This window comes from Mesorhizobium sp. WSM4819, assembly GCF_055811215.1.
This window is the reverse complement of record NZ_JBVVQO010000020.1, coordinates 1-57,671: the sequence shown is the minus strand read 5'-3', so window position 1 is coordinate 57,671 and position 57,671 is coordinate 1. Positions and strand designations below refer to the sequence as shown.

The window sequence follows — 57,671 nt, the reverse complement described above, 5'->3', positions numbered from 1 at the left end:
CATGGAGGGCATATCCAAGCGCTATGGCGGTGTGCGGGCGCTGGAAAAGGCCGAGCTTTCGGTCACGCCAGGCAGCATCCACGCCATCCTCGGCGAAAACGGCGCCGGCAAATCGACGCTGATCAAAGTCATGGCCGGCGTCGTCGCGCCTGACGAAGGCCGCATGATGCTGGACGGAAGCGAGGTGAGCTTCGCGTCGCCGGCCGCGGCCAACCAGGCCGGCATCGTCTGCATCTTCCAGGAATTGTCGCTCGTCCCCGAACTCAGCGTCGCCGACAACATCGTCATTTCCGATCCGCCGAAACGGTTCGGCATGATCGACCGCAAGGCGCAGCGGCGCATCGCGGAGGAAGCCCTGGCGCGTGCAGGCGCCGCCGACATCCACCCACTGGCGCTGGTCAAGGATCTTCCGCTTTCAAGACGGCAGATGGTCGAGATCGCCAAAGCACTTGCCAGGAAGCCGCGCATCCTGATCCTCGACGAGGCGACCTCGGCGCTGACCGCGGCCGACGTCGCCAAGATTTTTGGCGTCTTGAAACGGCTGCGCTCGGAAGGGTTGGCGCTGCTCTACATCTCGCATCGGATGAACGAGATCGCCGAACTGGCCGACCAGTGCACGGTGTACCGCAACGGCCGCAACGTCGCCAGCTATGCTGCGGGCTCGAAGAGCGACAATGAAGTCGTCGAGTTGATGATCGGCCGCGAATACAGCCATATTTTTCCACCGAAGCCGGTGCGCGCCCCGGCTATAACCGCTCCGGTGCTTGAGGCGCGAAAACTGTCGTGGACCGACCGGCTGGACAATATCTCGCTGACGGTCGGGGCAGGCGAGGTCGTCGGCCTCGGCGGCCTCGACGGCCAGGGCCAGCGCGAATTGCTGCTCGCCTTCTTCGGCGTGCTGCGCGGCCTCAGCGGCCAGATACTGATCGACGGCAAGCCGGTGGCGATCGCCAGCCCGGCCAAGGCCCGCGGTGACCGGATCGGCATGGCGCTGATCCCGGAGGACCGCAAGACCGAAGGCCTGATGCTGCCGATGACGGTGCGCGAAAACCTCTCCTTCGCCGCACTCGACCGGTTGTCCAGGGCCGGCATCATCGACCGTGCCGCCGAACAGCGGCTGATCGACGACATGGTCGCCCTGCTGGCGATCAAGACGGCCGGCCTCGACATCCCGGTTGGCGCGCTGTCCGGCGGCAACCAGCAGAAGGTGGTCATCGCCAAATGGCTGATGCGGCAGCCGCGCATCATCCTGCTCAACGACCCGACGCGCGGCATCGACGTCGGCACCAAGCAGGAACTGTATCAACTGATGCGCAAGCTTGCCGACCAGGGCGCGGCGATCCTGTTTTACTCGACCGACTATGACGAGCTGATCGGCTGCTGCGACCGGGTGCTGGTGCTCTATGACGGGGCGGTCAAGCGCGAGCTGGTCGGCGCCGAGATCACCGAGCGGGCGCTGATCGCCAGCGCGCTCAACATCCATGGCGAAGAGATGAAAGGCAAACGCATGGCGAAGACGCCAGCCCGAGGAGCAGACGCGTGAAGGATTGGCGCTACTGGCTTGCCGAACAACGCGGAACGCTGCTGGCGTTCGGAATCTTCATCGTGATGTTCACGATCTACACCTCGAACCATCCGGCCGGCTTTACCGCCAATGTCGTGCAGACGGCTTCAAACAAGGGCGTGTTGCTTGCCTTCGTCGCCATGGCGCAGACGCTGGTGGTGATCACCGCCGGCATCGACCTTTCTGTCGGCATGATCTTTCTGCTGACCAACTGCCTGGCCTCATGGCTGGTCATCGGCACCGGCATCGAGACCGCGTTCGGTGTCGTCGCGGTGCTCGGCACTGGGCTGCTGTGCGGGGCGATCAACGGCGCCATCGTCATCTACGGACGGCTGCAGCCGATCGTCACCACCATCGCCACCGGCGCGGTCTATTTCGGCATCGCGCTGCTGCTGCGACCGTTCCCGGGCGGTTCGGTCAATGAGGATCTTGCCGACGCGCTGACCGGGCGGCTGTTCGGCGTGGTGCCGGCGAGCCTGGTGGCGCTGCTGGCCATCGTGCTCGTCGTCTGGGTGCCGTTCAGCCGCTCCGTGCTTGGGCGCGCGGCCTATGCCGCAGGATCTTCGGAGATGGCAGCCTACATGTCCGGCGTGCCGATCCGCCGCGGCAAGTTCGCCGCCTACGCGCTGGCCGGCCTGCTGGCCGCGATCGGCGGGCTGTTCCTGACCTTCTTCACCTACACGGGCGAGGCGGCCTATGCCAGCGGCAATGCCTATACGCTGTTCTCGATCGCCGCCGTGGTGCTCGGCGGCGTCTCATTGTTCGGCGGCAAGGGCAGCGCCATCGGCGCGATTTTCGGCGCGCTCGCCTTCCGCACCATCGGCGACCTGCTCTTCGTCTTCGATTTCGATCCGCTCTGGCAGCCGCTGTTCCAGGGCGTCATCCTGCTGATCGCCGTCAGCCTCGGCGCCTTCGCCCTGTTCAGGGTCCGCAACCGGCTGGAGTGGTTCCTGTGAGCGAAACGACCATCGCCGGCATCGCCGGCCGCATGCCGAAATTCATCCGCCGCGCCGACCCTGCGGTGCTGACCGCGTTTGCCTGCATCGTGCTGCTGCTGTTTGTCGGCAGCCTTTATTCGCGCAGCTTCCTGTCGCCGGAATATCTGCTGCAGCAGCTCAAGGTGGCGTCGTTTCTCGGCGTCATCGCCACCGGCATGATGCTGGTCATCCTGCTTGGCCAGATCGACCTGTCGGTGCCGTGGTCGGTGGCGACGGGCGCGATGATGGCCTGTGCGGCCGCCGCCTACGGCCCGCTCGGCGTGGCGCTGGCTATCCCGTTCGGCATTTTCTGCGGCGTCGCGATCGGCATCGTCAACGGCATCGGCGTCGCTTATCTGCGCATTCCCTCGATGATCATCACGCTCGCCACCAATGCCGTCGCGCAAGGGCTGATGGTGGTCTATACCGGCGGCTTCTCGCCACAGGATTCGGCGACCCGGGCGATGCGCTATCTGGCGACCGGCTTTGCCATTCCGGGCGTGCCCAATGCCGTCGTCATCTGGGCGCTGATCGGTGCTGCGATGGTTTTCGTGCTGACCCGCACCGGCTTCGGCCGCACCGTCTACGGCATCGGCAACCGCGAGCGCGCCGCCTACCTCTCCGGCATCGACACGCGGCGCGTGGTGCTGATCGCCTTCGCCGTATCCGGCGGGCTCTCCGCCTTCGGCGGCGTGCTTCTGGCCGGCTATGCCTCCAAGGCGGCGCAGTCGATGGGCGACGCCTATCTGCTGCCGTCGATCGCTGCGGTGGTGCTTGGCGGCACCTCGATCCTCGGCGGCCGCGGCTCCTATCTCGGCACGGTCGCGGGCGTCATCCTGATCACGCTTTTGCAATCCATTCTTTCCGTCATGCAGATGCCGGAGGCGGGGCGGCAGATCATCTATGGCGTCGTCATCGTCGCCATGCTCCTGCTTTACGGCCGCGCGCCGGCCAGCCGCTGACCCGCATCGTGGACGAAAAGACAGCACAAATGCAGAGGAAACGCATTCGGCCCGCACCGGCCGTCGTGGTGATGGGCGTCGCCGGCTGTGGCAAGTCGGCGGTCGGCGAAGCGCTGGCGGCGGCATTGGGCGCTGTCTTCGTCGAGGGCGACAGGCTGCATCCACCGGAAAACGTCGCGCGCATGGCAAGCGGCGAGCCGCTGACCGACGCATTGCGCGAAGGCTGGCTTGACGCGATCGGCCGGCGCATTGCAGAACCGGTCGGCGATGGGCAGAGCGTCGTCGCCGCCTGCTCGGCGCTCAAGCGCAGTTACCGCGAGCGTCTGCGCGGCTTTTGCCAGGACATTTTGTTCCTCTACCTGGAAATCGATCCGGCGACCGCAAAGCGGCGTGTCGGCTCCCGCCAGGGCCATTTCATGCCAGCAAGCCTGGTCGACAGCCAGTTCGCCACGCTCGAACCGCCGGCAGCCGACGAGAATGCATTGACGCTCGATGCGACGCGTCCGATCGCCGATATCGTCGCCGACGTCACAAGCCTGTTCGAGTCGGATTCATGAGGGGTCGCTGGCGCCGATTCCGCTTCAAGACGCCAGATCAGATCTGTGACGTCAGTTCGACTGGAAAATCGTCATTGTCGGCGTCGCGCATGGCGGCGAGGCTGCGATTGTCCAGCACCTCGGCGATCGCATGGCGCACCTCCAGCATCATGTTCCGGACCTGGCACGTCGCCTCGTCGCAATCATCGCAGCGCTGATATTGGGTGCGGCTGGCGCAAGGGATCGGCGCCAGCGGCCCGTCGAGGACGCGCACGACATGGCCGATCTTGATCTCGGAGGCCGGCCGGGCGAGGCGATAGCCGCCTTCCTTGCCCTTGCGGCTCTGGACGAAGCCGGCATTGCGCAATTCGCCCAGAATGGCATCCAGGAATTTCTTCGGGATGTTGTTGGCGACGGCGATGTCGTTGACGAACGCCAGCTGGCCGACCGGCAAGCCTGACAGGTGCACGAGGGCCTTGAGGCCGTATTTGCCTTTTTTGGTAAGCATGCCCGATTCAGTTCATGAAAACCCCAACCGCCCGCATCTGGCGGTTGTTTGTGTGCAAATCATGACGTTTTGTCACGCGATGCAGTTTCGCGAAACAAGCCGTCCGCGGGCACAGTAGGCACAAACACGTTGATTGTTCGTGACGTTTTGGACGGCGGGCTAGGAACGTGAGGGAAATCACCTGTCCGGAGCGCGAAAAACGAACAAGGCCGGCAAAAGCCGGTTTTCTATCGATTTCGAAGATCGCTTGCTTCAGCGGCTGCCATAGGTCTGGTCGAGCAGTCCGCCGGCGGCGAAATGCTCGGCCTGGATCTTGGCCCAGCCGCCGAAGACATCTTCGACCGTCAGCAGCCGGACGTCGGGAAACTCGGCCTTGTATTTGGTGGCGACCGCCGCGTCGCGAGCCCGCAGGCCGTTGCGGGCGGCGATGTCCTGGCCCTGCGGCGTGTAGAGGAAGTCGAGATAGGTCTTGGCGAGGTCACGCGTGCCATGCTCGTCGGCGACCGTGTCGACGATCGCCACCGGAAACTCCGCCAGCAGGCTGACCGAGGGCGTCACCTGCTCGAACTTGTCATCGCCATACTCCCTGCGGACGCCGCGCGTTTCCGACTCGAATGTGATCAGCACGTCGCCGATCTCACGCTGCACGAAGGTGGTGGTGGCGGCGCGCCCGCCAGAGTCGAAGATCGGCACGTTGTTGAACAGCTTGGTGACGAATTTCTTGACCTTGGCGTCGTCGCCCTTGAAGGCCTCCTTGGCGTAGGCGGTGGCCGCGAGATAGGTGTAGCGCGCATTGCCCGACGTTTTCGGGTTGGGGAAGATCACCTGGACGTCGTCGCGCACGAGATCGTTCCAATCCTTGATGTTCTTCGGGTTGCCGGCGCGCACCAAAAAGGACGGCAGCGAATAGAAAGGCGAGGCGTTGTCGCGGAAGTCCTTCTGCCAGTCGGCGGAGATAAGCCCCTTCGAGACCAGGAAGTTGATGTCGAGGACCTGGTTGAAGGTGACGACATCGGCGCCGAGGCCTTCGGCGATGGCACGCGCCTGCGCCGACGTCCCGGCGTGCGACTGGTCGACGGTCACGCCGGGGTGCTCTGCGACGAAGGCCTTGTTGATCTGCGCAAACAGTTCGCGGCCGACATCATAGGACGCGTTCAGCAATTTGTCGGCCGACCAGGCTTGGGAGGATGCGAGGAACAGGCCGGCCAATGTGGCGACCCCAAGCAAAAATCGCTTCATGAAAACAGGGCTCCGATGCAGTGCGCTTATTGCCGAACCATAGCGGCAAGGCATGGTGGGCGACGAGACACGCAGAGCGGCTTCACCACGCCATCGCGAGAAAAATGTTCCCATTCCAGGCCGTTGCGAGGATTTTCTTTCACCCGGAGTCTTGCGAAGCACCTGGGCAGCGGTCCCCATGCGTTGGCAAGACGATTGCATCGCGACACTGTCTGGCATTTTACAATGGTATAAACAAAGGAGCCATCGCTATGCCCCAGCGCCGCCATTCCAAGACTCCGCCGAAAGAGGCGAAGCTGTTTCGCAACAATCGCAGCCAGGCGGTGCGCATTCCTGTCGAGTTCGAGCTCCCCGGCGAAAAGGGTCTTGATCAGCCGTGAAGGCGACCGCCTGGTCATCGAGCCGGTCCGCAAACCTGGCCTCTCGGCGCGGCTCGCGCAATGGGCGCAAGAGCCACCGCTCGGTCCCGAGGACGACTTCCCCGGAACCGACGATATGCCTGTCAAATCCGAAAGAATTTTTTAATGCGGCTCATGCTGGACACCAACTTGTCAGCGACATGATCCGAAACCCGGCGGGCAGAGCCACTATTGGGCAAAACGACCTTTTTATTGCTGCCCACGCCTACGCGCTGGACACCACCCTGGTAACCGCCAACATGGGAGAGTTCAACCGGATCAAGGGCCTGAAGGTCGAGAACTGGCTGAGTAGCGCCGGAAGGGATCAAGCAGCCGGAAAAAGCTTCCAGCGCCGCGGCCTGAACGCTACCCGGCTCTTCTGCGCCGCCGGATGGTCGACCGGCAGCTCGATCTCGACCCGCTGGCGCTCGCCGCCGATTTCGAGCTCCACCCGTCTGGTGCCGGCGACGCGGCGGCTGGCGGCAACCGTGCCGGCGATGCAGCCATTGCATTCGTCCACCAGGTCGACATCGTGCGGGCGGAAGAACAGCGTTGCTTCGCCCCGCGGCGCCTGCGGCGCCGACAGCCCGATCGGGCGATCGGCGATCCAGACCTGGCCGTCCTCGACCTTGACCGGAAGCGCGCTCGATTCACCGATGAAGCCGTAGACAAAGGGCGAATTCGGCGTGTCGTAGATTTCGTCGGCGGTGCCGACCTGCTCGATGCTGCCCTGGCTCATCACCACGACGCGGTCGGCAAGCTCGAGCGCTTCTTCCTGGTCATGGGTGACAAAGACCGTGGTGTGGCCGGTGGCGTCGTGGATGTCGCGCAGCCAGCGGCGCAATTCGCGGCGGACCTGGGCGTCGAGCGCGCCGAACGGCTCGTCCAGCAAAAGCACGGCCGGTTCGATCGCCATCGCGCGGGCCAGCGCCACGCGCTGGCGCTGGCCGCCCGAAAGCTGCGCCGGATAGCGCTTTTCCAGGCCGGAAAGCTGGACGAGGTCGAGAAGCTCTGAGGCACGGCGGCGGATTTCCTGCGCCGACGGCCGTGACGGCCCGTGCCGAACTTTTAGGCCGAAGCCGATATTGTCGGCGACCGTCATATGGCGAAACAGCGCATAATGCTGGAAAACGAAGCCGACATTGCGCTGCTGGATCGACTTTTGCGACGCATCCTCCTCGCCAAAGAAGATCTTGCCTTTCGTCGGCCGCTCCAGCCCGGCGATCAGCCTGAGCAGCGTCGTCTTGCCGGAGCCGGATGGCCCGAGCAGCGCGATCAGTTCGCCGGACTTGATGTCGAGCGAAACGTCGTGGAGCGCCGGAAACCGCTCAAACTCCTTGCGCACGTTGGCAACGCGAACTTCCATCAACCGTCCCTTTTTTCAGTGTCCGCGCGTCGCGGCGAGCTCGGCGCCGTAGCGCATCTCGAGAAGTGTTTTCAAGACCAGCGTGACCAGCGCCAGGCCCGCAAGCAGTGAAGCGACGGCGAAGGCGGCTGCGGCATTGTATTCGTTATAGAGGATTTCGACATGCAGCGGCATGGTGTTGGTCAGTCCGCGTATGTGGCCCGACACGACGGAGACGGCGCCGAACTCGCCCATGGCGCGCGCATTGCACAACAAGACGCCGTAGAGCAGCCCCCATTTGACGTTGGGCAGCGTCACGTACCAGAACGCCTGCCAGCCGTTGGCGCCGAGCGACAGCGCCGCCTCCTCGTCGCCATTGCCCTGCTCCTGCATCAAGGGGATCAGTTCGCGGGCGACGAACGGGAAGGTGACGAAGATGGTGGCCAGCACGATGCCCGGCACGGCAAACAGGATGACAATGCCATGCGCCTTCAGCCAGGCGCCGAACAGGCCTTGCGCGCCGAACAACAGCACATAGACCAGGCCGGAAATGACCGGCGAAACCGAAAACGGCAGGTCGATGAGCGTGGTCAGGAAGGCCTTGCCCTTGAACTCGAACTTGGCGATCGCCCAGGCGGCGGAGACGCCGAAGACGATGTTGAGCGGCACCGAGATCGCCGCCACCAGCAGCGTCAGGTGGATCGCCGAGCGCGTGTCGGGGTTGGTCAGCGCCTCGGTATAGGCACTGAGACCCTTCGCGAAGGCTTCATTGAAGACGACGATCAGCGGCAACAGCAGGAAAATGCCGAGGAAGGCAAAGGTCACGATCATCAGCACGGCTTTCGCCGGGCGGCTTTCGGTCACTGCCGCCGATTGGCTTTCGTGGTGCGGTGCGTAGGATTTTATCTCCGGATCAGCCATAGCGCTTGCGGCTCCACGTCTGCACCAGATTGATGACCAGCAGCATCACGAACGACAAAGCGAGCATGATCGCCGCGATCGCGGTCGCCGCCGCATAATTGTATTCCTCCAGCCGGATGACGATCAGAAGCGGCGCGATCTCGGATTTGTAGGGCAGGTTGCCGGCGATGAAGATGACGGAGCCGTACTCGCCGACGCCGCGCGCGAAAGCCAGCGCAAAACCGGTGACGATGGCCGGCGCCAGGCCCGGAAGCAGAACCCGGGCGATGGTCTGGAAGCGATTGGCGCCGAGCGTGGCGGCCACTTCCTCGACCTCCTTGTCGATCTCCTCCATGATCGGCTGGACGGTGCGCACGACAAAGGGCAGGCCGATGAAGATCAGCGCTATGACGATGCCGAGCGGCGTATAGGCGACCTTGATGCCGAGCGGCGCCAGCAGGCTGCCGAGCCAGCCATTCGGCGCGTAGAGCGTGGTCAGCGCGATGCCGGCGACCGCCGTCGGCAATGCGAAGGGCAGGTCGACCATGGCATCGACGATGCGGCGGCCCGGAAAGTTGTAGCGCACCAGCACCCAGGCGACGATCGTGCCGAAGACGACATTGACCATGGCGGCAATGAAGGCGGTGCCAAAACTGATTTCAAGCGCGTTGATGGTGCGGCGGTCGGTGGCGATCGCCCAGAAATCGGCCCAGCCAAGCGCGGCCGATCGCCAGATCAGCCCTGACAGGGGAATGAGGATGATGAGCGTGAGGTAGGCAAGCGAGAAGCCGAGCGTCAATCCGAAACCCGGAATGACGCTCGGCTGTCTGAACCGCCACCCTGCCTTGGCGGGTGCTGTGGTCATGTCGTCCTGATCTAGAATCTAGCTTAACGGGTCTACTGGGCCGGCTTGTAGATCTGGTCGAATATACCACCGTCGCCGAAATGGTAAGGCTGTGCTTTCTTCCAACCGCCAAAAAGCGGATCGTCGATAGTGATCAGCTTGATCTCAGGCAGTTTCGCGAGGTCCTCGGCCGGCACCAGTTCTGGTTTCGACGGACGATAGTGGTGCTTGGCGATCAGCGTCTGGCCTTCCTTGGAGTAGAGGTAGCTCAGATAGGCTTCGGCGACTTTTCGCGTGCCCTTGGCATCGACATTGGCGTCGACCACGGCGACCGGCGGCTCGGCCAGGATCGAGGTCGGCGGGTAGACGATATCGAAATTGTCGGCGCCGAATTCGTCGAGCGCCAGATAGGCCTCGTTTTCCCAGGCCAGCAGCACGTCGCCGAGCCCCTTTTGCGCGAAGGTCACAGTTGCGCCGCGCGCGCCGGTGTCGAGCACCGGAACATGCGCGTAGAGATTGCCGACGAATTCCTTTGTCTTGGCCTCGTCGCCGCCATCCTTGGCGTTGGCATAGGCCCAGGCGGCGAGATAGTTCCAGCGTGCGCCGCCCGAAGTCTTGGGGTTCGGCGTGATCACCTGGACGTCGCCCTTGACCAGATCGCCCCAGTCCTGGATGCCTTTCGGATTGCCCTTGCGGACGAGGAAGATGATGGTCGAGGTGTAGGGCGCCGAATTGTTCTCGAATTTGGTCCGCCAGTCGGGATTGATCTTCTTCGATTTCTCGACGATGGCGTTGATGTCGCCTTCGAGCGCCAGCGTCACCACGTCGGCGTCGAGGCCGTCGATCACGGCGCGGGCCTGTGCGCCCGAGCCGCCATGCGATTGCTGGACGGTTACCGTCTCGCCGGTCTCGGCCTGCCAGTGGGCGGCGAAGGCCTCGTCGAATTGCTTGTAAAGCTCACGCGTCGGGTCATACGACACGTTGAGGATGGTGGTATCGGCAAACGCGAAACCGAGCGTGCCGAACTGGACAGATGTGGCGACCAGTGCGCCGAGCAGTTTCCTGAAATGAGGATTGGTCATTTCCGCCTCCGTTGAGATCACCTCAATCTACTGGATTGGTAGAAATTAGATGCAATCAATGTTGCTTTTTTCGGCCTTATGAAGCAATTTTTCGCCGGCTTTCGGCATCACGAAGAAATTCTTTCCACGCAACGCTGCAGTGCCGAATCCGGGCACATGAAGCAATCTATCTAGAGACAGGTCGCGCCTCGGCAATGGCCTGAGGAGTCGAGCGTGTCCTGCTTACTCGCCGACCTAATGGAAAGCCAATCCCCTGAATCGCTTGGCGCATTCTATTCAACGAACACTTTCACGCTGGCCGCACGCCCGGCCGCGTCGATCACGGTCAGGGTCGAATAGCCGGCGCCGTCCGGCTGCCAGGTCGCGGTACGCCGCCGGTCGATGCCAACCAGCGGCTTGCCGTTGGCCAGCCAGCGGAACGGGGCGCGGCCGCCTTGCAGCTTCAGCACCAGTGGCGTGGCGTCGGCGGCGGTGGCGCCGAGATCGACGTGGGCGCCGTCGGGCGGAAAGATGATCGTCGGCGCGGGCTCGGTCGGCGTCGCCTGGACCAGGCCGTCGATCCCAGAGCCGAAGCGCGCCAATGTCACCGGCAGATCGTCGCGCTTGGGTCTGGTGACGCCGGCCAACTGGCCTGGCAGCGGCATGGCAGCCAGGCCGGAGCGGACAAAGCCCTCGAACAGGATCGGTGCGGCCGAGACATAGCCGGACAGGCCGGGCACCGCGCCGGCGTCGGGGCGGCCGACCCAGACGCCCAGCACATAGCGCCCGTCGAAGCCGACCGACCAGGCATCGCGGTAGCCGTAGGAGGTGCCGGTCTTGTAGGCGATGCCGCGCCGGGCGGCGCCCTCGGGCGAATTGACGCCCGACAATATGTCGGTGATCTGCCAGTTCGCCTGATCGTCGAGGATGGTAGCGGTCGAGCGCTCGGCATTCGCCGGCTCGGTGCCGTCATGCAGCGTGTGTGCCTTGCCGCCATTGGCGAGCCCGGCATAGAGCTGGACGAGGTCGCGCAGCGTCACGCCGACGCCGCCAAGGCCGATGGCGAGACCCGGCGCCTTGTTGACGGGCAGGGTCGGCGTGACGCCGGCCTGCCGGAAGCGCGCGAGCAGCCGCGCCGGCCCGACCGCGTCGAGCACGCTGATCGCCGGCACGTTGAGCGACAGCTGCAGCGCCTGCCTGATGCTGACGTCGCCCTGATAGCCCATGTCGAAATTCTTCGGCCGATAGCCGGAGAAATCCGTCGGCCTGTCGTCGATCAGCGTTTCCTGCGCCACCAATCCCTGCTCGAAGGCGAGCCCGTAGATGAACGGCTTTAGCGTCGAACCGGGCGAGCGGACGATCCTGGTCATGTCGATCCAGCCGGAGCGGCTGGCGTCGAAATAGTCTGCGGAGCCGACTTCGCCGAGGATGTCGCCGGTGCGGGCGTCGGCTAGCACCATGGCCACGGACAGGCGAGGGCCGAGCCTGGCGGCGGCATCCCTGGCCACCTGTTCCAGCCCTTCCTGGACACTCTTGCGGATCGTCAGCCGCAGCTTCTGGCCGGGGACGGCCCGGGGCAGCACTGCATAAGCGGCATGGGCGGCGAGTGCCGGCAGCGGGCGGCGGCTGGCAGGAACATCGTCAAGCGCGGCACGTGCGGCCTCGCGCTCGCCGAGCAGGCCTGATGCGACCATGCGCGTCAGCACCCGGTCGCGGGCGGCTTGGGCGATTGCCAGGTTGCGGTCGGGCCGGCGCTTTTCCGGCAGTTGCGGCAGCGCGACGAGCAGCGCCGCCTCCGAGACGTCCAGCCGCTTCGGCTCCTTGCCGAAATAGGCCAGCGAGGCGGCGCGCACGCCTTCGAGATTGCCGCCATAGGGCGCCAGCGTCAGATAGCGTTCGAGGATCTCGCGCTTGCTGAGCCGCCGCTCGATCTGCAGGGAGCGCAGCAGCTGCTTGAGCTTGGAGCCGAGGCTGCGGCTGTCGCGCGGTTCGGTCAGCCGGGCGAGTTGCATCGACAGCGTCGAGCCGCCGGAGACGATACGGCCATTGGTCGCGAACTGGCCGGCGGCGCGGGCCAGCGCCAGCACGTCGACGCCTCGATGGTCCCAGAAGCGCTTGTCCTCGTAAGTCACCAGCATGTCGACGAACTGTCTGTCGACCTGATCGAGGCGGGTGGCGAGCCGCCAATAGCCGTCCGCCGTGGCGAAGGCCCGCAACAGCTGGCCGTCGCGGTCCTGGACTTCGGTCGATACAGTCAGCGCCGCCGGCAGCGGCGGCGGAAAGGCGCGGTCGAGCTGCCAAAGGGTGGCGGCGGCGATTGCTGCGAAGCCGGAGAGGGAGGCGGCGGCGATGGCTGAACCGCGCAGGAATTTCTTGGAGAGCACGGCGTTGCCCCTCATCCGCCTGCCGGCACCTTCTCCCCGTCTAGCGACGGGGAGAAGGGGGCTGTCACGGCCCACAGCGGCTTTTCTGCAGCGTTCGAGTTTGGCGAAAATTTCGGCGCAGGCCTCTTTCTCCCCGTCACTATACGGGGAGAAATGCCCGGCAGGGCAATGAGGGGCAGCGACATCGCCATGTTCCTGTTCGCCATCTTTGCCTTACGGCGCCTTGACCTCCATCATGCCGGTGGCGGTGCGGCCCGAATATTGTGGCCGGTACATGTCCTCGACGGTTGCCGCCGGATGGGCATAGGTGCCCGGCGTCACCGCACGCACGACATAGGCGAGCGTGATGTTGCGGTCGCCTTCGCCGTCGTTCGGATTGAAGGCGGCGACGAAACGGTCGTCGCGGAATTCGAGATGGGCGGCGTCGGTCTGGGCCAGCCAGGAGAAATTCGACAACTGGGCGCTGGAAACCAGGCCCGGATTGTCGATCTCGAAGCCGGCCGGCAGCAGATCGGTGATCACCAGCCGCGAAGGCCATTTGTTCTGCTCGTAGATCTTGAGCACGACGACATAGCGTTCGTTCTGGATCGCCTCCGTGACATTGGCTTCGGTGCCGTCGAGCTTGTAGTAGGTGCGGCCGATGGTGAAGCCGTCGCCGCTAGCCGGCAGCGGCTGGATCGGCGAGGCCACCGTGGTGACGACCGCCTGCAACGGGTTGCTGCCGGTGTTGGCGACGGTCAGCGGACTGTCGGCAATGTCGCTGCCGGCGATCTGGTCCGAATAGGCGCCGGCATGCGGCGCGCCATTGATGGTCAGCGCGATCGCATCATTGCCGGCCTTCAGGGCACGCGCCGCCAGCAGCATCCAGGACTCGTCCTGCGTGCTGGTCCATCTGACGGCGGCGCGTTCCTGCGTCACCCGCTTGATCAGCGCCGGCACGATCGTCGGCACCGGCTTGGATTCGGCGGCAAGCGCCAGCATCGCTGCGCCGTCACGCAGCGGCGAGCCATAATCGGACCTGTAGTAATCGTATGCCGAGGTCGAATTGGCCAGTTGCAGGGCGGCCTGGAAGGTGGCTTCCGAGCGCTGCGTGTCGCCATAGAGCGCCAGGCCCGCCGCCAATTGGGCGACGGCCATCGGGCTGGTAAAGGCTTCGAGCTGGGTGTCGGCGTAGTAGCGCAGATCGCCGATCGAGGCCTTCTTGTTGCGGGCCAGCACATAGAGCGCATAGGCGATCTCGCTGCCGCGATCCTTGACGTCCTGATCATAGCCGATCGCGTTTTGCAGATTGCTCAGCGCCTGGTTCATCGCCAGCGCCGGCACGTCGTATTTCTGCTCGCGCGCCCGGGTCAGGAAGTCGGTGACATAGGCGTCGAGCCACAAATCGCCGGAGCCCGGGCCCCACAGGCCGAAGCTGCCGGCCGAGGCCTGGTAGCTCAGGACCTTGTAGATGGCGTCCTGGATGCGGCCGTGCAGGTCGGTGTCGCTGGCCAGGCCGATGCCCGACGCCATCTCGTTGACATAGAGCAGCGGCATGGCGCGGCTGGTGGTCTGCTCGGCGCAGCCATAGGGGTAGCGGTCGAGCGTCATCAGCAGCGATGGCACGTCGAAGGCCGCAGCCTGTGAAACGCCGACGCTGACCGAAGCACCGTCGAGCAGGCTTGCCGCCAAGAGCTCCTTGTCGACGCGCAGCGAGCCGCCTTTGCCCTTGAGGTCGACCACCATGCGGGTGGTCACCGGCAATTGCGCCGGGCGCACCGGGACATAGAGCGTCTGCTCGACAGCGGTGCCGTCGGCATGGGCGAGCTTGATGGTGATCGAAGCGTTGCCCGGCGTCTCAGCGATCAGCGGCACGGTCAGCGTCTGCCGCTTGCCCTTGGCCAGTGTCAGCTTTTCGGGCAGGGCGGCACTGCCGGTCGAAAGATCACCTGACGTGTCGATCGACAGCGCATAGTCGCCCTCCGGACCGTCGGCGTCGGTGACGTCGAGCCGCATGACGGCCGAATCGCCGGGCGCCAGGAAGCGCGGCAGGCCGGCGGTGATAACCACCGGATCGCGCACGATCACGTCGGACTGGGCGTGGCCGACCCCGTCCTCGGTCCAGGCGACGGCCATGACGCGCACGGTGCCGTTGAACTGTGGGATATCGAAGTCGACCCGCGCCTTGCCGCCGGCGTCGAGCTGGACCGGACCGGAGAAGAAGGCGACCAGCTTTTCGGTCGGCGGGCTGCCTTGCGACTGGATGTTGGCGCCGTCGCCGCCGCTGCGCAGCTTGCCGGTCGTGCCCAGCGAGCCGTCGATCAGGCGGCCGTAGAGGTCGCGTACTTCAAGGCCGAGCATGCGCTGGCCGAAGAACCAGGTCTCCGGATCCGGCACTTTGTAGTTGGTCAGGTTGAGGATGCCGACATCGACGGCCGCGACCATGACATAGGCGTTGGCGCCCGGCTGCACGCCGGCCACCGAAATCGGGATCGACAGCTGCTGGCGCGGCATGGTCCTGTGCGGCGGCGCCAGGCTGACCGCGAGTTTTTTCGAGCCCGGATCGACCTTCAGCCATTTGACGCCGATGGCGCGCGCCGGCATGCGGGTTTCCTGCGCCTCGCCCGGCCTGAACAGCGTTGCCGTGACATAGGCGCCGGCGCCCCAGTCGTCGCCGACCGGGATGTCGATGGTGCTGCCGCCGGCCGGCACGCTGGCGGTGACGGTCTTCAGGAGTTTGTCGGCGCCGATGGTGACGAGCAGTTCGCCGGCAAAATGCGGCGACACTTTGAGCTTGGCCACTTCGCCGGCCGCATAGCTGTCCTTGTCGAGCGCGATTTCGAGGCCGTCGGGCGTTTCGGTGGTGGTGGAACTGACATACCAGCCGGCGTCGAACTCGTAGCTGGTCGCCGGGCCCTCCGGGTCAGACGTCTCGATCTCGAGCCGGTAGCGGCCCCAGTCGACCGGCAGCGAGACGGTGGCCTCGCCGTCGGCGGTCATGTCGACCCGGCCGCTGGCCACCGACTTGGTGAAGGTCACCGGCTCATAGTTCCAGGAATTGCTGGAGCGGTACCATTGGTAATTGCGTTCGACCTTGACCAGCGACCATTGCGCGCCCTGCAGCGCCTCACGCTTGCCGTCGGGGTCGACGGCAATCAGGCCGAACTTCGCCGTGCCGCCTTGCGGCACCTCGTCGCCGTCGAAATCCGGGCGGATGCCGATCATCTGGCCCTGCGGCCGGATGGCGATGGTGAGCGAGCGTTCGACGGCGCGGCCGCCGGTCTCGCGCATCCTGACCGTAACCTTGGCGTCGACCAGCCTGGTGGTCGAGGGCAACTGGTCGACGGAAACCGGGAAGGTCGCCTTGCCGTCGTCGCCGACCACCGGCAGGCCGGTGAACGGGGTGACCGACGGTTCCGCCGACTGCTCGTCGGCAAGGCCGAAGGAATAGCCCTTGAACCGGTCCCAGGCGCGGGTGGTCGACAGCGTCAGTTCGCCTTCGAGCGCCAGCCCGGCGGCCGGCGCGCCATAAAGGAAGCGGCCGTCGACGGTAACGTTGGCGGTTTCGCCCTGCGCGATCTCGCGGCTGTCGGAGGACAGGTCGAACTCGATGCGGTCCGGCACGAAATCCTCGACCAAAAACATCTGGCTGGCGACCGCCGCCTGCTTGGGGTCGGTGTGGATCGCCACCGTCCAGGTGCCGCGCATGGCGTTGGGTTCGAGCGGCAGGTCGACGGCATGGCCGCCGGCCGATGCGCCGTCGCTGACGATGCGGCGGTTCTCGACGCCGTCGGGACGGGTGAAGATGAAGGTCAGCGGCAGGTTCTCGACCGCCTTGGCGGCGCTGTCGCGGGCAAGTGCTGCGACATGGACGTCCTCGCCGGCACGGTAGATGCCGCGTTCGGTCCAGGCATAGACGTCGAGCGCGCCCGGTGCCGGACGCCCGGTGACGCCGCGATCGGAAAGATCGAAGCCGGCGCGGCCCATGTCGAGGAAGACGAAGTCGCTGTCACCCTGCCTGGCTGTCAGCACGGCCGGCACCATGCCGCCGTCGCCGCGCGTCAGTCCGGGGTTGAAGACGGCGCGGCCTTCCGCGTCCGTGGTCGCGGTGCCGAGGATCTCGTTGTTCCTGGCCAGCAGCGTCAGTTCAGCACCTGATATCGGCTTGGCGGTTGCGAGCGAACGGGCAAAGACGTTCAGCCCGTCCTGCCCGGTATAGGTCGACAGGCCGATATCGGAGACGACGAACCATTGCGTGGCGCGCGAATCATAGTCGTCGTCGTTCTCGTCGACCGGTTGCGCGGTCAGCACATAGACGCCGGGCTTGCGCTGCGGCAGCGCCTCGTCGACCGGGAAGGAGGTGGTGACTTCCTTGTTCAGGTCGTTGGCGATGTCGAGCTGGCCCTGCCAAACCGGCTCGCCCATCTGATCGGAAATGTTGGAGATGTCGTAGCCGTCAAGCTGGCGCAGGAACTGGTAGCCGGACAGAAGCTGGGTCAGCGAGCGATCGCCGATGCGAAAAAGCTTCATTTCGGCCGCGCTCATGTTGACGGTGACGACCGGGATGCCGCGGCGCGCGCCGGCCGGCAGCACGAAGCTGTCGCCGGTGAAACGGGCGGACGGGGCGCGGTCCTGCACATAGATCGACAGCACCACCGGGGTGGAGATCACCTCGCCGATGGCGGCCGGCAGGCCGGGACGGAAGGTCACGTCGTAATGCTGGCCGTGCTCGAGCCCCTCGACGCAGATCTGCTTGTCCTTGGCCTCGACACCCTTGGGGGCGGCGTTGTCGACGGTGACGAATTGCGCGTAGTCGACGCCGGTCTTGACCAGGTCTTCGGAAAACTGCGCGCAGATGCGTGGCGCGCTGGTGTCGGCGTCGACCGTATGATCGACGACGCGGAAGCCCTTGCGCGCCTTGAGGTCCTGATAGGCGGCCGTGACCCAGGGCGAACTGACCAGCGCGAGGCTCGCTTCGTAGGCCTGCAGCGCCGGCCGAGCGAGGTCGCGGCGATCGAGCCCGTCGCCAAGCAGTGCCAGCGCTTCGGCACGGGTTTTTGTGGTGCGCAGCAATTTGTAGGCGTTGAAGCCGGCGGAGGTGGCGTTCGCCGGCAGGGTCGACGCCTCGGCGCTGTTGGCGGTCGGCTGCACGGCAAGTGTTTCCCGCGCCAGTTCAAGCCAGAGTTGGCCATCGTCGGGCAATACCGAAACCAAAGCCTCGTATTTTTGAACGGCCAAGCGGTGGTCGCCGGTCTGCGACGCTTGCCTTGCCGCCTCCCGCAGCGCCGTCAGCCCTTCGGTGGGCTTGGTGTAGGCCGGGCCGGTGAGCCTGTTGCGGTATTGCTGGGCCTGGTCGGCCATCCAGGCGGGGAAGAAGGCGAGCGCCGGCGGCGCGCCGATATCGGGGTCGCCTTCGACGTTGACGACCTTGCCGGCGACGGCGCCCTTGAAGGGCTTCAGCGTGTTATAATCGGATTTGAGAAAACACCATTTGGCCTTGGGGTTGTAGGTGAAGGCGCGGCAGGCGGGATCGCCGAGACATGTCGTCGTGCACTGATCGAGGCTGACGTTCTGGTCGGATCTGAGATCGAAGCCGAAATAATCGGAATTGTCCGATGTCGCCACCCGGCGCGCTTCGGCCGCTTGCGCGACACTGCCCCAGGCGAAAAAGAGAAGAAAAAGAATCGACAGACCACGAGCCGCGCGCATTGCCATGACACCCCTCCGGACACTGCTTACGTTACTTCCACGTTACGTCCAGACATGTTCAAGCTTCAGTCCAGCTTGTCAACACAAGGACGCGGCAGGTTCCCACCTGCCAACGGTTTCCTTTCCGGCCGATGACCGGTAGTACCTCCACAGGACAGGGATCACGCTTTCTTGCGGCGACGCAGAAGGTGTGAATTCCAAGCCCTGTCCATTTAAGACAGTTGGATTGTGGCAATTGGATTGTGGCCCGTTTACGAGCAATTCAGAACTTCATTCCAATTTTAGCTTTGGCCGCTAGTGTAGAGTTGTAATGTCGGCGTATGAAAGGCAGATGTCGGGAGGAACCGCGCCACGGCGCGTGTTTTTGCTCGCCCTGCTTTCCGCCTTGCTATGCTCGACTGCACTGGTTGGCGCGAGCGGAAATGCGGCCGCTTTCGAGATCTTCGGCATCAAGCTGTGGGGATCGTCGGAGGATGAAGATGCCGACATCGTCGATCCGCTGCGCTATGCGGTGACCATAGAGGCGCCCGACGCCGACGAGGATCTCGCCGAAAAACTCGAAAACGCCTCGGCGCTGAAGGACGACGAAGAACGTCCGGTCTCCGGTTCGCTCGGCCTGCTGGCCAAGGCGCGTGCCGACCGCGATCAGCTTGTCGCCGCCCTTTATGCGGACGCCCGCTACGAGGGCGTCGTTACCATTACCATCGAAGGCAAGCCGCTCGACGATTTGCCGCCCGACGCCGAATTCTCGGGTCCGCAGCCGATTCCTGTGGTGATCAACATTGCGGCCGGGCCGAAGTTCACGCTTGGCGACATCAGGCTGGAGGGCGATGCGGCGGGGCTGTCGGGCGCCGATTTCGGCCTGATCGCCGGCGGCGATGCCGGGTCCGGTGCCGTGCTCAAGGCCGAGGCGTCGATCGTGCGGGCGCTCAAGGAGGACGGCAGGCCGCTGGCCAAGGTGACCGCCCGCGAGATCGTTGCCGATCACGCCACCTCGACGCTCGACGTGGCGCTGACCGTGGCCGCCGGGCCGGTTGCCGGCTATGGCGACACCACGGTCGAAGGCACCGAGAAGGTCGACCGCGATTTCACCGAATACATGACCGGCCTGAAGCGCGGCCGCCAATATTCGCCGGAAGAGGTCGACGAGGCGCGCGACCGGCTGCTCGGGCTGGAAGTCTTCAACAGCGTCACGCTGAAGGAGGCCGACGGTCTCGACGCCGACGGCAACATCCCGATCGGCGTCGAAGTGAGCGAGCGCAAGCCGCGCTATTTCGGCCTTGGCGGCACCTTCTCCAACACCGAGGGGCTCGGCCTCGAAGGCTATTGGGGTCACCGCAATCTGTTCGGCCGTGCCGAAAAACTGCGCATCGAGGGCGAAATCAGCGGCATCGGCAGCAACGAACTGACCGAGCTCAACTACAATGCCGGCATCATGTTCGAAAAGCCGGGCGTGGTCGGGCCGGCGTCCAAATTCTTTGCCAACGTCAACACCGTGCTGGAGCATCCCGACGCCTACGACCGTTTCTCGGTCAAGGGCAGCACCGGCCTGTCTTATGACCTCGACAGGCGGCAGACGGTTTCGGCGGAGGTCGCGCTCGACTATTCGAAGATCACCGATTCTTTCGGCAAGCACACTTTTCTGATCGCCAGCATTCCGCTGCGCTATGTCTTTGACAACCGCGACAACCGGCTCAACCCGACGACCGGATTCAGGGCGCTGGCCTATGCCGAGCCGAGCTACGACATTTTGAACGGAGCCGCCTTCGTCAAGCTGAGGGGCGAAGGATCGGCCTATCAGGCGCTCGACGCGGCCTCGAAGTTCGTCCTGGCCGAACGCGTCGCCATCGGCTCGATCATCGGCGCCGGCCTTCAGGATGTTCCGGCCGACCGCCGTTTCTATTCCGGCGGCGGCGGCTCGGTGCGCGGTTATGCCTATCAGGGCATCGGTCCGAAGGACGCCGACGGAGAGCCGATCGGCGGGCTGTCCATCTTCGAGACCTCGATCGAGATGCGCATCGCCATCACCGACACGATCGGCGTCGTGCCATTCGTCGATGCCGGCACCGTCTCGACCGATCAATTCCCCGATTTTTCCAACATGAAGGTCGGCGCCGGCGTCGGCTTGCGATATATTACGCCGTTCGGACCGTTGCGCATCGATGCGGCGGTGCCGCTCAACCCGGATCCCGACGACCCGGATTTCGGCATCTATGCCGGCATCGGCCAGGCGTTTTGATGACAATGTTCAAGCGCATCCTTCGCATCGCCCTTTACACACTGCTCGTCCTGGTGGCGGCGGTGGTCGGTGCGCTCGTCGTGCTCACCAAGACCGAGCGCGGCCGCGCCAATCTCGCCGGCATCATCTCGACCGTGGCGTCGAGCGATGACCAGAAGGTCACGGTCAGCGGCATCGACGGCATCTGGTCCGGCGCCCTGACGGTCGACCATGTAGTGCTGGAGGATCGCCAGGGCGCCTGGCTGGTGGCGCGCAAGGTGGCGGTCGACTGGTCGCCGCTGGCGCTTCTGTCGAAGAACTTCAGCGCCGGCCGCGTCGCCGCCGATCGCATCGAACTGGCGCGGTTGCCGGTGGCCGGCACGCAGCCGAGCCAAGGTGGCGCCACCACGCTGCCGGTGTCGCTCGACGTCAAGCAGATCGACCTGCCGGAAATCGCGCTCGGGCAGGCGCTGGCCGGCAGCGGTATCGCCGAGCTCGCCGCCAGGGGATCATTCAAGGCCGACGCGGCGCCATTGGCGCTCGAAACCAGCCTCAACATCACCCGCCGCGACGGCAAGCAAGGCAAGGTCGACGCCAACATCCATTTCGCGCCCGCCGACAACAAGCTGGACCTCGATCTGAAGGCATCGGAGCCGGCCGGCGGCATCATCGCCAATCTGCTCAAATTGCCGGATGCGCCGCCGGTCAGCATGGTCGTCACCGGCACCGGGCCGGTCGCCAACTGGAGCGGCATCGGTACCTTCGTCGTCGACGGCCAGATCGTCACCCAGCTCACCGGTCGCCACCAGGTCACCGACAAGGGCAACTATGTCGAGGCCAAGGGCGACGGCGACTTCCAGCGCTTCTTGCCCGACAATCTGAAATCCTTGTTCGCCGGCAAGACCAGCTTCGACCTCGCCGGAACCGCGATCGTGACAGGCGGCGTCGAGGTTGAGCGCGCCAGCATCGACAGCGATGCCGTGCATGGCACCGCCGCGGGCAGCATCGACCCCAACGGCGCCAGCGACCTTTCGGCGGAACTCGCCGCCAAGGGTCCACCAATCGTGCTCAGCCTCGGCGCCGCGGCGCAGCCGGTGACGGTGGCGATCACCGGCGCCACGGCCCGCGCGTTCGGCGGCGGCAAGGCACCGATAATCGACATCGGCGTGTCCCTGGTCTCGGTGGTGGCGGGCGGCACCCGGGTGGACGATCTGGTGGCCGAAATTCATTCCGACGGCTTCGACATCCAGGACCGCAGCGGACCGGTCACCATCAAGCTTATCGCCGGCGGCCTGAACACCGACGTGGCGACGCTGGCACCGCTGGTGACCGGCAGGGTCACTGCGGACCTCGCCGGGTCGGTCAGCAAGGACGAGATCGTCGTCGATCAAGGCACGCTGCGCAGCGATGCGCTCAATGCCTCGGTGACATCCAGGGTGACGTTGGCCGATCTGGCGATGACGCTCAAGATGAATGCCGATGCCGTCTCGACTGCGCTGCCGCCGCAGATCCGCCCGATTCTCGGCGAGCGCGTGACATTCTCGGCGACCGCGACCCGCGACCCGCAAGGCTTGTTTGCCGCCAATGCGCTGCAACTCAATTCGGGCTCGCTCAGCGCCAGCGGCACCGCCAGCGCGACGGGCACCGACATCCAGGCCGACATCAGGGGCACGCTCGGCAATGTTTCGGTGCTGTCGCCGATGGTCGGCGTAGCGGTCGGCGGGGCCGTCGATTTCGCGCTGACGGCGAGCGGCGCGCGCTCGGCGCCGGATTTCTCGGTCTCGGCCGACAGCGACAGCCTGACCGCGTCGGGCCGGACGGTCAAGACGATCAAGCTGACAGCGACGGGCAAGGCCGACATCGTCAATCCCGCCGCCGATGTCGCACTGACCGGGTCCGTCGACGACCAGCCGCTCGATCTCAGGGCATCCTTGGTGACGCGCGACGGCACGCGCTCCGTCAACGGGCTTAGCCTGTCGCTGGCCGATAATAAGGTCTCGGGCGATCTCGTGCTCGACGACAGCTTGCTGCCGCTCGGTACGCTGACACTCGAAGCGCCCGATATCGGCCCGCTGGCCGCGCTTGCCGGGCAGACGGCGGCCGGCGACGTGCAGGGCAGCATCCGCCTCTCGAATGATGGTGGCGCGCCGACGGTAGCCGTCGATATGACGAGCGGGTCTATTTCGCGCGGCGATCTGGCGGCGAAGGCCATCGCCGTCAACGCGCTGGTCGCCAACTATCTCAAGGCACCGGCGATCTCCGGCACGATCAAGGCCGATACAGTCACATCAGGCGCCACCGTAATCAGCGGCATCGGTGTCGATTTGAAGCGCAACGGCGACTGGACCGGGTTTTCCGGCGGCGCCACCGTCGCCGGCATTCCGGCCACCGCAGAAGGCAGGGTGAAGATCGCGGACGGCACGACAAGCGTAGAAATCGCCTCCGGCGACGCGACCATTCGCGGCATCAAGGCGGCGATCGCGCAGCCGTCGACCCTGAGCATCGCCAATGGCGCGGCCAGCATCGAGAAGCTGATGCTCGATGTCGGCGGCGGATCGGTGACAGTGTCCGGCACCGCCGGCCAGACGCTCGATCTCGCGGCAGAGTTTTCCGGGCTGCCGGCCGCCCTGGCCAATGATTTTTCACCCGGCCTCGACGCCGCTGGCACACTCGGTGGAACGGCGCAAGTGACGGGACCGTCGGCAGCCCCTGACATTCGTTTCAATGCGCAGCTCAACGGCGCCGAGACCAGCCAGACCCGCCAGGCGGGGCTCGGGCCGCTCAACCTCGATGCGGCAGGCAGCTTCTCCTCCGCCGGCGGCGTCGCTATCGACCGCGCGACGCTTTCAGGAGACAAGATTTCCGGCAAGGCTGCCGGCACCATCAATCCGAACGGCGCCAGCGATTTTTCGCTCGACCTGGCCTCGACCGGCCCGAGCCTGCCGCTGACGCTCGGCAGCACCGAGAGCCCGATCAAGCTCGAGCTGCAGGCGCTTTCGGTAAAGGCTGCAGGGCAGGGCACGCAGCCGCAGCTCGACATTTCCGCCGTTCTGCCTTCGGTCGCGACGAAATTCAGCGATGTCGAGGGGCTCACGCTGGCATTGCACTCGGACGCTTTCGACGTGAAGAGCCGGACGGGGCCGGTCTCCGGCACGGTGACGGCAAACAAGATCGGCCTGGACAATCCGACCATAGCGCCGCTGATCGCCGGCAAGATCACGGCACAAGTCGCCGGCAGCCTGGCGACCGACGGCATTGTCATCGACAGCGGGTCGGTGACAAGCGACGCGCTGAACACCGGCTTCAATGGAAGGATCTCGCTGGCCGACGGCGCCATCGACCTCAACCTCAAGACCGACGCCGTTTCCGCGGCGCTGCCGGCGGCAGCGCGCGGCGTGCTCGCGCAACGGACGGAACTCAGTGCCGCGCTGAAGCGCGACGCCAATGGCAATGTCACCGCCGATGCGATCAGGCTGGTGTCCGGCGCGCTGACCGCCGACGGGCAGGCCAGCCTTGCCGACAACAAGCTCACCGTCGATATCAAGGGCGCGCTGGCCGACATCTCGCTTCTGTCCGGGGACGCCAACGGCGCCATCACCTTCGCGCTGAACGCGCAAGGCGCCAGCACCGCGCCCGACCTGTCGCTGACGGTCAACAGCGACCGGCTTTCGGTTGCCGAACGCGAGATCACCGGGTTGAGCCTCACCGCCACCGGCAAAGCCGATGCCGCCAACCCGGCGGCCAATGTCCAATTGACCGGAAATGTCGCGGGCCAGCCCCTGCAGGGCAGCGCCGTGCTGGCGACGTCAGACGGCAAGCGCGCCATCGACGGGCTTTTGCTGTCGCTCGGCAAGAACCGGATATCAGGCGACCTGGCGCTTGACGAGGCTTTCGTGCCTGAAGGCACCGTGGCGCTCGACCTGCCTGACATCGGACCGCTGGCAGCGCTTGCGCTGGAAAAGGCGGAAGGCGACGTGCGCGGCACGATCGTCTTCTCGAAGGCCGGCAATGCGCCTGAGGTCACCGTCAAGGCTTCGACGGCTTCGATTACACGCGGCGATGTTTCGGCAAAGACGGTGACCATTGACGCATCGATCGCCAACTATCGAGCGGCGCCGGTGATCTCCGGAAAAATCCTCGCCGACAGCGTCACCTCCGGCGGCACCGTCATTCGCGGCATCGATGTCGATCTCACCCGCGACGGCGACTGGACCGGCTTTTCCGGCGGCGCCACCGTCAAGGACATTCCGGCCAAGGCGGCCGGCCGCGTCAGGGTCGCCAATGGCACGACGACGGTCGAGCTCGCCTCCGGCCAGGCGACGATGCGCGGCATCAAGGCGGCGATCGCCCAGACCTCGATCATCACCATCGCCAACGGCACCACCAGCCTGGACAGGCTCGCACTCAACCTCGGCGGCGGCACGGCGACAGTTTCGGGCAAGGTCGGGGAGGCGCTCAATCTCAACGCGACGCTGGCGCAGGTGCCGATGTCGCTCGCCAACAGTTTCTCGCCCGGCCTCGATGCCGCCGGCACGATCTCGGGCACGGTGAAGGTGACGGGCGCGCCGGCCAATCCGGCCGTCGCCTTCAAGGTCGACGCCGCAGGCGTCCAGACGTCGCAGACCCGCGGCGCCGGTTTCGGCGGCATGGGCGTTTCGTCCTCCGGCACGTTTTCCGGCAACCGACTGAGCTTCGAGGCCAACATGAGCGATGCCGCCGGTCTCGGCCTCAAGGGCGGCGGCACGATGACGACATCAGGCACGCCGACGCTTGATCTCGACTTTTCCGGCAAGGTGCCGTTCGCCTTCCTGACCCGGACACTGGCCGCACAAGGCTTGTCGTTGAGCGGCACGGCCGACGTCAATCTGAAGGTGCGCGGCCCGGCGACGGCGCCGGTGATCACAGGCACGGTCCGCACGTCGGGTGCCCGCCTGATCGATGCACGCTCGGGACTTGCGATCAACGATATCACCGCCGATGTGGCGATCGGCGGTGGCGTCGCCAGGATAAACCGCCTGACCGGCAATTTGTCGACGCGCGGCAGCCTGTCGGCCAGCGGCACGGTCGGCATCAATCCGGCGCAAGGCTTTCCGGCCGACCTGTCGATCAAGCTCGTCGATGGCCGCTACACCGACGGCAGGGTGGTCACCGCCAATCTCGGCGGCGACCTGACCATCAAGGGGCCACTCGCATCGGCGCCGGTGATCTCGGGCACGATCAACCTGGCCAAGACCGTCATCACCGTTCCCGAAAAGCTGCCGGGCTCGCTGGCGGCGCTCAACATCAGGCACAAGAACGCACCGGCCGCCGTGCGCGCGCAGGACAAGGCGTTGCGCCCGGCGACGGCGAGCAGCAGCAGCAGTGGCGGCGGCCTCAACCTCGATGTCACGGTCAACGCGCCCAGCCAGATCTTCATCCAGGGCAGGGGCGTCGATGCCGAGCTTGGCGGTTCGCTGCGGCTGACCGGCCCGGCATCGTCGCCGCAAGCGGTCGGCACCTTTGACTTGCAGCGCGGTCGGCTGTCGATCCTGGCCAAGCGGCTGACCTTCACCGAAGGCACGGTCGGCTTTTCGGGGTCGCTGGTGCCTTATCTCAATCTCACGGCGACATCGACGACGAGCAGCACCACCGTCACCATCGTGGTTTCGGGCGAGGCGACCAATCCGAAATTCAACTTCTCGTCGGTGCCGGCATTGCCAGAGGACGAGGTCCTGGCGCAACTGATTTTCGGCCGCTCGATGTCGAACCTGTCGCCGCTGCAGATCGCCCAGCTTGCCGAAGCCGCCGCGCAACTGGCCGGCATCGGCGGCTCGACCTCGCTGCTCCAGAACCTGCGCAGCGCCATCGGCGTCGACGATCTCGACGTCGTCACCGACGAGGAGGGCGGCACCGCGGTCTCGGCCGGAAAATATCTCAACGACCGCACCTATGTCACGATCCAGAAGGGCGACAAGCCGGGTTCGGGCAAGGCAGCGATCGATCTCGACGTCGGCCGCGGCGTCAAATTGCGCGGCGAAGCCACCGATGCCGGCGAAGCCAAGGGTGGCATTTTCTACGAACGCGAGTACTGAAGCCGGCCGGCGAGATAGGGTCCGGCAATCCGACAGCCCTCGTCGCCATATCGGCACTCATCCGGATACGGCCGGCGCGGTGCAAAGCTTCGCGCATGACCCCGAGAATCGAAATCGATTTCGGCGCAAAATCAAACTGCTACAGCGTCCGTTGCGCGCCCGACCGGACGTGCGGCGCAGCAGTGAATGTCTCAGTTTGATCGATGCCGGAGATTCGAACGAAATCTGCCGGGCAATAGCAATTTTGCGCCAAGACTGTCGTTATCACGCGAACTGCTTCCCTTCCAAAGTTGCACATTCCTTGGCATGTTCCCAATCCGTGCCGTTTTTGACATCACGGCCCGGATGCGGAATGGTAAAAGGCAGAAAGCCAACAATGGGAGTTCTCGATGACAATCTACAAGAGTAATGGCGACCGCGTTCCGGATCACATCCATGCAATGGCCGAGGAAGCCAGGGCGGGACGTGTCGATCGCCGCGAGTTTCTCGCTTTGGCCAGTGTCTTCGGCGCGTCCACGGCGATGGCCTATGGCATGCTCGGCCTCGCCGACCCGACGCCGGCGAGAGCGCAGGACGTGCAGGGCAAAAAGGGCGGCATTCTGAAGGTCGCTATGTGGATCAAGGATCCGAAGGATCCGCGCAAGGCAGACTGGTCGGAAATCGCCAATGCCGAGCGCCAGGCGATCGAGCCGTTGGTCAAGTACACAAACGAATACACGTTCCGCCCCTACCTGCTAGAGAGCTGGGACGTCAACGACGACGCCACCGAATACACGCTGCATGTGCGCAAGGGCGTCACCTGGAACAACGGCGATCCGTTCACCGCCGACGACGTCATCTTCAACTTCAAGCGTTGGGGCGACAAGAAAGCCGAAGGCAATTCCATGCCCGGTCGCCTCGGCTCGCTGGTCAAGGACGACAAGCTGGATGAGAGCGCCGTCACCAAGGTCGACGATCACACGATCAAGCTGACGCTCAGCACGCCGGATATCGCGCTCATCCCCAACGTGTGCGACTATCCCGGTCTCGTTGTCCACAAGACCTTCGACGAAAAGGGCGGCGATTTCAAAGCCTGCCCGATCGGCACCGGCCCATTTGAACTGGTCTCCTACGATGTCGGCCAGAAAGTCGTCTACAAGCGCCGCGAAGACAACAAGTGGTGGGACGGCGAGGTCTTTCTCGACGGCATCGAGTTCATCGACTACGGCACCGATCCGGCGGCCACGGTCAGCGCCTTCGAATCCGGAGAGGTCCATACCAACTTCGAGACGTCGGCCGACTATGTGTCGATCCTCGACGGTGTCGACCTGGTCAAGTCCGAGGTCGTCACCGCTTCGACGATCGTCTGCCGCACCAATGTGACCAACAAGCCTTACGACGATCAGAAGGTCCGCAACGCCCTGCAGCTCGCGGTCGACAACGCTGTCGTGCTCCAGCTGGGCGGTGGCAATGCCGGCACTGTCGCCGAAAACCACCATGTCTCGCCGATCCATCCGGAATATTTCGAGCTGGCGAAGATTGCCCGCGATCCGGCCAAGGCGAAGGCGCTGATGGCGGAAGCCGGCCAGGCCGATTTCGAGCACGAGCTGATCACGGTCGACGAAGACTGGCACAAGAATACCGGCGATACGATCGCCGCGCAGATGCGCGACGCCGGCATCAAGGTCAAGCGTACGGTGCTGCCGGGTTCGACCTTCTGGAACGACTGGACCAAATACCCGCTGTCGATGACCAACTGGAACATGCGGCCGCTCGGCGTCCAGGTTCTGGCGATCGGCTATCGCACCGGTGAAGCCTGGAACGAGACGGGCTGGTCGAATCCCGAGTGGGATGCCAAGCTCAACGCGGCGCTCGCCGTTGCCGACCCCGCCAAGCGCAAGGAAATGATGAAGGACATCGAGCAGATCCTGCAGGATTCCGGCATCATCATCCAGCCTTACTGGCGCAAGCTCTACAGCCATTCGGTCGCTGCCGTTAAGAACTACGGCATGCATCCGACCTTCGAGCGCGACTACGGCAAGGTCTGGCTCGACGAGGAGGCCTGATCGGATCGATCGTGGAAGGGGCGGTTCGCCCCTTCCACCCACGCCTTGCATGATCCCACAACCCAAGGTCGGCGCAGCAAGAAAGCGCGGACTCTTCGGAGAGGGCGTGCAATAAGACAGGGTTGATCGCATTCTGAGGGTCCGTTTGACAGCCAGCTCTGCCGATCGCAGGCTGAACTGGCTCCAAGCCGGCCTCAACCCCAACCAGACCGGCAGGGGACCGCCATGCTTTCTTTCATCCTTCGACGCCTCGGCACCATGGCATTGACGATGCTGTGCCTGACGATGGTCGTGTTCTTCCTGATCAATCTCGATCCCAATCTGAAAAAGCTGGCAATCAGCCAGACCGAAATGCACACCTCGGCCGAGCAGCTCGAAAGCTGGCTGGTCAACCATGGCTATCGCCAGAATTTCTTCTCCCGCTATGGCCAATGGCTGGGTATCGTGCCCAAACAGCCGGTCACAGACCCGGCAACCGGCAAACCGGCGCGACGTTTTTCCTTCTGCAACGATCCTGTCGAGCCGACATTCTCCGGCGTGCTGCAGGGTGACTTCGGCTGCTCGACCAAGTTCAAGACGACGGTCGCGTCGAAGCTGTTCCCGGCGCTTGGTGCTACCGGAATCCTGATGTTCTGGGTGCTTGTGGTGATGGTGCCGATCTCGCTGCTGATCGGCATCCTCGCCGGCATGCGCGAAGGCTCGCGAACCGACCGGACCTTGTCGGTCGCCTCGATTGCCTCGACGGCGACGCCCGAATATGTGTCGGGCGTCATTTTCACCGTCATCTTCGCCTCATGGCTCGGCCTGCTGAACGGTTCGGCGGCTTCGGCCAGCCGCGGCATCACCTTCTACAATTTCACGCTGCCTGTGATGACGCTGGCGATCTATGGCATCGGCTATATCGCCCGCATGACCCGCGCCTCGATGGTCGAGGTGATGACGCAGCAATATATCCGCACCGCCCGGTTGAAGGGCCTCTCCTTCGGCAGCGTCGTGGTCAAGCACGCGCTGCGCAACGCGCTGATCGCGCCATTCACCGTCATCATGCTGCAATTTCCCTGGCTGCTCACCGGCGTCGTCATTGTCGAGGTGATGTTCCGCTACCAGGGGTTTGGCTACACGCTGGTCGAGGCGGCCGGCAACAACGATATCGATCTTTTGCTCGGCTGCTCCCTGGTCTCGGTGTTCATCGTCCTGATCACGCAGCTCATTTCCGATGTCGGCTACGCGTTTCTCAATCCGCGTATCAGAGTTCAATAGGGGATCGAGCGGATGCAGCTTGAATATATCGGCGCCTTCAATGTGGTGCTTGGCGTGCTTGCGCGTTTCTGGCCGGTCTGGATCGCTCTCGTCCTGGTGATGGGGGCGAGCTTCGCCTACAAGAAGAGGCTTGGCCTCTACGGTCAGCTCTTCGACAGCAGCGTCGGCATCGTCGGCGTCGGCATCTGCCTGTTCTGGCTGTTCACGGCGATCTTCGCGTCGACCGTCTCGCCCTTCAATCCGCTTGTCCAGATCCCGATCATGAAGGACGCGCTGCCGGGCGCGGTCGAGCCGCAATCGGGACTAGTCTACCTGTTCGGCGGCGACAAGCTTGCCCGCGACGTGTTCAGCCGCATGGTCTACGGCAGCCAGATCGTGCTGATCATCGCGCCGGCGGCGACCGGGTTTGCGCTGATGGTCGGCATCACGCTCGGCCTGCCGGCCGGCTATTATGGCGGCAGGATCGATACGGTGCTGTCATTCCTCGCCAATCTGGTGCTCGCCTTCCCGGTGATCCTGCTGTTCTACCTCCTGGTGACGCCGGGCATCATGGAGACACCTATCCCCTATGCGATGGCCGGCCTGTTCTTCATGTTTCCGATCATCTTCTTCAGCGTGCTGTTCTGGACGCGCTACAAGAAACGGCCCGACCGCCTTTACATCCTCCTGGGGCTGACGCTGATCATTGGCGGCTGGGTCTATGCCGGCCTGGTCTTCGATGCCGATCCGTTCAGGATCATCCATATCGATCCCAACCAGCTCAACATCTTCGTGGCGGTGGTGTTCGCCTCCAGCCCCGGCGTGTTCCGCATCGTGCGCGGCCTGGTCATGGACATCAAAACGCGCGACTATGTGGCGGCGGCGCAGACGCGCGGTGAATCGCCCTGGTACATCATGCTGTGGGAGATACTTCCCAATGCGCGCGGGCCGCTGATCGTCGATGCTTGCCTGCGTATCGGCTACACCACGATCCTGCTCGGCACGCTCGGCTATTTCGGCCTGGGGCTGGCGCCCGAGAGCCCGGACTGGGGCACCGCGATCAAGGATGCCAGCCGGCTGCTGCGCTCCTTCATCCATCCGGCGCTGCCGCCGACGATCGCGCTGATGTCGTTCGTGCTGGGCCTTAATCTGCTGGCCGACTCGCTGCGTGAACAATCGATGAAAGATTGATGGACGGGTTCTCGACCCGATATGCTGAAAGAACCAGGATTGGAGCGACCCATGAATGAGGCAGTTCGAAATCCCGCCAAGCCGACCAATGGGCCGACCAACGGGCCGATCATCGAAATCGAGAACCTGTCGATCTCCTTCTTCACCCGCAAGGGCGAGATACCGGCCGTCATGGATTTTTCCTGCACGGTCATGCCTGGCGAAGCGATGGGCATCGTCGGCGAATCCGGCTGCGGCAAGTCGACCGTGTCGCTCGGCATCATGCGCGACCTCTCCAACATCGGAAAGATCGTCGGCGGCCGGATAAAGTTCCAGGGCAAGGACATGGGCGAGCTGTCCGACGAGGAACTCCGCGCCATCCGCGGCAACAAGATCGCGATGATCTACCAGGAGCCGATGGCCAGCCTGAACCCGGCGATGAAGGTCGGCCAGCAACTGATGGAAGTGCCGCTGATCCACGACAAGGTGTCGAAGGAAGAGGCTTACAGGCGCGCGCTGGAAATGGTGCGCTCGGTCAGGCTGCCCGATCCGGAGCGCATGATGCGCTCGTTTCCGCACCAGCTCTCCGGCGGCCAGCAACAGCGCATCGTCATCGCCATGGCGCTGCTGTCGAAGCCGGCGCTGCTCTTGCTCGACGAGCCGACGACGGCGCTCGACGTGACGGTCGAAGCCGGCATCGTCGACCTGGTCAAGGGGCTCGGCGAGAAGTTCGGCACCTCGATGATCTTCGTGTCGCACAATCTCGGCCTGATCCTGGAAACCTGCGACCGCATCACGGTGATGTATTCGGGCGAAGCGGTGGAGACCGGCAAGATCAAGGACGTCTTCGACCGGATGCGCCATCCCTACACGCAAGGCCTGTTCCGCTCGATCCCGCTGCCCGGCGCCGACAAGAATTCGCGGCCTCTGATCTCAATCCCGGGGCAATTGCCGCTGCCGCACGAGCGGCCGAAGGGCTGCAATTTCGGCCCCCGCTGCCACCATTTCGTCGAGGGCGTCTGCAACGCCGCAGAAATCCCGATGATCGCGGTCGACGGCCATGAAGGCCATTTTTCGCGCTGCGTGCGCTTCAACGAGATCGACTGGGAAGCGCTGCCGCCCGGCGCCAAGAAGGTCAACGAGCGCGTCGAGCCCGGCGCGCCGGTGCTCAAGATCGAGGATCTCAAAAAATACTACAAGGTCGGCGGCAGCGAGGTGTTCGGCTCGAGCGAGGGCCGCGTCGTCAAGGCCAATGAGACGATCTCCTTCATGGCGCGCGAATCCGAGACCGTCGCCATCGTCGGCGAGTCCGGCTGCGGAAAGTCGACGCTGGCCAAGGTGCTGCTCGGACTGGAGACGGCAAGCTCGGGCAGCGTGACGCTCGGCAACCAGCAGATCCAGTCGATCGGGGTCGAGAACCGCAGCGTCGAGACGGTGTCGTCGATCCAGATGGTGTTCCAGAATCCGTTCGACACGCTCAATCCCAGCCATACGGTCGGCTCGCAGATCATCCGCACGCTGGAAAAATTCAATGTCGGCAACACCGTTGCCGACCGCCGCAAGCGCATGCTGGAACTGCTCGACCTGGTGAAGCTGCCGCGGGCGTTCGAGACCCGCAAGCCGCGCCAGCTTTCAGGCGGCCAGAAGCAGCGCATCGGCGTGGCGCGGGCATTTGCCGGCGACGCCAAGGTGGTGGTGGCCGACGAGCCGGTCTCGGCGCTCGACGTGTCGGTGCAGGCGGCGGTGACGGAGCTGTTAATGGACATCCAGCGCAAGAACAAGACGACGATGCTGTTCATCAGCCACGACCTGTCGGTGGTGCGCTACATCGCCGACCGCGTCGTCGTCATGTATCTCGGCTATATCGTCGAGCAGGGCACGACCGACCAGATCTTTTCGCCGCCCTATCATCCCTACACCGAGGCGCTGCTGTCGGCGATCCCGATCGCCGACACCAGCGTGATCAAGAAGCACATCGTGCTGGAAGGCGACATCCCGTCGGCGATGAACCCGCCAACCGGCTGCCCGTTCCAGACCCGCTGCGGCTACAAGAAGCTGGTGCCGGACAACCTTTGCGAGACGCAGGTGCCGCCGGTCAAGCATCTCGGCGACGGTCATATGAGCCTGTGCTGGCTTGCCGACGACGTGCTGGCGAAAATGGAGCCGGTGATCAAGTTCGACAAGGAGCATGCCGCCAATGAAGGCGTGCCCGACGACGCGCCGCAGGGCATCGGTCCGGGCTTTGCCGGCGCTCCGCCGCAGCGACCGCACGGCAAGAGGCCGAAGCTGACGGACGATTAGATCCGTGGCGCTATCAAGGCGCGCATTGGCGTAGCTGCGCGGCGTAGTCCCGAGCCATCTGCTCGGTGGCCCGCGCATAGCGCTGTACGCCGGCATCGCCACGGTTGCCGCGGCCATAGGCCGTCCAGCCGAGATGATAGGCCAGATAGAGATTGTAGGTGTCGTTGCGGGCGACGCCGAGCGTGTCTGATGTCTTGGAATGGTACCAGCCGACGAAATCGACGGCATCGGCGAAGCTGGTGCGGCGCGCCGCCCAACTGCCGGTCTCGCTCTGATATTGCGCCCAGGTGCCGTCGAGCGCCTGCGAGAAGCCGGTGGCGCTGGAGGCACGTTTCCAGGGAATGAAGCCGAGCAGCTTCTTGCGCGGCGGCCTGGCGTTGCTTTTGAAGCCGGATTCCTTGCGCACCGTCGCCATCAGCACGGGAACCGGCACGCCGTGCTTCTGTTCGGCGCGTTCGGCCGCCGCCTGCCAGTTGTCGAACCAGCCGTCATTCTGGTCGAAGACGGCGCAGACATTGTTGATATGGCTCGGCGGCGTCGCGCAGGCCGACAGCGCCAGCAGCACGGTAACGGCTACAATTTTACGAAAACTCGACCGACCCATCGCAAGAGGATTAGGCCGAAAACATAAAAGGAATTTTGCAGCGTTCCTTAACGGCTGATCGGCCGCTTTGGCCGCGACACAGCGAGGATAGATATTCCGACGTTTTCCGTCGCTTTTGTCGGCACGAAAATCCCAAAATGCCGCCTTGGCTAAAATCGCGCCCGCAGGCGGCGGATTTCTGACAGCCCGATCGTCGTGCCGGCGCTTTGATGCGCCGCATGACCGAACCGAGACGCAAGCGCGGCGCCGAGCGAACCAGCAACAGGGGACCGGCCGCCATCCCGCAACTGCCGTTGCGCCGCGTGACAAATCCCTATCCGCCGATGGCGATGCTCTCGGCCGACGAGATCGAGGCGATCCACCAGGCGTCGATGCACATTCTGGAGAATTTCGGCATCGAGGTGATGAGCCCGCGGGCGCTTTCGCTGTTCGAGAAGGCCGGCGCCAAGGCTGATCATGCGTCGATGACTGTCCGCATCGAGCGCGGCATGGTCGACGAGGCACTGAAGACGACGCGGTCCAGCTATACGCTGACGCCGCGCAACCCGGCCCACACAGTCCATCTCGGCGGCAACACCATCAATTTTACGCTCGTCGCCGGACCGCCGAACGTGCATGACATGGAACGCGGCCGGCGCGCCGGCAATTTGCGCGACTATTGCGATCTCACCCGGCTGGCGCAGCATTTCAACTGCATCCAAATGCTCGGCAATCAGGTCTGCGCACCGGTGGAACTGCCGGCCAACTCACGCCACCTCGACACCTATTTCGCCAATCTGACGCTGACCGACAAGAGTTTTCACGTCTCGGCGATCGGCCGCGGCAGGGCGCTGGATGGCATCGAAATGATGGCGATTTCGCGGGGCTTGAGCCTCGACCAGATGCGCGACGATCCCGGCGTCACCACCATCATCTCGGTCAACTCGCCGCGCCGCTTCGACGAGATGATGGCCGAAGGGCTGATGACCATGGCCGAGTTCGGCCAGTCGGTTGCGGTGACGCCGTTCACGCTGATGGGGGCGATGAGCCCGGTGACGCTTGCCGGCGCGCTGGCGCAACAGAACGCCGAGGCGCTGTTCGGCGTGGTCTTGACGCAGCTTGTCCGCCCTGGCGCCCCGGTCATGTACGGCGCCTTCACCTCCAATGTCGACATGAAGTCCGGTGCGCCGGCCTTTGGTACGCCAGAGAACACCAAGGCCAACATCGCCTCCGGGCAATTGGCACGGCGCTATGGACTGCCCTACCGGACGACGCCGGGCTCGGCCTCCAACGCCGCCGACGCGCAAGGCGCCTATGAGACGCTGATGGCGCTGTGGGGCGCGGTGCTCGGCCACGGCAATCTCGTCTACCACGCAGCCGGCTGGCAGGAGGGCGGGCTGACCGCATCGTTCGAAAAGTTCATCATCGACGTCGAGATGATCCAGCACATGATGGAGTTTTTGCGCCCGATCGAAGTCAACGAGGCGGAACTCGCCGTCGAGGCGCTGGGTGCGGTGCCGACCGGCGGCCATTTCTTCGGCGAGCCGCACACGCTGGAGCGCTATGCAACCGCCTTCTACCAGCCGATGCTCTCGAATTGGCAGAACTACGAGGCCTGGCAGGAGGCCGGCGGGCTAGACGCCACGGCGCGGGCGACGCGGCTGTGGAAGAAAGCGCTGGAAGATTATGTCGAACCGACGATTGATATTGCCGTGCGCGAGGCGCTGGAGGCGTATGTGGCCAGGCGCAAGGAAGCGATCGGGCAGGGCGAGCCGTGATGGTCGAAGGCTTGCGCTCGTGTGGCTTGGCTCCTCCCGCACCGATTCATCTCACCCCTCTAACTCCCTGAAATAACGAGAAAAACCCATGAAATCGCATGCGAAGGTCGTGGTCATTGGCGGAGGCGTTGTCGGCTGTTCGGTGCTGTTCCATCTCGCCCGTCACGGCTGGACCGACATTGTGCTTCTGGAGCGCGACGAGTTGACTTCCGGCTCGACCTGGCACGCGGCCGGCGGCATGCACACGATCAATGGCGATCCCAACGTCGCCAAGCTGCAGAAATACACGATCTCGCTCTACAAGGAGATCGAGGAGCTGTCCGGCCAGGCGACCGGCGTGCATCTGACCGGTGGCGTGCTTCTGGCGGCGACCGAGGCGCGGCTCGACTGGCTGCGCAGCGTTGTCGCCAAGGGCCGCTATCTCGGCATCGACCTCGAGGAGATCTCGCCTGATGAGGCGGCCGAGTTGATGCCGTTGCTCGACCCGAAACAGTTCGTCGGCGCGGTGCGCAACAAGGAGGACGGTCATCTCGACCCGTCCGGCGTCACCCACGCCTATGCCAAGGCGGCCAGAAAACTTGGCGCCGAGGTTGAGCGCTTCACCAAGGTCGAGGATATCGTGCGCCGCGCCGACGGGCTGTGGCGGATCATCACCAACAAGGGCGAGGTGGTGGCCGAGCATGTCGTCAACACCGGCGGCCTGTGGGCGCGCGAGGTCGGCCGCATGGTGGGCCTCGAACTGCCGGTTCTGGCGATGGAGCACATGTACCTGATCACCGAGGACATGCCGGAGGTCGCCGCCTGGAACCAGGAGACCGGCACGGAGATCATCCACGCGGTCGATTTCGACGGCGAGCTCTATCTGCGCCAGGAGCGCGGCGGCATGCTGATGGGCACCTATGAGAAGGCCAACAAGCCATGGTCCGAGCTTCAGACACCGTGGAATTTCGGCCACGAGCTTCTCGAGCCCGACATCGACCGCATCGCGCCGTCATTGGAAGTCGGGTTCCGGCATTTCCCGGCCTTCCAGAACACCGGCATCAAGCAGATCATCAACGGCCCTTTCACCTTCGCGCCCGACGGCAATCCGTTGGTCGGGCCGGTGCGCGGCCTGCCTGGCTTCTGGGTCGCCTGCGGCGTCATGGCCGGCTTTTCGCAGGGCGGCGGTGTTGGCCTGGCGCTGTCGAACTGGATGATCGAGGGCGATCCCGGCGCCGACATCTGGGCGATGGACGTCTCTCGCTACGGCGACTGGGCAACGATGGCCTACACCAACGCCAAGGTGCGCGAGAATTATTCGCGGCGTTTTTCCATCCGCTTCCCCAATGAGGAACTGCCTGCCGGGCGGCCGCTCAAGACCACGCCGGTCTACGACCTTTTGTCGGCGAAGGGCGCGCAGTGGGGCGTGGCCTATGGGCTGGAAGTGCCGTTGTGGTATGCGCCCGAAGGCGTCAGGGATGAGTTCTCGTGGCGGCGCTCGAGCGATTTCGAGCATGTCGCAAAGGAGGTGAGGACGGTGCGGACAAGTGTCGGCCTGTCGGAAATCTCGTCCTTCGCCAAATTCAGGGTGACGGGCGCGGGCGCGGCGGCCTGGCTCGACCGCCTGCTGGCCTGCAAGCTGCCAAAGCCCGGCCGCATGACGCTGGCGCCGATGCTGAAGCAAGACGGCAGGCTGATCGGCGACTTTTCGCTGGCCAATCTCGGCAGCGGCAATTCCAGCGGGGAGGGCTGGTTCCTCGCCGGTTCCGGCATTGCCGAGCAGTATCACATGCGCTGGTTCGAGGCGCATCTGCCGCAAGATGGCTCGGTCCATATCGAGGCGCTGGGGGCGAGACTGACGGGCCTGTCGATCGCCGGTCCGAGGGCGCGGGACGTGCTGGCAAAAGCCACGCGGGCGGATGTGTCGAATGCGGCGTTTCCGTTCATGGCGACGGCCAGGATGGATATCGGCATGGCGCCGTGCCTGGTCGGCCGCGTCAGCTACACCGGCGATCTCGGCTACGAGATCTGGGTGGCGCCGGAATATCAGCGTGCCGCGTACCAGACCCTGATGGCGGCCGGCGAAGACTTCGGCATCGGCCTGTTCGGCGCGCGCGCGCTCAACGCGCTGCGGCTGGAGAAGAATTACGGCTCGTGGGCGCGCGAATACCGGCCGATCTACGGACCGCTGGAGGCCGGGCTCGACCGTTTCGTCGCCTATGGGAAAGAAACCGATTTCATCGGCAAGCAGGCGGCACTCGCCGAGCGCCAGCAAGGCGGCAAGCTGCGACTGCGCGCCTTTGTCGTCGATGCGGCAGACGCCGACGTCATCGGCGACGAGCCGATCTGGTTCGACGGCGCGGTGCGCGGCTGGGTCACGTCAGGCGGCTACGCACATCATTCGAAGGCGTCGGTGGCCCTGGGCTATGTGCCGAAGGAGATCGCCGACGAAGCCGATGGTTTCGAGATCGAGCTCTTGGGCAAGCGCTACACCGCACGGGTGCAGCCGACGCCGCTGTTCGACGCGAATCTCGAGCGGATGCGAGGGTGATGGCGCCGCTAGGTGGAGGCTATCCAAAATGCGCGGGGTCGGCAGGACAGAGGGGGCGCGAAGGATCGCCCACTTCGACAAGCAAAACGCCAAATAGCGTGACGCCTGGCCCAGCTACCGCACCGGCGCCGTCAGCGCGAAATGACCACCCTGTGGGTCCGTGCACATCACGATCCAGCCGCCGCCGGGAACCTCCATCGGTCCCATCAGGATCGTGCCGCCATTATCGGTGACACGCTTGGCCGCCGCGTCGATTGCGGGGAGATTGAAATAGAACTGCCAGACCGGCACCGGAACCTGCTCGGGCTTGTTCATCATGCCGCCGACAGGTTCGCCGCCGGCGGCAAACAGCTGGTAGGTGCCCATCGGCCCCATATCCATGGCGTCGCCCTTGGTCCAGCCGAATTGCCCGGCATAGAAATCGAACGCGGCGTGCCAGTCTGTCGTGTAGAGTTCATGCCAGCCGATATTGCCGGGAGTAGTAGCCGGCAACGGCGGCTGGTCAGGGCCGATCGGCTGCAGGAAGTTGAACACCGCGCCTTGCGGATCGGCGACGACGGCAAAGCGGCCGACGCCCGGAATGTCATCGGGTTCGCGGTGAACCGCACCGCCGGCGCCCTTCAGCGATTTCGTCGAAGCATCGACATCCCCGGTATGGATGTAACCGACCCAGGCTGGCGGCATGCCCGTCTTGCGCACTTCGTCCGGCTGCGTCATCAGCCCGGCAACGCCGCGCTCGCCGACATTCATCACGATATCGCGCGGCATGCCGGGCGCGCCGTCGAAGGGCTGCGCCTTCCAGCCCACCACGTCGGTGTAGAACGCTTCGGCGGCGTCGAGATCGGTGGTCATCAGCTCGTACCAGAAGAAGGACGTCGGGGAGTTTGGCATTGTCGTGCTCCTTGGGTTTCCAGTCATCGATCATGCGTGATCCATCTAGGACGATTTTCGCGACGGAATTCCGACATCTGGGCCAGTAATCGATGGCGGCAAGGCACCCCTCGTTCGCAATCTTGCGCATGCTGCGGTTTTCGACTTTGCTTATCGTCAACGGAGAGTGTTGATCCATGCGCCGGATGTCGCTCACTTCAGAGCTTGTCGCGCTATGCCATCGGGAGGAGGCCGATCCCGGTCCCGATGGCAGCTGGACGCAATTGAACGATGAGGATTTCCAAACCCTCGCGTCGCGGCTATCTGATGAAGCAGACGCGGGCCCCTTGTGGGTTTTCGCCTATGGCTCGCTGATCTGGAAGCCGGCTTTCGAGTCAGTCGAACAACAACGCGCCACCGCTTTCGGCTGGCATCGGTCCTTCTGCCTCGACATGGTCCGCTGGCGCGGCAGCGCTGCGCAGCCGGGCTTGATGATGGCGCTCGAACGGGGCGGACGGTGCAACGGGGTGATCTACCGCTTGCCGGAAGGCGAAAAACCGCTCCAGATCGAAAGACTGTTGCGGCGCGAGATCAGCGATCACGAGAGTATCGGCTCAGTCAGGTGGCTTCCCGTGCATACGGCTCAAGGCACGCTCAGGGCGCTGGGCTTCTGGGTCGGTGTGACCGGCAGGGGGACGTCGCTCAACCAGCCGCTGGAGAGGGTAGCGCAAGTGCTGGCGCGGGCGTGTGGGCATGTCGGGTCCGGCGCCGAATATCTCTTCAACACCGTCCATCATCTGGAAGAATTCGGCATTCGCGACCGCAATCTGTGGCGGCTGCAGGAACTGGTCGCGAACGAGATCAGGTCGATCCATGGCCGCGAGGCCCGATTACAAAATGATCTCGGGATGGAAATACGATAAGAACATTTCGACTGAGAAGCTGAAGGTCTCGTCGAGCGAAGGTTGGCGGAATAGGAGACAAAGGCCCGACCGATCTTTGATCGGGCCTCCGCGTCTTCAGGCTACGCGGCTACCGAAGTCGGCAAGTCGCGCATTCTGGTATAGCTTGCCTGAAGGGTCGGGCCGAGAGCGGTTTTTACTGAGATTTGGCCACGATCATTGCGAATGTTCAGCTGAGACGTCACGGGAAGAACCCATTCGAAGGGGTTGCTGATACCGCCGACAACACTCCTAACATTCGGCGGCATCCGCACCTTGACGTCGAGGTCAACCACGTCCGCAGACGCCGTATTAGGGGTGTAGACACCATCGTATTGTCCGCCGCCAGTATCGAAGCCATAGACGAGCCCGTCATCGAAGGTGAGGGTGGCGTAGCCGTCGCCGGCGCTGCCGATGAAGTGGATGAGATACATTCCGTTTCGCATTTTACTGGCACCTTTCTTAAGTTGAGTTAATTCGAATTCCCGGATTGAGCTCGGCAGCCTCATAAAGAGGGCGACGAAAGCCTCTACCGGACCGGGGATGCTTCTACTTTCCGACAGCCATTGAGCGACTGCGCCGACAGTTACTCCGACCAACCGAGCGAATTCAGCTTGGCTGATACGCAGCTCGGCAATGGCCTCTTTCAGCTCCAATCCAGTCATTGAATATCCTTAGTTGATCGATGTTGATCATGTTAATATACACATTGTGGGAATGCAATAGGCTGCCACCCTTATTTGCTGGCTGTGAAAACAGATCAATTGATCCATAACATGACTATAATAATCATGTTAGCGAAGCTTTTCAGCAGCTTGGCTGAAAATTGACCAATTGATAAAAAAACAAAACGTGCTAGCCTTCCGCAAAACAACAAGGAATGGGGAAGCGGAATGGCGACTGGTCATTTCAAGCAGGGCATTGCCGGCGGGCGGCTTTCGCCCGAGCAATATGCCGATAATTTTTCCGACCTGCATCCGCCGCTCGATCATCACGAGGCGCTGGTCGAGTCCGATCGCTGCTATTTCTGCTACGATGCGCCGTGCATGAACGCATGCCCGACCTCGATCGACATCCCGCTGTTCATCCGCCAGATCTCGACCGGCAACCCGATCGGCTCGGCCAGGACGATTTTCGACCAGAACATTTTGGGCGGCATGTGCGCCCGCGTCTGCCCGACCGAGACGCTATGCGAAGAGGTTTGCGTGCGCGAAGTGGCGGAAGGCAAGCCGGTGCAGATCGGCCGCCTGCAGCGTTATGCCACCGATGTCGCGATGGCTGAGAACAAGCAGTTCTATGCGCGCGCCGCTCCGACCGGCAAGACGGTCGCCGTGGTCGGCGCCGGACCGGCCGGGCTTGCCGCCGCCCATCGGCTCGCCCGCCACGGTCACGACGTGACCATCCTGGAGGCGCGCCCGAAAGCCGGCGGTCTCAATGAATACGGCATCGCCGCTTACAAGAGCATCGACAATTTTGCCCAGGCCGAGGTCGACTATGTCATTTCGATCGGCGGCATCGACATCCAGAACGGCAAGGCGCTTGGCCGCGATTACCAGCTGTCGGACCTGACCAGGAATTACGATGCAGTGTTCCTCGGCATGGGGCTTGGCGGCGTCAACGCGCTGCGCGCCGACGGCGAGGACGCGCAGGGCGTCACCAATGCGGTGGAGTTCATTGCCGAGCTTCGCCAGGCCAGCGATCTTGCCAGCCTGCCGGTCGGCCGGCGCGTCGTTGTCATCGGCGGCGGCATGACGGCGATCGACGCGGCGGTGCAATCAAAGCTGCTCGGCGCCGAAGAGGTGACGATCTGCTACCGGCGCGGCCAGGAGCACATGAACGCCTCGGAATTCGAGCAGGACCTGGCCGCCGCCAACGGCGTCATCATCCGTCACTGGCTGCAGCCGAAGCGGGTCATTGCCGAAGGCGGCAAGGTGTCGGGCATCGAGCTTGAATATACGGCGATGGATGGCGAGAAACTCGTCGGCACCGGCGAGCGGCTGACGCTCACCGCCGACCAGGTGTTCAAGGCGATCGGCCAGAGCTTTGTCCCGGCTGCGCTCAACGGCAGCGGCGCCTTGCTGGCGCTGGAAGCCGGCCGCATCAAGGTCGACGCCGAAGGCCGCACCTCGCTGCAAAACGTCTGGGCCGGCGGCGACTGCATCTATGGCGGCGACGACCTCACCGTCTCGGCAGTCGCGCAGGGGCGCGACGCGGCCGAATCGATCCACCGGGCACTGACCTCGAACGGGAGGGCATGAGCATGGCAGATATCAGAAACAATTTCGTCGGCATCAAATCGCCGAATCCGTTCTGGCTAGCCTCGGCGCCGCCGACCGACAAGGCCTACAATGTCATCCGCGCCTTCAGGGCGGGCTGGGGCGGCGTTGTCTGGAAGACGCTCGGCGAAGAGGGGCCGCCGGTGGTCAATGTCAACGGCCCGCGCTATGGCGCGATCTGGGGCGCCGATCGCCGCCTGCTCGGCTTGAACAACATCGAGCTGATCACCGACCGCGACTTGCAGACCAATCTGCGCGAGATCAAGCAGGTCAAGATGGACTGGCCCGACCGCGCCATCGTCGTCTCGCTGATGGTGCCTTGCGAGGAGCATGCGTGGAAGGCGATCCTGCCGGTGGTCGAGGAGACCGGGGCCGACGGCATCGAGCTCAATTTCGGCTGCCCGCACGGCATGTCGGAACGCGGCATGGGTGCTGCCGTCGGCCAGGTGCCGGAATACATCGAAATGGTGGTGCGCTGGTGCAAGGCCAATACCCGCATGCCTGTCATCACCAAGCTGACGCCGAACATCACCGATATACGCAAGCCGGCGCGTGCCGCCCTTGCCGGCGGCACCGACGCGGTGTCGCTGATCAACACCATCAATTCGATCACCGGCGTCAATCTCGACAGTTTCGCACCGGAGCCGACGATCGACGGCAAGGGTTCGCATGGCGGCTATTGCGGCCCGGCGGTGAAGCCGATCGCCATGAACATGGTCGCCGAGATCGCCCGCGATCCGGAAACGCAGGGCTTGCCGATCTCCGGCATCGGCGGCATCACCACCTGGCGCGACGCTGCCGAATTCATGGCGCTCGGCGCCGGCAATGTGCAGGTGTGCACGGCGGCGATGACCTATGGCTTCAAGATCGTGCAGGAGATGATCGCCGGTCTCGAAAACTGGATGGACGAGAAGGGCCATGCTTCGCTCGACGACATCGTCGGCCGCGCCACGCCCAACGTCACCGACTGGCAATACCTCAACCTCAATTACGTCGCCAAGGCGCATATCGACCAGGAGGCGTGCATCAAGTGCGGCCGCTGCCACATCGCCTGCGAGGACACCTCGCACCAGGCGATCACCGCAATCGTCGACGGCGTCAGACGTTTCGAGGTGATCGAGGCCGAATGCGTGGGCTGCAACCTCTGCGTCAATGTCTGCCCGGTCGAGAACTGCATCACCATGGAACCGCTGGCGGCCGGCGTCATCGACCAGCGCACCGGCAGACCGGTGTCGCCGGTCTACGCCAACTGGACGACGCATCCAAACAACCCGATGGCCAAGGTGGCCGCGGAGTAAGTTTGGTCGAAGTGCCAGATCGGTTTCGTCCGGTTGAATTGTCGAGGTTGGCGCTGCCCCTCATCCGCCTGCCGGCACCTTCTCCCCGTATAGTGACGGGGAGAAGGGGGATTGCCGCAACCTCGCCGCCCTTTTTGCACCGCCGACAATTGGCGAAATCATCGGTGATAGCGTCTTTCTCCCCGTCACTATACGGGGAGAAATGCCCGGCAGGGCAATGAGGGGCAGCGCAACCCTTTGAAAAGGAACCGTAAGGCCCGGATATTCCTATTGCGGATAAAAATTATCCATGATAAGATATATCCATGAATTGGGACTCAGAAAAATGAAGCTGGGCGAGGGCGTTGAAGCGGCCATCCACTGCGCCGCCATGCTTGCCGGCGTGGAGGGCGCGGCGACCATGCCGGGTGCTGCCATGGCGGAAGCGTTCGGCCTGTCGCAAAGCTATCTGCTCAAGCATCTCAACGCGCTGACGGCGTCGGGTATCCTGGAATCGGTGCCGGGGCCATCGGGCGGTTACCGGCTGGCGCGGCCGGCGGAGCGCATAACGCTGCTCGACATCGTGCTCGCCGTCGAAGGACGCGAACCGGCCTTCCGCTGCGGCGAAATCCGTCAGCGCGGGCCGGCCAGGCTCGATGCCTCGGCCTATGTCAAACCTTGCGGCATCAGCGTCGCGATGCTGAAGGCCGAGCGCGCCTATCGCACCGCTCTTGCCGAGGCCCGGCTGTCCGACATCGTTGCGGAATACGTGAGCGATGCCGATCCCCGTTCAGTCGCCGCCAACTGCGCCTTTGTCGAGCGTAATCAACGACCGCAGAAATCCAGTTCAACCAAGCAAGCGTGAAGGGAAAGAGAATGAAGCAGAGGCTGCAATTCTTCGGCGCGGCGCCGGAAATCATGAAAGCGGTATCGGCGCTCAACAAGGCGGTCGACGAGTGCGGGCTCGAGGCAAGCCTGCTGCATCTGATCAAGCTGCGGGCGTCGCAGATCAATGGCTGTTCCTATTGCGTCGAGATGCATAGCCGCGAGGCGCGTCACGACGGCGAGACCGAACAGCGGCTCTATCTCGTCTCCGCCTGGAAGGAATCGCCGCTGTTTTCCGAGCGCGAACGCGCTGCCTTCGCCTGGACCGAAATGGTGACGAAGATCGCCGACAGCGGCGTGCCGGACGATCTCTACGCTCGCACGCTCGAACACTTCTCGGAAGAGGAACTGGTCAAGCTGTCCGTCGCGATCGGCATGATCAACACCTGGAACCGGCTCTGCGTGCCCTTCCACGCCATTCATCCGGTAGCGGCTGCCAAGGCCGCCTGAGCGGACGAAACTGGGTGGGCAGCCTTAACGCCGCGCGTCTCTTTTTGCTTTGGGATCAAGACCATGTTGTTGAATTTTGAGAATGAGATTCTGGTTGCCGCACGCCTGCTGCTTGGCGGCGCCTTTGTCTTTGCCGGCCTGCGCAACATCCAGAATGCAGGCTTCCTGACCCAGTTGATGACGATGCGAGGCGTGCCGCAGGCGCGGCTGATGCTGTGGCTGGGGATCGTCCTGCAAATCGTTTCCGGAGCGCTGGTGATATCAGGTGTCTGGACCGCTGCCGCGGCTCTGTGCCTGGTGCTGTTCCTGATGGTGGCCACACCGATGTTCCACAATTTCTGGGATCATCAGGGGCCCGAGCGTGCGTCGCGCATCAACGGCTTTGTCGGCAACGTGGCGCTGACCGGAGGTTTCCTGGCGCTGGCGGCGCAGCCGCTTTGACGGTTCGGTGGCCGCCTCGCGGAGGCAGCCACCGTAGCCTCTGGCAAACGGTCTCAATCTGTCAAACCATATTGCTGAAGCGTCAGCTCTTCGGCTTCAGCCCGTCGATGAACAATTGTTCGAGAAACCTTGCAGCATCCTCGAAGCGGCCGTCGCCGCCGCGGTCGGGGCCGAGCACGGCGCGGACCTGAACGTCGAAATCGGCATAGTGCTGCGTCGTCGCCCAGATCGAGAAGATCAGGTGCCAGGGGTCGGTGGGCGCGATCTTGCCGGCGCGCATCCAGCCTTTGATGACGGCGGCCTTCTCGTCGACCAGCGTCTTCAGCTCGCCTTCCAGCATCGGCATGATGCGCGGCGCGCCCTGCAGGATCTCGTTGGCGAACAGGCGGCTTTCCCTGGGGAAATCGCGCGCCATTTCGAGCTTGCGCCTGATATAGCTGCGCAATTCGGTCAAGGGATCGCCGATGTCGTCGAGTTCGCGCAGCGGCGCCAGCCAGGTGTCCAGAAGCCGCTGCATCAGCGTCTCGTGGATATCCTCCTTGCGGCGGAAATAGTAGAGCAGGTTCGGCTTCGACATGCCGGCGGCTTCGGCGATCTGGTCGATGGTCGAACCGCGAAAGCCGCTGGTCGAGAACACCTCGAGCGCCGCCTCCAGGATCAGCTCGCGCTTTTCCTGCTGGATGCGGGTGCGGCGAGGGGCCGGAATTTCCATGTCGGCCGTCACCGCGGCATACCATGGCTTGGAGAGCCATCTGGACCAATTCTCTGGACCAGTTTTTCTCCGGCCTGTGGAGCGCGCCTCAGCTGCCGCATTTCCGCTAGTAATCCCTTGACCGCCGACAGGGCGGTGCTAACGTTTGTCCAATCGGTCAAAATTTGCGTAGCACGAAAACGCAGCAGAGACCAAGTGTCGGGAAGACCAAGCGTTAGCCGCACCGAAACAGGTTACAAGGGGAAGTCTTGGTCATGTCCAACCGGCTGAAAGTCACGCCGAACGATCTCAGCGCATTCTGGATGCCGTTCACGGCAAACCGGCAGTTCAAGCAGGCGCCGCGCATGATGGTGTCCGCCAAGGACATGCATTACACGACGAGCGACGGTCGCACGGTTTTAGACGGCACTGCCGGCCTGTGGTGCGTCAATGCCGGCCACTGCCGGCCGAAGATCACCGAGGCGATCCAGAGCCAGGCCGCCGAGCTCGACTATGCGCCGGCGTTCCAGATGGGTCACCCGATCGTCTTCGAATTGGCGAACCGTTTGGTCGACCTGGCGCCGGAGGGCATGGACCACGTGTTCTTCACCAATTCCGGATCGGAGTCGGTCGAGACCGCGCTGAAGATGGCGATCGCCTATCACCGCGCCAAAGGCGAGGGCTCGCGCACCCGGCTGATCGGCCGCGAGCGCGGCTATCACGGCGTCAATTTCGGCGGCATCTCGGTCGGCGGCATCGTCACCAACCGCAAGATGTTCGGCACGCTGCTCGGCGGCGTCGACCACATGCCGCACACCCACCTGCCCGAGAAGAATTCGTTCACCAAGGGCGTGCCCGAGCATGGCGCGGAATTGGCCAACGAGTTGGAGCGCATCGTCGCGCTGCACGACGCCTCGACCATCGCGGCCGTCATCGTCGAGCCGGTGGCCGGTTCCACCGGCGTCATCCTGCCGCCGAAGGGCTATCTCGAGAGGCTGCGCGAGATTTGCACCAGGCACGGCATCCTTTTGATCTTCGACGAGGTCATCACCGGTTTCGGCCGTCTCGGCACGCCGTTTGCCGCCGACTATTTCGGCGTCACGCCCGACATCATGACCACCGCCAAGGGCGTCTCCAACGGCGTCATCCCGATGGGCGCGGTGTTCGTCAAGAAGGAAATCCACGACGCCTTCATGACCGGCCCCGAGCATATGATCGAGTTCTTCCACGGCTACACCTATTCGGGCAATCCGATCGCCTGTGCGGCGGCGCTGGGCACGCTCGATACCTATAAGGAAGAGGGCCTGCTGACCCGCGGCCAGGAACTGGCGCCGTATTGGGAAGACGCGCTGCATTCGCTGAAGGGCGAGCCGAACGTCATCGACATCAGAAACATCGGCCTGATCGGTGCGATCGAACTGGCGCCCATCCCCGGCAGTCCGACCAAGCGTGCCTTCTCGGCTTTTGTGAAAGCGTTCGAGCGCGGCGCGCTGATCCGCACCACCGGCGACATCATCGCGCTGTCGCCGCCGCTGATCATCACCAAGGGCCAGATCAACGAATTGATCGACCATGTGCGTGAAGTGCTGAGGGCGGTGGATTGAGAAACGCAACGCGACTTTCCCTCCCCCTTGAGGGGAGGGTGGCCGCGAAGCGGTCGGGTGGGGTCGGTGGCGACGCGCGCCAACCTGATCTCTTGCTGCGAGGACGCTTCTGATGCCCCGTACCCGCGTGAGCTTCGAAATGCGTCAAAAGGCGCGCGCGCTTCGAGTTCATGCAACCAAGGGCGAATGTTTGCTTTGGTATGAACTGCGCGAGCTGAAATCGGCCGGCATCAAGTTCCGCCGTCAGTGCCCAATCGGGCCTTATATCGTCGACTTCGCTTGCCTCGCGGTAAAGCTGGTCGTGGAAGTCGATGGCGATCTGCACGAGCAGGAACGAGGCAAGCGGCACGATGCTGTCCGTGATGCCTATTTGCGATCGCTCGGGTTCGATGTCTTTCGCGTTGATGAGCCTGATGTCATAAGCAGTGCATGGCATGTTGCGCAGGTGGTGAAGGAGAAGGTCGCGCGCATGTTCGGCGACCCCACCCGACCGCTTCGCGGCCACCCTCCCCTCAAGGGGGAGGGGAACGCCGGCGCGCTTCGCCACAATCGATGAGGTTTTAGAAAATGGCCGCTCCGGGCGAGAATCTGCGAATCAATTCAGACCGTTTGTGGGATTCGATAATGGAGATGGCGAAGATCGGCCCCGGGGTTGCCGGCGGCAACAATCGCCAGACGTTGACCGACGCGGACGGCGAGGGGCGGCATCTGTTCAAGCGCTGGTGCGAGGCGGCGGGACTTGAAATGGGCCTCGACGAGATGGGCACGATGTTTGCCCGCCGCGAGGGCACCGAGCCCGATCTGGCGCCGGTCTATGTCGGCAGCCATCTCGACACCCAGCCGACCGGCGGCAAGTATGACGGCGTGCTTGGCGTGCTCGGCGGCCTGGAGATCGTGCGCTCGCTCACCGAGCTCGGCATCAAGACAAAACATCCGATCGTCGTCACCAACTGGACGAACGAGGAAGGCGCGCGCTTTGCGCCGGCGATGATGGCATCCGGCGTGTTCGCCGGCGTCCTCGACCAGGCCGACGTCTATTCGCATGTCGACAAGGACGGCAAGAAGTTCGGCGAGGAGCTCGAACGCATCGGCTGGAAAGGCAGCGAGAAAGTCGGTGAGCGCAAGATCCACGCCTTCTTCGAGCTGCATATCGAGCAGGGCCCGATCCTCGAGGATGAGGGCATCGACATCGGCGTCGTCACCCATGGCCAGGGATTGAAATGGCTGCAGGTGACGCTGACCGGCAAGGAGGCGCATACCGGCTCGACGCCGATGCCGAAGCGCCGCAATGCTGGGCTCGGCATGGCGCGGGTGATCGAACTGGTGCACGAGATCGCCATGGACTACCAGCCCGACGCCGTCGGCGCGGTCGGCCACATGGAGGTCTATCCGAACTCGCGCAACATCATCGCCGGCCGCACCATGTTCACCATCGACATCCGCTCACCGGAAAAGGAAGTGCTCGACGCCATGGACGGGCGCATCCGCGAAGGCATCGACACGATCTGCGAAGCGCTCGACATCAAATATCAAATCGACCAGGTCGGCCATTTCGATCCGGTGACTTTCGATCCGGGCTGCGTCAAGGCAGTGCGGGATGCGGCCGAGCGCTTGGGTTATACGCATCGCAACATCGTCTCCGGCGCCGGCCACGACGCCTGCTGGATCAACCGCGTCGCGCCGACGGCAATGGTGATGTGCCCCTGCGTCGACGGGCTCAGCCACAACGAGGCCGAGGAAATCACCAAGGAATGGGCGGCGGCCGGCGCCGACGTGCTGTTCCACGCGGTGGTCGAGACAGCGGTGATTGTGGAGTGAGACGTCGGCGCTGTACCCCCACCCCTAACCCCTCCCCACGGGGGGAGGGGGACTGGCAATGCCGGCTCCTCTTCCTGGGGCGAAAGCTTTGATGGGTTCAGCTGTGATAGTGCGACGAAAAGCCTCCCTCCCCCTTGTTGGGAGGGATTGAGGGTGGGGGTACTCGTCTTGGCACCGACCGCGATCGATCCAGCCGCCATAAAGTGTGCCAGGGCACTGCGCCGGAACATGACGGATGGTGAACGCAAGCTCTGGTCTGAATTGAAAGAGTTCCGTCGCCTCTACAGCCTGCATGCCAGGAAGCAGGCGCCGATCGGACCTTACATTGCGGACTTCGTGTTACATGAGAAGAACCTCGTCATCGAGGTCGATGGAGAGCATCACTTCACGCCGGAGCAGATGGACAAGGATCGAATACGCGATGCATGGTTTGGCCGACAGGGCTATCGTGTGCTGCGGTTTTCGACAGGAGACCTGGCAAATTCTTTCGACGGTTGCGTCGAGGAGATATTGCGGGAAGTTGGAGTCATGTAGAGGCCGTTCAGGGCTCGATCCCGAACCGATCTAATCAAGCAGGCCGCTCACCAAGAAGCGCGAGAAAAACAAGGGAACAAGAAAATGACCAAAGTCATCAGGAACGGCACCATCGTCACCGCCGATCGTACGTGGAAAGCCGATGTGCTGATGCAGCACGGCAAGATCGTCGCCATCGGTTCGAACCTGCATGGCGACCATGAATTCGACGCCAGCGGCTGCTATGTCATGCCGGGCGGCATCGATCCGCACACCCATCTCGAAATGCCGTTCATGGGCACCTATTCGGCCGACGATTTCGAGAGCGGCACCCGCGCCGCGCTTGCCGGCGGCACCACGATGGTTGTCGATTTCTGCCTGCCGGCGCCGCAGCAGTCGCTGCTCGAGGCCCTGCAGATGTGGGACAACAAGACCTCGAAAGCCTCCTGCGACTATTCTTTCCACATGGCGATCACCTGGTGGGGCAAGCAGGTGTTCGACGAGATGGCCAGCGTCGTCGACAAGGGCATCACTTCGTTCAAGCACTTCATGGCCTACAAGGGCGCCCTGATGGTCGACGACGACGAGATGTATTCGTCGTTCCAGCGCTGCGCCGATCTTGGCGCGCTGCCGCTGGTCCATGCCGAGAATGGCGACGTGGTGGCGGCGCTGTCGCAGAAGCTGCTGACCGCCGGCAATAACGGCCCCGAAGGGCACGCTTACTCGCGGCCGCCGGAAGTGGAAGGCGAGGCGACCAACCGCGCCATCATGATCGCCGACATGGCCGGCGTGCCGCTCTATGTCGTGCATGTCTCCTGCGAGCAGGCCCATGAAGCCATTCGCCGGGCGCGCCAAAAAGGCATGCGGGTGTTCGGCGAGCCATTGATCCAGCATCTGACGCTCGACGAGAGCGAATATTTCGACAAGGACTGGGACCATGCGGCGCGCCGCGTCATGAGCCCGCCGTTCCGCAACAAACTGCACCAGGATTCGCTGTGGGCCGGCCTGCAGGCGGGATCACTGCAAGTGGTGGCGACCGACCATTGCGCCTTCACCACCAGCCAGAAGCGCAACGGTGTCGGCGATTTCACCAAGATTCCGAACGGCACCGGCGGGCTCGAGGACCGCTTGCCGGTGCTGTGGACCACCGGCGTCAACACCGGCCGGCTGACGATGAACGAGTTCGTCGCGGTGACCTCGACCAACATCGCAAAAATCCTCAACATGTATCCGAGGAAGGGCGCCATCGTCGAAGGCGCCGACGCCGACATCGTCGTCTGGGACCCGAAGCGCACAAAGACGATTACTTCCGAGAAGCAGCAGTCGGTGATCGACTACAACGTCTTCGAAGGTGTTGAGGTGACCGGCCTGCCGCGCTTCGTCTTCTCGCGCGGCGAATTGTCGATCCAGGAGAACGAGGTCAAGGCGAAGCCAGGCCATGGCGAGTTCGTCGGCCGCGAGCCGAATGCCGCGGTCAACCGGGCGCTGTCGACCTGGAAGGAAATCTCCGCGCCGCGCAAGGTGGAACGGTCAGGTATTCCGGCGACCGGGGTGTGAGCTTGCGCAAGGACGGTACTGTCCCGGTGCTAGTGTTTGTCGAAGTCGGCGATGAGGGGCAGCGCAAACCTGAAGCGATTGCACTGTCTCTATGCCCGATACCAATTGGCCGGCGGGTAGCCCGCCTATCGCGCGACCAGCCCCTCCAGTTCCGGCAGCAGCACGACGCTTTCCTGTTCGTTGGGATCGGTGCGGGCGATGACCGCCGAGGCCGGGCTGTCGCTCAGATTGGCCGGCAGATGCGGCACGCCGGCGGGAATGTAGAAAAGGTCGCCGGCCTTGGCGACGATCCGCTGCTCGAGCCGGTCGCCATACCAGGTATGGACCTCGCCGGAGAGCACATAGATCGCCGTTTCATGGCTTTCGTGCATATGCGCCTTGGCGCGGGCACCGGGCGGCATGGTGAGCAGGTGCATGCAGATACCGGTAGAGCCGACCGTTTCGGCGGCGATGCCGGCGAAATAACTCAGTCCCTGCTTGCCTTCATAAGAGCTTTCGGGGCGGATAAGATGGCAGGTGGGTTTGGATGACATCGGGCAAACTCTCGATCGAGTGGGACAAGATAAGTGGAAAGCAGCATTTTGGCAAAAGCAACGGGTAACCGGCCGCCGCGGCGGCGACGCGAAAAGCCAGGCTGCGGCCTATGACCGGACAGTCGCCAGCCGTCGTTTCGGCAAGCAAGCTCGGCCTGACCTTCCAGACCAGCGACGGTCCGGTGCAGGCGCTGTCGAATGTCGACCTGACCATCGGCAAGGGCGAATTCGTCTCCTTCATCGGGCCGTCCGGCTGCGGCAAGACGACCTTGCTGCGGGTCATCGCCGATCTCGAGAAACCGACATCGGGAAGCATCTCTGTCAATGGCGTGACGCCGGAGCAGGCGCGCGAAAACCGCGCCTATGGCTATGTCTTCCAGGCGGCCGCACTTTATCCGTGGCGCACGATCGAGCGCAATGTGGCGCTGCCGCTGGAGATCATGGGCCTGTCGAAGGCAGAGCAGGCGGCGCGCATCAAGCGCACGCTCGACCTCGTCAACCTGTCCGGCTTCGAGCAGAAGTACCCGTGGCAGCTTTCCGGCGGCATGCAGCAGCGTGCCTCGATCGCGCGGGCGTTGGCCTTCGATGCCGATCTTCTGTTGATGGACGAGCCGTTCGGCGCGCTGGACGAAATCGTGCGCGACCACCTCAACGAACAGCTTCTGGAGCTTTGGGATCGGACCAACAAGACCATCTGCTTCGTCACCCATTCCATTCCCGAGGCGGTCTACCTGTCGACACGGATCATCGTCATGTCGCCGCGCCCGGGCCGCGTCAGCGACGTCATCGAATCGACGCTGCCGAAAAAGCGGCCGCTCGACATTCGCGAGACGCCGGAGTTTTTGGCGATCGCGGCGCGCGTGCGCGACGGGCTCAGGGCAGGGCACAGCTATGAGGATTGAGCGGGATGGGCTCCCTCCTCTCCCCGACGGGGCCAGCGGGCCCATCCATGCCTTCGTCTACTCAGTAAGACTAGGGCGGAGCCGCCGCGAAGCGGCGTTCATCGAGAGCACGGCCAACCACGCCTTCGTCATCCTAGGGCGAAGCAGCCGCGAAGGGACGCGGCGCAGGGCAGGGCACAGCTATGAGGATTGAGCGGGATGGGCTCCCTCCTCTCCCCGACGGGGAGAGGGTGGCCGGAGCGAAGCGGAGGTCGGGTGAGGGGGCGGCGCCGACAGATCCGACGAAAAGAAATGTCGGGGCAACCGCTCGCGCTCGAAAGCTGCGGGTCGACGAAACCGAGGCTGAGTACCGACTTTGGGGGGAACTGAGAGGACGTCATCTCAACGGCTACAAATTTGTGAGGCAAGTGCCGCTTGGACCTTTCATCGCGGATTTCGTTTGTCGCGAGAAGGGTCTGATTGTCGAACTCGATGGCAGCCAGCATGCGGATTCACCAACCGACCCCGCCAGGACGGCCTGGCTGAATGGCCATGGTTATTCCGTTCTCCGGTTCTGGAACCATGAAGTTTTGGCCGAGCGCCGAGCGGTCCTTGATACGATCCTGGCTTGCCTCGACGGAAAGATTTCTACCCCCTCACCCGGCCTCCGCTTCGCTCCGGCCACCCTCTCCCCGTTGGGGAGAGGAGGGCGCCAGTCTGGCGAGGGCCGCTGATGGACTCCTTTCGCGACAAGATCGTTCCGGTGACCTCGATCCTCGCAGGCGTGGTGGTCGTCTGGTATGTTTTCGCCGTCATCCTCAACGCGCCGTTCCAGCGCGATCTCGACCGCCGTGCCGGCGAGACGCCGGGGATCGTGGAGTTTATCGGCAAGACGATGTCGCAGCCCAAGCCGACTCTGCCGGCGCCGCATCAGGTGGCGGTGAATTTCTTCGAGAACACGTTTCTGCGCAAGGTCACCAGCAATCGCAGCCTTGTCTACAATGCCTGGGTGACGCTGTCCTCGACGCTGCTCGGCTTCGCTTTCGGCACGGCGCTCGGCATCCTGATTGCCGTCGGCATCGTCCATGTGGCGACGCTCGACCGCAGCATGATGCCGTGGATCATCGCCTCGCAGACCATTCCGATCCTGGCGGTGGCGCCGATGATCATCGTCGTGCTGGCGGCGATCGGCGTCACCGGCCTGATCCCGAAGGCGCTGATCTCGACCTATCTGTCGTTCTTTCCGGTGGCGGTCGGCATGGTCAAGGGGCTGCGTTCGCCCGAACTCACCCATCTCGACCTGATGCACACCTACAATGCCAGCCCCTCGCAGACCTTCTGGAAACTGCGGGTGCCGGCGTCGGTGCCGTTCCTGTTCACCTCGATGAAGGTGGCGGTGGCCGCCAGCCTGGTCGGCGCCATCGTCGGCGAACTGCCGACCGGTGCCGTCGCCGGCATCGGCGCCAAGCTGCTCGCCGGCGCCTATTACAGCCAGACCATCGACATCTGGTCGGCGCTGGTGGCGGGCTCGGTGGTGGCGGCGCTATTGGTGATGGTGGTCGGCATGGCCGGGCGCATCGTCGACCGCGCCATGGGCGGGAGGCCCGCATGAGTTCCCTCCTGAGCCTTTCGTCGATCGCCCCCCGCTCGTGGCAAGGGTATGCCTCGCTTGTCCTTCTTGCCGGCGCGCTGCTTCTTTGGCCGCTTGTCGATGCGGCGCCCGGCTACGGTGTCGGTACTGCGGCTTTGATTTTCTTGTTGCTGCTCCTGGCAATTGGGGCCGATAATTTCCCGCCGGCAATTGGGGTGGTGTTGCTCTTCCTTGGCGCGCATGGCGCAGCGTGGCTGCTGCTCGCCGGCATAACCGGCAATGAGGGCACCGCCCGCGCGTCGTTTTATCTGCTGCTTGCCGCGGCATGGCTCCTGGCCTGGCGCTGCGTGACGGTGCTGTCCGCGCTTCGCCCGGCCTCGCGTTGGGCGGCGACCGCTTTGAGGCTGATCATTCCGGCGATCTTCGGCGCCTGGATCCTGATCATCTGGGAGGCGGTGACGCGCGGTGCGGGCATTCCTTTCATCCTGCTGCCGCCGCCAAGCGCGATCGGCGTGCGCATCGCCAATTCGCTGCCGGTGCTGGCCGCCGACGTGCGGCAGACCATCTTCAAGGCCGTGATCTTTGGGTATGTGGTTGGCAGCGGTGCTGGCTTCCTCGCCGCCATCGCGGCCGACCGCGTGCCGTTCCTGCGCCGCGGGCTTTTGCCGATCGGCAATATGGTGTCGGCGCTGCCGATCATCGGCGTTGCGCCGATCATGGTCATGTGGTTCGGCTTCGACTGGCAGTCGAAGGCCGCCGTCGTCATCATCATGACCTTCTTCCCGATGCTGGTGAACACGGTCGCCGGGCTTGCCGCCTCCGGCCATATGGAACGCGACCTGATGCGCACCTATGCGTCGAGCTACTGGCAGACGCTGTTCAAGCTGCGGCTGCCGGCGGCAGCCCCCTTCATCTTCAACGCGCTGAAGATCAATTCGACGCTGGCGCTGATCGGCGCCATCGTCGCGGAGTTCTTCGGCACGCCGGTGGTCGGCATGGGATTCCGGATTTCGACCGAAGTCGGACGGATGAATATCGACATGGTCTGGGCCGAAATCGCAGTTGCAGCACTTGCGGGTTCGGTCTTTTATGGCGTGGTCGCTCTTTTCGAGAGAGCAGTCACGTTTTGGCATCCCTCCGTCCGTGGTGGATAGGGCGGTGGCGGGTTTGGAATCAGGGTTGGATTGAAGGTCCTGGTCCTAAAAGGGTGAACACTTAACTCCAGAGGGTAAAAGCATGAAAAGACTTGTTGTTTCGATGCTGGCCGGCGCGATGTCGCTTGCCGCGTTCCAGGCAATGGCCGCAGACAAGGTGACGCTGCAGCTGAAATGGGTCACGCAGGCCCAGTTCGCCGGCTACTACGTCGCCAAGGACAAGGGTTTTTATGAGGCCGAGGGCCTCGACGTCGAGATCAAGCCGGGCGGCCCCGATATCGCGCCCGAGCAGGTGATCGCCGGTGGCGGCGCCGACGTCATCGTCGACTGGATGGGCGGTGCGCTGGCCGCACGCGAAAAGGGCGTGCCGCTGGTCAATATCGCCCAGCCGTTCAAGAAGGCCGGCATGCAGCTGGTCTGCCCGAAGGACGGCCCCGTCAAAACCGAAGCCGACTTCAAGGGCCATACGCTCGGCGTCTGGTTCTTCGGCAACGAGTATCCGTTCTACGCCTGGATGAACAAGCTCGGCTTGAAGACCGACGGCGGCCCGGATGGCGTCACCGTGCTGAAGCAGAGTTTCGACGTGCAGCCGCTGATCCAGAAGCAGGCAGATTGTATTTCGGTCATGACCTACAACGAATACTGGCAGCTCATCGATGCCGGCTACAAGCCGGAAGAGCTGATCGTGTTCAACTACTCGGCCATGGGGAACGACCTGCTTGAGGACGGTCTCTACGCCCTGGAGGACAAGCTCAAGGATCCGGCCTTCGAGGACAAGATGGTGCGTTTCGTGCGCGCCTCGATGAAGGGCTGGAAATACGCCGTCGACAATTCCGACGAGGCGGCCGGCATCGTCATGGACAATGGCGGCCAGGACGAGAACCACCAGAAGCGCATGATGGGCGAAGTCGCCAAGCTGATCGACAACGCCGACGGCAAGCTCGACCCGGCGACCTACGCGCGCACCGCCAAGGCGCTGCTCGACCAGAAGATCATCACTAAGGAGCCGACCGGCGCCTACACGACCGCCATCACCGACAAGGCCATCAAGTAAGCCGTCAACCAGGGCTCTGGGGTCCGCAGTTTGAAAAAAGGGGACGGGCGACCGCCCCCTTTTTGGATGTAAAATAGCCGTTACCGGTGGAAACATCCGCTCGCCACAACCGTTGTTCCAGTGCATCCTGCTTCAGCGGATGTCATCGTCACAACGGAGAATTCCATGCGCATGCAATCCTTCCCGCCGATGCTTTCGGCGCTCGCCGTTTCGGCTTCCTTCCTGTGCGCTTCACCGGCCTTGGCCGACATGATGAAGATGAAGGCGACGCTCGATGGCGCTCAGCAGAATCCACCCGTCACCACGGAGGGCAAAGGCGAGGCGACTCTCGGCTTCAACACCGACACGAAACAGCTCACCTGGAACGTGATGTATTCAGGTCTCAGTGGACCGGCGACGGCCGGACATATTCACGGTCCGGCAGCAAAGGGTGAAAACGCCGACGTCGTCGTCCCGTTCAAGGGCGCTCCGAAAAGCCCGTTCAAGGGGGCGGCGACCCTGACCGACGCGCAGGCTGCCGACCTGATGGCCGGCAAATACTACATCAACATCCATACGGCGGCCCACAAGGACGGCGAGATCCGCGGGCAGATCGAGAAGGCGGCGACGATGTAGCATAGGCCGCCGAAGGGCGCTGCATTAAGCTGTCAAAGTCTGCGGGACAGCACCCCCCTCTGCCCTGCCGGGCATCTCCCCTTGAGGCAGGCAGTTGGATATTCGATAGTGTCCTGAAGGTTCTGCAAAAAGCTCTGGAGAGAGAGCAGCCCTTACTCTGAGGCGAGGGGCGGCCATGG

The 57,671-nt window shown here is 63.8% G+C and carries 42 protein-coding genes and 2 pseudogenes (1 of these 44 running past the window's edge); 31 read left to right on the top strand and 13 right to left on the bottom strand.

Annotation, left to right across the window (positions count from 1 at the left end; translation table 11 throughout):
* The 4 genes in view from AC0L18_RS18965 to AC0L18_RS18950 are tightly spaced (at most 29 nt apart) and all read left to right on the top strand, a layout consistent with a single transcriptional unit that may run on beyond the window.
* Positions 1–1,543 carry the 3' portion of a sugar ABC transporter ATP-binding protein gene (locus AC0L18_RS18965; RefSeq protein WP_473493712.1) on the top strand. 26 nt of this gene lie to the left of the window's left edge, so only the last 1,543 of its 1,569 coding nucleotides appear in the window; its start codon lies beyond the left edge, outside the window; its stop codon occupies positions 1,541–1,543.
* On the top strand, positions 1,540–2,520 hold the full coding sequence (locus AC0L18_RS18960) for an ABC transporter permease (protein ID WP_023798662.1): 981 nt from the start codon (positions 1,540–1,542) through the stop codon (positions 2,518–2,520). The genes AC0L18_RS18965 and AC0L18_RS18960 overlap by 4 nt, the downstream gene beginning before the upstream one ends.
* A complete protein-coding gene (locus AC0L18_RS18955; protein ID WP_023798663.1) occupies positions 2,517–3,503 on the top strand; it encodes an ABC transporter permease in 987 nt (328 codons plus the stop codon). The genes AC0L18_RS18960 and AC0L18_RS18955 overlap by 4 nt, the downstream gene beginning before the upstream one ends.
* Before the next feature lie 29 nt (positions 3,504–3,532).
* Entirely contained in the window at positions 3,533–4,060 is a 528-nt protein-coding gene (locus AC0L18_RS18950) for a gluconokinase (protein ID WP_473493711.1), read from the top strand.
* 37 nt (positions 4,061–4,097) lie between these two features.
* Here the strand turns inward: AC0L18_RS18950 and AC0L18_RS18945 are convergent, their stop codons facing one another.
* Both AC0L18_RS18945 and AC0L18_RS18940 read right to left on the bottom strand, forming a co-directional pair.
* The gene (locus tag AC0L18_RS18945) at positions 4,098–4,547 is read right to left on the bottom strand and encodes an RrF2 family transcriptional regulator (RefSeq protein ID WP_027154320.1); all 450 of its coding nucleotides are present in this window, start codon (positions 4,545–4,547) and stop codon (positions 4,098–4,100) included.
* 252 nt (positions 4,548–4,799) lie between these two features.
* Entirely contained in the window at positions 4,800–5,786 is a 987-nt protein-coding gene (locus AC0L18_RS18940) for a sulfate ABC transporter substrate-binding protein (protein ID WP_473493710.1), read from the bottom strand.
* A gap of 251 nt (positions 5,787–6,037) precedes the next feature.
* Between AC0L18_RS18940 and AC0L18_RS18935 the strand changes: the two are divergent.
* Together AC0L18_RS18935 and AC0L18_RS18930 are read left to right on the top strand one after the other, a co-directional pair.
* Positions 6,038–6,311 (top strand): annotated as a pseudogene (locus tag AC0L18_RS18935) (antitoxin).
* A 61-nt stretch (positions 6,312–6,372) separates the two neighbouring features.
* Positions 6,373–6,492: pseudogene (locus AC0L18_RS18930) on the top strand (type II toxin-antitoxin system VapC family toxin); the annotation flags it as partial.
* Positions 6,493–6,509: 17 nt separating this feature from the next.
* Here the strand turns inward: AC0L18_RS18930 and AC0L18_RS18925 are convergent.
* From AC0L18_RS18925 to AC0L18_RS18900, 6 genes are all read right to left on the bottom strand, one after another.
* The gene (locus AC0L18_RS18925; protein WP_128175126.1) at positions 6,510–7,550 is read right to left on the bottom strand and encodes a sulfate/molybdate ABC transporter ATP-binding protein; all 1,041 of its coding nucleotides are present in this window, start codon (positions 7,548–7,550) and stop codon (positions 6,510–6,512) included.
* A gap of 15 nt (positions 7,551–7,565) precedes the next feature.
* Positions 7,566–8,450, bottom strand: coding sequence for a sulfate ABC transporter permease subunit CysW (cysW, locus tag AC0L18_RS18920; RefSeq protein WP_287223544.1), 885 nt, complete (start codon positions 8,448–8,450; stop codon positions 7,566–7,568).
* On the bottom strand, positions 8,443–9,294 hold the full coding sequence (gene cysT, locus AC0L18_RS18915) for a sulfate ABC transporter permease subunit CysT (RefSeq protein ID WP_287223545.1): 852 nt from the start codon (positions 9,292–9,294) through the stop codon (positions 8,443–8,445). Before cysT ends, cysW begins: the two co-directional genes overlap by 8 nt.
* A gap of 32 nt (positions 9,295–9,326) precedes the next feature.
* Complete coding sequence (locus AC0L18_RS18910) at positions 9,327–10,355, bottom strand: sulfate ABC transporter substrate-binding protein (protein ID WP_473493709.1); 1,029 nt, start codon at positions 10,353–10,355, stop codon at positions 9,327–9,329.
* Between the two features lie 272 nt (positions 10,356–10,627).
* Complete coding sequence (gene pbpC / locus AC0L18_RS18905; protein ID WP_473493708.1) at positions 10,628–12,733, bottom strand: penicillin-binding protein 1C; 2,106 nt, start codon at positions 12,731–12,733, stop codon at positions 10,628–10,630.
* Between the two features lie 198 nt (positions 12,734–12,931).
* On the bottom strand, positions 12,932–18,412 hold the full coding sequence (locus AC0L18_RS18900; protein ID WP_473493707.1) for an alpha-2-macroglobulin family protein: 5,481 nt from the start codon (positions 18,410–18,412) through the stop codon (positions 12,932–12,934).
* A gap of 304 nt (positions 18,413–18,716) precedes the next feature.
* On the opposite strand from AC0L18_RS18900, the gene AC0L18_RS18895 reads away from it, so the two are divergent.
* The 6 genes from AC0L18_RS18895 (at position 18,717) to AC0L18_RS18870 (ending at position 33,450) form a co-directional block, all read left to right on the top strand.
* A complete protein-coding gene (locus tag AC0L18_RS18895) occupies positions 18,717–20,645 on the top strand; it encodes an autotransporter assembly complex protein TamA (protein WP_473493706.1) in 1,929 nt (642 codons plus the stop codon).
* On the top strand, positions 20,645–26,695 hold the full coding sequence (locus AC0L18_RS18890; RefSeq protein WP_473493705.1) for a translocation/assembly module TamB domain-containing protein: 6,051 nt from the start codon (positions 20,645–20,647) through the stop codon (positions 26,693–26,695). The genes AC0L18_RS18895 and AC0L18_RS18890 overlap by 1 nt, the downstream gene beginning before the upstream one ends.
* A 389-nt stretch (positions 26,696–27,084) precedes the next feature.
* On the top strand, positions 27,085–28,740 hold the full coding sequence (locus tag AC0L18_RS18885) for an ABC transporter substrate-binding protein (protein ID WP_091600287.1): 1,656 nt from the start codon (positions 27,085–27,087) through the stop codon (positions 28,738–28,740).
* Between the two features lie 225 nt (positions 28,741–28,965).
* Positions 28,966–30,000: an ABC transporter permease gene (locus tag AC0L18_RS18880; RefSeq protein WP_027153847.1), complete on the top strand. Its 1,035-nt coding sequence runs from the start codon at positions 28,966–28,968 to the stop codon at positions 29,998–30,000.
* Between the two features lie 12 nt (positions 30,001–30,012).
* Positions 30,013–31,170: an ABC transporter permease gene (locus AC0L18_RS18875; protein ID WP_091600286.1), complete on the top strand. Its 1,158-nt coding sequence runs from the start codon at positions 30,013–30,015 to the stop codon at positions 31,168–31,170.
* Positions 31,171–31,221: 51 nt separating this feature from the next.
* Complete coding sequence (locus AC0L18_RS18870; RefSeq protein WP_473493704.1) at positions 31,222–33,450, top strand: dipeptide ABC transporter ATP-binding protein; 2,229 nt, start codon at positions 31,222–31,224, stop codon at positions 33,448–33,450.
* A 13-nt stretch (positions 33,451–33,463) separates the two neighbouring features.
* On the opposite strand, the gene AC0L18_RS18865 is transcribed toward AC0L18_RS18870, so the two are convergent.
* Positions 33,464–34,054 (bottom strand): transglycosylase SLT domain-containing protein, encoded by a 591-nt coding sequence (locus tag AC0L18_RS18865; RefSeq protein ID WP_473493703.1) that lies wholly within the window; start codon positions 34,052–34,054, stop codon positions 33,464–33,466.
* A 218-nt stretch (positions 34,055–34,272) separates the two neighbouring features.
* On the opposite strand from AC0L18_RS18865, the gene AC0L18_RS18860 reads away from it, so the two are divergent.
* Together AC0L18_RS18860 and AC0L18_RS18855 are read left to right on the top strand one after the other, a co-directional pair.
* Positions 34,273–35,811 carry a trimethylamine methyltransferase family protein gene (locus AC0L18_RS18860; protein WP_473493702.1) on the top strand — a complete coding sequence of 513 codons (1,539 nt, stop codon included), beginning with the start codon at positions 34,273–34,275 and terminating at the stop codon, positions 35,809–35,811.
* An 88-nt stretch (positions 35,812–35,899) separates the two neighbouring features.
* Positions 35,900–38,341, top strand: coding sequence for a GcvT family protein (locus tag AC0L18_RS18855; protein WP_473493701.1), 2,442 nt, complete (start codon positions 35,900–35,902; stop codon positions 38,339–38,341).
* Between the two features lie 114 nt (positions 38,342–38,455).
* Here the strand turns inward: AC0L18_RS18855 and AC0L18_RS18850 are convergent, their stop codons facing one another.
* Positions 38,456–39,232 carry a VOC family protein gene (locus AC0L18_RS18850; protein ID WP_473493700.1) on the bottom strand — a complete coding sequence of 259 codons (777 nt, stop codon included), beginning with the start codon at positions 39,230–39,232 and terminating at the stop codon, positions 38,456–38,458.
* Between the two features lie 176 nt (positions 39,233–39,408).
* Here AC0L18_RS18850 and AC0L18_RS18845 point away from each other — a divergent pair, with 176 nt between their 5' ends.
* Positions 39,409–40,134 carry a gamma-glutamylcyclotransferase gene (locus tag AC0L18_RS18845; protein ID WP_473493699.1) on the top strand — a complete coding sequence of 242 codons (726 nt, stop codon included), beginning with the start codon at positions 39,409–39,411 and terminating at the stop codon, positions 40,132–40,134.
* A 101-nt stretch (positions 40,135–40,235) separates the two neighbouring features.
* Here AC0L18_RS18845 and AC0L18_RS18840 read toward each other — a convergent pair whose 3' ends face one another.
* On the bottom strand, positions 40,236–40,817 hold the full coding sequence (locus AC0L18_RS18840; RefSeq protein WP_473493698.1) for a helix-turn-helix domain-containing protein: 582 nt from the start codon (positions 40,815–40,817) through the stop codon (positions 40,236–40,238).
* 228 nt (positions 40,818–41,045) lie between these two features.
* On the opposite strand from AC0L18_RS18840, the gene AC0L18_RS18835 reads away from it, so the two are divergent.
* The 5 genes from AC0L18_RS18835 (at position 41,046) to AC0L18_RS18815 (ending at position 45,481) form a co-directional block, all read left to right on the top strand.
* Positions 41,046–42,410 (top strand): NAD(P)-dependent oxidoreductase, encoded by a 1,365-nt coding sequence (locus AC0L18_RS18835; protein ID WP_473493697.1) that lies wholly within the window; start codon positions 41,046–41,048, stop codon positions 42,408–42,410.
* Between the two features lie 2 nt (positions 42,411–42,412).
* Positions 42,413–43,726, top strand: a complete 1,314-nt coding sequence (preA, locus tag AC0L18_RS18830; RefSeq protein ID WP_287242381.1) for an NAD-dependent dihydropyrimidine dehydrogenase subunit PreA — start codon at positions 42,413–42,415, stop codon at positions 43,724–43,726.
* 325 nt (positions 43,727–44,051) lie between these two features.
* Positions 44,052–44,570: an RrF2 family transcriptional regulator gene (locus tag AC0L18_RS18825; RefSeq protein WP_473493763.1), complete on the top strand. Its 519-nt coding sequence runs from the start codon at positions 44,052–44,054 to the stop codon at positions 44,568–44,570.
* A gap of 11 nt (positions 44,571–44,581) precedes the next feature.
* Positions 44,582–45,040 carry a carboxymuconolactone decarboxylase family protein gene (locus tag AC0L18_RS18820; RefSeq protein WP_473493696.1) on the top strand — a complete coding sequence of 153 codons (459 nt, stop codon included), beginning with the start codon at positions 44,582–44,584 and terminating at the stop codon, positions 45,038–45,040.
* A gap of 63 nt (positions 45,041–45,103) precedes the next feature.
* Positions 45,104–45,481: a DoxX family protein gene (locus tag AC0L18_RS18815; RefSeq protein ID WP_473493695.1), complete on the top strand. Its 378-nt coding sequence runs from the start codon at positions 45,104–45,106 to the stop codon at positions 45,479–45,481.
* Between the two features lie 82 nt (positions 45,482–45,563).
* On the opposite strand, the gene AC0L18_RS18810 is transcribed toward AC0L18_RS18815, so the two are convergent.
* Positions 45,564–46,193, bottom strand: coding sequence for a TetR family transcriptional regulator C-terminal domain-containing protein (locus AC0L18_RS18810; protein WP_128174246.1), 630 nt, complete (start codon positions 46,191–46,193; stop codon positions 45,564–45,566).
* A gap of 254 nt (positions 46,194–46,447) precedes the next feature.
* Here AC0L18_RS18810 and aptA point away from each other — a divergent pair, with 254 nt between their 5' ends.
* The 5 genes from aptA to hydA all read left to right on the top strand — a co-directional run bounded on the left by aptA (position 46,448) and on the right by hydA (position 51,664).
* On the top strand, positions 46,448–47,776 hold the full coding sequence (gene aptA, locus AC0L18_RS18805) for an omega-aminotransferase AptA (RefSeq protein WP_128180662.1): 1,329 nt from the start codon (positions 46,448–46,450) through the stop codon (positions 47,774–47,776).
* Between the two features lie 112 nt (positions 47,777–47,888).
* Positions 47,889–48,332, top strand: a complete 444-nt coding sequence (locus tag AC0L18_RS18800; protein WP_473493694.1) for an endonuclease domain-containing protein — start codon at positions 47,889–47,891, stop codon at positions 48,330–48,332.
* A gap of 11 nt (positions 48,333–48,343) precedes the next feature.
* Positions 48,344–49,594, top strand: coding sequence for a Zn-dependent hydrolase (locus tag AC0L18_RS18795; protein ID WP_473493693.1), 1,251 nt, complete (start codon positions 48,344–48,346; stop codon positions 49,592–49,594).
* Between the two features lie 153 nt (positions 49,595–49,747).
* Positions 49,748–50,128 (top strand): endonuclease domain-containing protein, encoded by a 381-nt coding sequence (locus AC0L18_RS18790; protein ID WP_473493692.1) that lies wholly within the window; start codon positions 49,748–49,750, stop codon positions 50,126–50,128.
* Between the two features lie 84 nt (positions 50,129–50,212).
* Positions 50,213–51,664 carry a dihydropyrimidinase gene (gene hydA, locus AC0L18_RS18785; protein ID WP_473493691.1) on the top strand — a complete coding sequence of 484 codons (1,452 nt, stop codon included), beginning with the start codon at positions 50,213–50,215 and terminating at the stop codon, positions 51,662–51,664.
* 125 nt (positions 51,665–51,789) lie between these two features.
* Here the strand turns inward: hydA and AC0L18_RS18780 are convergent, their stop codons facing one another.
* The gene (locus tag AC0L18_RS18780) at positions 51,790–52,197 is read right to left on the bottom strand and encodes a cupin domain-containing protein (protein ID WP_091600272.1); all 408 of its coding nucleotides are present in this window, start codon (positions 52,195–52,197) and stop codon (positions 51,790–51,792) included.
* 110 nt (positions 52,198–52,307) lie between these two features.
* Here AC0L18_RS18780 and AC0L18_RS18775 point away from each other — a divergent pair, with 110 nt between their 5' ends.
* The 6 genes from AC0L18_RS18775 to AC0L18_RS18750 all read left to right on the top strand — a co-directional run bounded on the left by AC0L18_RS18775 (position 52,308) and on the right by AC0L18_RS18750 (position 57,492).
* Positions 52,308–53,099 carry an ABC transporter ATP-binding protein gene (locus AC0L18_RS18775; protein WP_091600271.1) on the top strand — a complete coding sequence of 264 codons (792 nt, stop codon included), beginning with the start codon at positions 52,308–52,310 and terminating at the stop codon, positions 53,097–53,099.
* Between the two features lie 182 nt (positions 53,100–53,281).
* Complete coding sequence (locus AC0L18_RS18770) at positions 53,282–53,812, top strand: endonuclease domain-containing protein (RefSeq protein ID WP_473493690.1); 531 nt, start codon at positions 53,282–53,284, stop codon at positions 53,810–53,812.
* Positions 53,812–54,690, top strand: a complete 879-nt coding sequence (locus AC0L18_RS18765) for an ABC transporter permease (protein WP_473493689.1) — start codon at positions 53,812–53,814, stop codon at positions 54,688–54,690. The genes AC0L18_RS18770 and AC0L18_RS18765 overlap by 1 nt, the downstream gene beginning before the upstream one ends.
* Positions 54,687–55,823, top strand: a complete 1,137-nt coding sequence (locus AC0L18_RS18760) for an ABC transporter permease (protein WP_473493688.1) — start codon at positions 54,687–54,689, stop codon at positions 55,821–55,823. The genes AC0L18_RS18765 and AC0L18_RS18760 overlap by 4 nt, the downstream gene beginning before the upstream one ends.
* 82 nt (positions 55,824–55,905) lie before the next feature.
* Positions 55,906–56,877, top strand: a complete 972-nt coding sequence (locus AC0L18_RS18755; RefSeq protein ID WP_023798699.1) for an ABC transporter substrate-binding protein — start codon at positions 55,906–55,908, stop codon at positions 56,875–56,877.
* A gap of 165 nt (positions 56,878–57,042) precedes the next feature.
* Complete coding sequence (locus AC0L18_RS18750; RefSeq protein ID WP_473493687.1) at positions 57,043–57,492, top strand: CHRD domain-containing protein; 450 nt, start codon at positions 57,043–57,045, stop codon at positions 57,490–57,492.
* The last annotated feature ends 179 nt before the right edge of the window (positions 57,493–57,671 follow it).

Bases quoted from the DNA above. Each gene is read 5' to 3' on its own strand.
- AC0L18_RS18950 (WP_473493711.1), top strand. From the start codon at position 3,533: ATGCAGAGGAAACGCATTCGGCCCGCACCGGCCGTCGTGGTGATGGGC.
- AC0L18_RS18945 (WP_027154320.1), bottom strand. From the start codon at position 4,547: ATGCTTACCAAAAAAGGCAAATACGGCCTCAAGGCCCTCGTGCACCTG.
- AC0L18_RS18940 (WP_473493710.1), bottom strand. From the start codon at position 5,786: ATGAAGCGATTTTTGCTTGGGGTCGCCACATTGGCCGGCCTGTTCCTC.
- AC0L18_RS18925 (WP_128175126.1), bottom strand. From the start codon at position 7,550: ATGGAAGTTCGCGTTGCCAACGTGCGCAAGGAGTTTGAGCGGTTTCCG.
- cysW (WP_287223544.1), bottom strand. From the start codon at position 8,450: ATGGCTGATCCGGAGATAAAATCCTACGCACCGCACCACGAAAGCCAA.
- cysT (WP_287223545.1), bottom strand. From the start codon at position 9,294: ATGACCACAGCACCCGCCAAGGCAGGGTGGCGGTTCAGACAGCCGAGC.
- AC0L18_RS18910 (WP_473493709.1), bottom strand. From the start codon at position 10,355: ATGACCAATCCTCATTTCAGGAAACTGCTCGGCGCACTGGTCGCCACA.
- pbpC (WP_473493708.1), bottom strand. From the start codon at position 12,733: ATGAGGGGCAACGCCGTGCTCTCCAAGAAATTCCTGCGCGGTTCAGCC.
- AC0L18_RS18900 (WP_473493707.1), bottom strand. From the start codon at position 18,412: ATGGCAATGCGCGCGGCTCGTGGTCTGTCGATTCTTTTTCTTCTCTTT.
- AC0L18_RS18895 (WP_473493706.1), top strand. From the start codon at position 18,717: ATGTCGGCGTATGAAAGGCAGATGTCGGGAGGAACCGCGCCACGGCGC.
- AC0L18_RS18890 (WP_473493705.1), top strand. From the start codon at position 20,645: ATGACAATGTTCAAGCGCATCCTTCGCATCGCCCTTTACACACTGCTC.
- AC0L18_RS18885 (WP_091600287.1), top strand. From the start codon at position 27,085: ATGACAATCTACAAGAGTAATGGCGACCGCGTTCCGGATCACATCCAT.
- AC0L18_RS18880 (WP_027153847.1), top strand. From the start codon at position 28,966: ATGCTTTCTTTCATCCTTCGACGCCTCGGCACCATGGCATTGACGATG.
- AC0L18_RS18875 (WP_091600286.1), top strand. From the start codon at position 30,013: ATGCAGCTTGAATATATCGGCGCCTTCAATGTGGTGCTTGGCGTGCTT.
- AC0L18_RS18870 (WP_473493704.1), top strand. From the start codon at position 31,222: ATGAATGAGGCAGTTCGAAATCCCGCCAAGCCGACCAATGGGCCGACC.
- AC0L18_RS18865 (WP_473493703.1), bottom strand. From the start codon at position 34,054: ATGGGTCGGTCGAGTTTTCGTAAAATTGTAGCCGTTACCGTGCTGCTG.
- AC0L18_RS18860 (WP_473493702.1), top strand. From the start codon at position 34,273: ATGACCGAACCGAGACGCAAGCGCGGCGCCGAGCGAACCAGCAACAGG.
- AC0L18_RS18855 (WP_473493701.1), top strand. From the start codon at position 35,900: ATGAAATCGCATGCGAAGGTCGTGGTCATTGGCGGAGGCGTTGTCGGC.
- AC0L18_RS18850 (WP_473493700.1), bottom strand. From the start codon at position 39,232: ATGCCAAACTCCCCGACGTCCTTCTTCTGGTACGAGCTGATGACCACC.
- AC0L18_RS18845 (WP_473493699.1), top strand. From the start codon at position 39,409: ATGCGCCGGATGTCGCTCACTTCAGAGCTTGTCGCGCTATGCCATCGG.
- AC0L18_RS18840 (WP_473493698.1), bottom strand. From the start codon at position 40,817: ATGACTGGATTGGAGCTGAAAGAGGCCATTGCCGAGCTGCGTATCAGC.
- AC0L18_RS18835 (WP_473493697.1), top strand. From the start codon at position 41,046: ATGGCGACTGGTCATTTCAAGCAGGGCATTGCCGGCGGGCGGCTTTCG.
- preA (WP_287242381.1), top strand. From the start codon at position 42,413: ATGGCAGATATCAGAAACAATTTCGTCGGCATCAAATCGCCGAATCCG.
- AC0L18_RS18825 (WP_473493763.1), top strand. From the start codon at position 44,052: ATGAAGCTGGGCGAGGGCGTTGAAGCGGCCATCCACTGCGCCGCCATG.
- AC0L18_RS18820 (WP_473493696.1), top strand. From the start codon at position 44,582: ATGAAGCAGAGGCTGCAATTCTTCGGCGCGGCGCCGGAAATCATGAAA.
- AC0L18_RS18815 (WP_473493695.1), top strand. From the start codon at position 45,104: ATGTTGTTGAATTTTGAGAATGAGATTCTGGTTGCCGCACGCCTGCTG.
- AC0L18_RS18810 (WP_128174246.1), bottom strand. From the start codon at position 46,193: ATGGAAATTCCGGCCCCTCGCCGCACCCGCATCCAGCAGGAAAAGCGC.
- aptA (WP_128180662.1), top strand. From the start codon at position 46,448: ATGTCCAACCGGCTGAAAGTCACGCCGAACGATCTCAGCGCATTCTGG.
- AC0L18_RS18800 (WP_473493694.1), top strand. From the start codon at position 47,889: ATGCCCCGTACCCGCGTGAGCTTCGAAATGCGTCAAAAGGCGCGCGCG.
- AC0L18_RS18795 (WP_473493693.1), top strand. From the start codon at position 48,344: ATGGCCGCTCCGGGCGAGAATCTGCGAATCAATTCAGACCGTTTGTGG.
- hydA (WP_473493691.1), top strand. From the start codon at position 50,213: ATGACCAAAGTCATCAGGAACGGCACCATCGTCACCGCCGATCGTACG.
- AC0L18_RS18780 (WP_091600272.1), bottom strand. From the start codon at position 52,197: ATGTCATCCAAACCCACCTGCCATCTTATCCGCCCCGAAAGCTCTTAT.
- AC0L18_RS18775 (WP_091600271.1), top strand. From the start codon at position 52,308: ATGACCGGACAGTCGCCAGCCGTCGTTTCGGCAAGCAAGCTCGGCCTG.
- AC0L18_RS18770 (WP_473493690.1), top strand. From the start codon at position 53,282: ATGAGGATTGAGCGGGATGGGCTCCCTCCTCTCCCCGACGGGGAGAGG.
- AC0L18_RS18765 (WP_473493689.1), top strand. From the start codon at position 53,812: ATGGACTCCTTTCGCGACAAGATCGTTCCGGTGACCTCGATCCTCGCA.
- AC0L18_RS18760 (WP_473493688.1), top strand. From the start codon at position 54,687: ATGAGTTCCCTCCTGAGCCTTTCGTCGATCGCCCCCCGCTCGTGGCAA.
- AC0L18_RS18755 (WP_023798699.1), top strand. From the start codon at position 55,906: ATGAAAAGACTTGTTGTTTCGATGCTGGCCGGCGCGATGTCGCTTGCC.
- AC0L18_RS18750 (WP_473493687.1), top strand. From the start codon at position 57,043: ATGCGCATGCAATCCTTCCCGCCGATGCTTTCGGCGCTCGCCGTTTCG.